Genomic DNA, 53573 nt, shown 5'->3' on the forward strand with positions numbered 1-53573 from the left:
CGCATGCGACTTTGCGCCATCCGCTATCGCGGCCTGGCCAAGGCGGCAGGACAGGTCCTCATCGCGGCCATCGCCTTCAACATGCGCCGCTGGGTAACGCTGGCCACCTGAGCCTGGGTCGCAGTGCGCCCGAAACCCACCGAATACGCCAACTCCTACCCCATCCGGCCGCAAACCCGCGCCGGAAAGCACCTCGATGCGCCCCTGCTGTCTCTCCAGGCGTCCAAAGCCTAATAACGCAACGGGCCCACAAGGGGGGAGATCAGCCGTCGCCACCGCTTTCGCCGTTCCCGCACCTCCATCCGTCAATTCATTATCATCGCGTCCATCGGCTGGAAGGTTGGTAGCGCTTGCGGAAAGACCAACACCGCTGCGCCATAAAGGAGCAGGGCGACACCTGACAGCTTTGCGATCCTCTCCCCTGACGGCAGGGTCTTTTCTGCAAAGATCAGCAAGGTGACCACGGCCATCGCTGCGATGTTCATGATCCCGAGAGGAAAGAGAGCGAGGAACAAAAGCCAGCAGCAGCCCAGGCAAAAAACTCCATGCTCCAGGCCCATGCGTACCGCGCCCCACTGACCATCGCGCCATGAGGTCAGGATGAAACCCATTGGCGTACGGCATTTGGCCAGGCACAGATCCTTCAGCGGAGACAATTGATAGGCGCCTGCCATCAACAGCAGCGCGCCGCCGATGCGCGCGGCCGTGGTGGCGGACATTCCCGCATGCGCCGCAATGAGCTCTCCGCCCGCCGCGCCGGCAAAGGCGAGCGCGCCCATCGCGCCCCAAAGCAGCATGTAGGCAGCCACGAAAAACCAGGTCGAGACAAAAGTCTCGCCGCGCCCCCGTTTGCCGGCCTGAACGCGATGAAACGTAAGGACCATGGGCGCGGCGGTCGGGAACATCATGGCAATCATCATGATCATCCAGACGGCAAGAAACAGCGGCGCCTTCATCCCCATGGTGGGTGAATACATCTGCATGTCCGCGCCCATGCCGAGCGACTGCCAGACAAGCACCGTCCACGCCGCCGCGGCGGCAGCAAGCAGCAGCGCGAGAATGATGTTTCGCTGCAATATCAGGGCCATGGGCTAAGTCCGTTGCGGCGGGGAAACTGGAGCAATTTCAGGAAAGTGTGAGCAGTTTTCCGTCCGAAATTGCGTCAAAACAAAGAGATAGAGCGGATCGCCGTTCCCATGAAACGGTGAAACGCTTTAGTGCTCGCCGGACCAATTGATCGGGGCATAGTGGCCGTTTCGGCGGGAATTATCCCAACGCATGCCATGGTCGCTGAATGTGCTGCCTTCTGCCCCCATCGCCAAAGCGAGCCAATCGGGGTTGACGGGATGGCCGGTGGCCGCCCACATCTGCCCGTCCTCGCGCATGGTCGGCAATGGTTCGACCGCCATCTGCATGATGCCCGCAATCTCAGCCGACCGCTTCTTGCCGTCGATCCGGTAGCTTATCGGCACCTTCTTGGCGCCGAGGTTCGTGCCGATCATCGGGGCCAGCACCGCCATCGGACCGCCTGCGGCGCCGGTGAAGATCGCGCCCAGCGCTTCCGTTTGCTTATCGTTGGCCCGTTCGTCGATATAGGCGGCGGCCGTCCAATTGCCGTCCGCCATCGGGCCAGGCGCGTGCGCAACCATCACAACGTTGAGGCCATCCAATCGAACGTCACCGTACTTGCCGGTATCGATATGAAAGACCAGGCCAACATCGCAAACGCCTTGCGTCGGCTTGGATGTCAGCTGTGCGTTGGTCGACAGCAGGCAAGGACACACGACATCGCAGTTGCAATTTTCGAAGTAGCTTCCAGACAGTTGCCAGCTGACCGCCATGTGCACCTCCCCACTTGCTTCGGGCGCGTCGGCATATCGCTTGGGCGACGTAGTGCCGTTCACAATAGTACAGGAACGGCAATTGGCCCCGCCGCGACTGGTCGGCACGCTAGGGCAATGTAAGCTATATCTAATTTACGTTACGCCGTTGCCCGGCACTGTCAAGCCGCGACGCTGATGGTGGCGAAGGCGATGGTGCTGTCAATCTCCCCCGGCGTATCGGCCCGATAACTCGCACCGCTGACAGACCAGCCGGGTCGGCGCGTCTCCGTTGGGAGCTTGGCCAGTCGGCGTGATGTCTTTCGTGTCTATCACCGATATATCAGCGCTAAAACCTAAGCTTAAGCCAAAACTTCATTCGCCGGCTAAATAGCGTGGCGTCCCAACCGCCTAGCGTTCGTCTTTCAACCGCCGGCACAGCTCGTCGAGCTGCTCCAGGCTGCGGTAATTCACGCGGATCGCGCCGCCCTTGCCCTTGTGCTCGATGGTCACGATCATGCCGATCGTGTCTGTCATCAGCTTTTCCAGCGCCAGCGTGTCGGCGTCCTTGTCCGATCCACTTTGCGCCGGCTTGGCCTTGGGCGGCGTGCCGCCAGCCGGCATCTGCGCCAGCGCTTCGGCCTGGCGCACCGAAAGACCCTCTTCGACAATTTGCTTGGCAAGCCCGGCCGGATCCTGCGCCGTCACCAGCGTGCGGGCGTGGCCTGCCGACAACGCGCCGTCGACCAGCATGTCTCTGATGACGTCGGGCAGCTTCAACAGCCGCAGCGTGTTGGCGACATGGCTGCGGCTCTTGCCGATGACATTGCCCAGGTCAGCTTGCGTGTAGCCGTGATCGTCGATCAGCTGCTGGTAGCCCATCGCTTCCTCGACCGGATTGAGGTCGGTGCGCTGAACGTTCTCGATGATCGCGAGTTCCAGCGCCGTGCGGTCGTTGACGTCGCGAACGATGATCGGGATCTCGGTCAGCCCGGCGCGCTGCGCCGCGCGCCAGCGCCGCTCGCCGGCGATGATCTCGTAGCGGCCGGCATGCGTCGGCGACGGTCGCGCCACCACCGGCTGCACCACGCCATGCTCGCGGATCGATTGGGCGAGATCGGTCAGATCGGCGTCACCAAAATGCCGGCGCGGGTTTTTCGGGTTCGGGCTGACAAACTCGATCGGCACCTTGCCGTCGGCGCCTGCAGCTGGCTTTTCCGGGGCCGCCGGGCGATCGATCTCGCCGATCAGGGCCGCCAGTCCACGCCCCAGTCTTTTTCTCGAAAGGTCTTCGTTCATCTCAATTCCAGATTCTTGGATCGTTTCGGTATCGAATCGGTCGGTTCCATCAACCAATTCTAATCAAGCGGCGCGTAATTTACGCTCGCGGCGGATCACTTCGGACGCAAGCTGCAGATAGGCCTGGCTGCCCGAGCATTTCAGATCGTAGAGGATCGCCGGCTTGCCGTAGGACGGCGCTTCGGACACCCGCACATTCCTAGGGATGATGGTCTCGTAGACCTTGTCGCCCATATGCGCCCGCACATCCTCAACCACCTGGTTGGCAAGGTTGTTGCGGCCGTCATACATGGTCAGCACGATGCCTTGGATGATCAGGTCCGGATTGATCGTGCGGCGCACCTGCTCGACCGTTTCCAGCAATTGGCTGAGACCCTCCAGCGCGAAGAATTCGCATTGCAGCGGCACAAGAACAGAATCGGCTGCCGCCATGGAATTCAACGTCAAAAGGTTGAGCGAGGGCGGGCAGTCGATCAACACATAGCCGAACGGCGCACCGCGTTCGGTCGCGGCACGCAGCGCATTGCGCAGCTTGAGCACCCGGTCAGGCGCCGACGCGATTTCCATCTCGATGCCGAGCAGGTCGAGCGTCGACGGCACGATCGACAGGCCGGGCACAGCCGTCGGGATCGCCGCCGCTTCCAGGTCGAGCTCGCCGGTCAGCACGTCATAGGAGGAGACGGTGCGGTCCTTGCGGTCGATGCCGAGACCCGTCGAAGCGTTGCCTTGCGGGTCGAGATCGACGATCAGCACCTTTTCGCCGATGGCGGCCAGTGCCGTAGCCAGATTGATGGCGGTGGTGGTCTTGCCGACACCGCCCTTCTGGTTGGCGACGGTGATGATGCGGGGGCCAGTTTTCATGGGTCTATGCCAAATATTCATTTGCGGGTCGCCAAAGGGTCGACGGCGGTCGCGAAGGGAGGCTTACGCAGTCCGCAGATCGGCCAATTCGAGGATGACGCCATGGGCGTCGGTCATGCTCGGATGTTCTACCAGATCGAAGGCCCAGCGGTGAGTGCTTTCTTCCACTTCGGCACGGTAATCCCGGCCTTTGTGGAACAGAGCGCGCGACCCCGTGGTCAGCCATGGCGCCGACAGATCGAGCAACGCTGGAAGCGCGGCCAGCGCTCTTGCCGTGACGATTTCCGGCGCGGAAACAAGTGCATAGCTGTCGTCGATGCGCCGCGCAACGACCCGGGCCGGCAAACCGAACTGCCCGATGACCGCTTGCAGGAACGATGCTTTCTTGCGGTTGCTTTCGACCAGATCGATCGACGCGCCATCGCGCTCGACTAGCAGGAAAGCCAGCACCAGGCCCGGAAAACCGCCGCCCGAACCGAGATCAACCCAGCGTTTGGCCTGCGGGGCGATTCGCGCCAGCTGGGCACTGTCAAGAATGTGGCGACCCCAGACATCGTCCAGCGTCGACGGCGCCGCAAGGTTGATGCTGCGGTTCCATTTTAGAAACAGCTGTTCGAACGCCACCAGGCGCTCGAATGTTTCACGTGAAACTGGTCCTGCGGCCTCCTGCAGGCTCGTCCATGAGGCAGCGCTCACGCAACGGCCCTTTGCGCCGCCGCTTCGGTATTGCGCACATGCGCGACGATGATTGCGAGCGCCGCCGGCGTCATGCCTTCCATGCGCTGCGCATCGGCGATCGAGCGCGGCTGCCGCGTCCGCATCTTCTGCTTTAGCTCATTAGAAAGTCCTGGAACATCGGCAAAGTCGACAGAAGCCGGGATCAACCGGCTTTCCTCATGCCGGATCTGCGCAACATCGGCTTGCTGGCGATTAAGATAGACCGAATATTTCGCTTCCGTTTCGAGCCGCTCTGCCGTCTTGGCATTAATGGTGCCGAAGGCCGGCGCGACGCGTGTCAGCCAGGCGACATCGACACCGGGATAGGCGAGCAACTCATAAGCCGAGCGGCGCACGCCGTCCTTGTTGACCTCAAGTCCATGCCGCGACGCCTCATTCGGCGTCATGGTCGTGGCCCGGGCGAGGTCGCGTGCCTTATCAAGGTCAACGGTAATCTGGTTGAACCGCTGCGTCCGCTCCGATGACACAACGCCGAGCTTCGTTGCCAGCGGCGTCAGTCGCTCATCGGCATTGTCGGCGCGCAGCGACAGCCGGAACTCAGCCCGCGAGGTGAACATACGATAGGGCTCGGCGATGCCGCGGCTGGTCAAATCGTCGACCATCACGCCGATATAGGCTTCAGTCCGGCTGAGCACGATCTGATCGCCCACCGACGCCTTGCGCGCGGCGTTCAGCCCGGCAAGCAGGCCTTGCGCGCCGGCTTCTTCATAGCCGGTGGTGCCGTTGATCTGCCCGGCCAGGAACAAGCCGGCAATGCGCTTGGTTTCCAGCGTCGGCTCGAGCTCGCGCGGATCGACATGGTCGTATTCTATGGCATAGCCCGGCTGCAGCATGGTCGCGCGCTCCAGACCCGGAATGGTCTTCAGAATATCGAGCTGCACATCCTCGGGCAGGGAGGTCGAAATGCCATTGGGGTAGACTGTGTCGTCGTCGAGGCCTTCCGGCTCGAGGAAAATCTGGTGGCCTTCGCGATCGCCGAACTTGACGATCTTGTCCTCGATCGACGGGCAGTAACGCGGCCCAACCCCTTCGATCGAGCCGGAATACATCGCCGAGCGGCCGAGATTGGCGCGTATGAGCTCATGCGTGGCCGGCGTCGTGCGGGTGATGCCGCAATGAATCTGCGGATTCTGGATTGTGTCGGTCAGCAACGAGAACGGCGAGGGATGTTCATCCGCCGCCTGGCTCTCCAGCGACGCCCAGTCGATGGTGCGGCCATCGAGCCGCGGCGGCGTACCGGTCTTCAGCCGCCCGAGCGCAAAGCCGGCACGGCTCATCGTCGCCGACAGGCCGAGGCTCGCCTGCTCGTTCATCCGTCCGGCAACGATCTTCTTCTCGCCAATATGGATAAGGCCGCGCAGGAAGGTGCCGGTGGTCAACACCACTGCGCCGCAAGCCAGCCGCCGCCCACCAGCCAGGAGCACAGCCGCGATCCGTCCCTCTTCGATCTCAAAATCCAGCACCTCGCCCTCGACGACGTCGAGATCGTTCTGCTGCCGAATCGCTTCCTGCATGGCCAGCCGATAGAGCTTGCGGTCCGCCTGGGTGCGTGGTCCGCGCACGGCGGGGCCCTTGCGGCGGTTGAGCAGACGGAACTGGATGCCGGCCGCATCCGCGACGCGGCCCATCAGCCCGTCCATGGCGTCGATCTCGCGCACCAGATGGCCCTTGCCGAGCCCACCGATCGCCGGGTTGCAGGACATGACGCCGATCGTGTCGAAGCGCAGCGTGACCAGCACGGTCCTGGCGCCGCCGCGCGCGGCAGCGCTGGCCGCCTCGCACCCGGCATGGCCGCCGCCCACCACAACCACGTCATAGTGATCGATCATTTCGTTTTCCAAATTCAGAAGTCGCCGACACATGTCCCCGAGAGGCAGCGCTGTCAAGGATGGGAGACGATTCGTTTCACGTGAAACAGCGGGAAGGCACGCATTACCTTCGTCACCCTAGGGCGGAGCAAGGAGCGGAGCGACGCAGCGCAGACCCTAGGATGACGAAAGGTGGCGCCCGTGTTTCACGTGAATCACCCCACGCCGCCGCGCCCGAGTGTTTCACGTGAGTCACTTCCCGATGCAAAACTGCGAAAAAATCACGTCGAGCAAATCCTCGACATCCACAGCGCCGACGATCCTCCCCAGCCGATCCGCCGCGAGCCGCAATTCTTCCGCCCGCAGCTCCTGGCCGCGCGCCTCTCCAGACAAAGCCGAAATCAGAAAACGCCTCGTCTCGTTGAGCAGCTCCACATGCCGCAGCCGCGACGGCAGGATATCGCCGGCATCGCCAATCGAAGCGGCCGCACGCGTTCCGATGTCAGACAGCAGTTCCGCCAATCCCGTTCCATCGACGGTCGAGATCGTTGCGTCATAGGCACCAGCCGCCGGCACCAGCCTCAGGAGGTCGACCTTGGTGCCAATCCTCAAAGTGGGGATGCCCGCCGGCATGTCCCCAACAGCGACCGGGTTCACAAGATCCTCCAGCACCAGCACCAGGTCAGCCGTCCGCGCCTTGGCGCGCGCCTTCTCGATGCCGATCGCCTCAACCTTGCCCGGCGCGTCGCGCAGGCCCGCCGTGTCGGTCACCCTGACCCGCACGCCGTTAAGGTCCAACACCACTTCAAGCAAATCCCGCGTCGTGCCGGGTTCATCCGTGACAATCGCCGCCTCCCGCCGGGCCAGCGCGTTGAACAGGCTGGACTTGCCGGCATTGGGCGCACCAAGGATGACCACCTCAAAACCGTCGCGAATGATCTCCGCGGCATGGAAGCCCTCGATATGACGGCCGATTTCATCAACCATCGCCCTAACGTCCGACCAGACCGTATCCGAAACGGAACCGGGGACATCTTCCTCATCAGAGAAGTCGATCTCCGCCTCGATCATAGCGCGGGCATGGATCAGCCGGCCGCACCAGCCGAGATAGAGCGTACTCTGAGCACCCTCTGCGTTCTGTACCGCAAAGCGGCGCTGTGCCTCGGTTTCGGCGTTGACCAGGTCGGCCAGCGCCTCGGTCTCGACCAGATCGAGCTTACCGTTGAGAAAGGCACGACGGGTGAATTCGCCGGGCACCGCATGACGCACGCCGTCAAAGCCGGCGATCGTCTCCAGCATTTTGCCGGCGACGGCACGGCCGCCATGGATATGGAATTCGGCGACGTCCTCGCCGGTAAAGCTATTTGGGCCCGAAAAGAACAGCACCAGGCCGTGGTCGATCAGCAACCCGTTGGCCGTCCGAAGCTTGCGCAAAGCTGCAACGCGGTCCTTAACCATGCTTCCGGCGATCGTTTCGACTACGAATCGAGTCTTCGGGCCGGAAATGCGGATGACGGCGATACCTGCCGGCAGGCGGCCGCTGGACAGCGCTACGATCGAATCGCCTGAAATCATTTGCCCGCTCTAACCAATCGCCCTAGCTTGAAATCCATCCCGACACCGCCAAACCGAGCGTGCCCGCCTGTGACCTTGCCTGCGCAAAACCTGCTTGCCGAAGAAGCCAGCCCCTATCTGCAGCAGCACAGCGGCAATCCCGTGCATTGGCGGGCCTGGTCGCCGGCGGCGCTCGCCGAAGCCGCGGCCTTGCAGCGGCCGATCCTGCTCTCGATCGGTTACGCCGCCTGCCACTGGTGCCATGTCATGGCGCATGAAAGCTTCGAGAACGCCCAAGTCGCCGCCGTCATGAACCGGCTGTTCGTCAATATCAAGGTCGATCGCGAGGAGCGGCCCGACATCGACCAGATCTATATGGCGGCGCTTTCCTCCATGGGCGAGCAGGGCGGCTGGCCGCTGACCATGTTCCTCAACCCCGATGGCAAGCCGTTCTGGGGCGGCACCTATTTTCCGCGTGAGGCCCGCTATGGCCGTCCCGGCTTCGTCCAGGTGATGGAGGCCGTCGACAAGGCCTGGCGCGAGAAGCGAGAAAGCCTCGACCAGAGCGCCGATGGCCTGACCAATCATGTCGAGGCGCGCTTGGCCGGCGTCCACGCCAAGGCCACGCTCGACAAAGCAACGCTCAGCGATCTCGCCGGCCGCATCGACGGCATGATCGACCGCGACCTCGGCGGCTTGCGCGGCGCACCGAAGTTTCCCAACGCGCCGTTCATGCAAACACTTTGGCTGTCCTGGCTGCGCGATGGCGTCTCGTCACACCGGGATGCCGTGCTTATCAGCCTGGAAAAGATGATGGCCGGTGGCATTTACGACCATGTCGGCGGAGGCTTGAGCCGCTATTCAACCGATGCCGAGTGGCTGGTGCCGCATTTCGAAAAGATGCTCTACGACAATGCGCAGCTGATCCGCCTGTGCAACTGGGCCTATGCCGCCACCGGCAATGATTTGTTCCGGATACGAATCGAAGACACGGTCGCTTGGCTGCTGCGCGAAATGCGTGTCGATGGCGGCGCCTTCGCCGCCAGTCTCGACGCAGACAGCGACGGCGAGGAGGGGCTTTTCTACACCTGGAGCAAGGATGAAATAGAGTCCGTGCTAGGCGACGATTCGGCCTTGTTTTTCAGATACTTCACGCTCTCCGGCCCACATGGTTGGGAAGGCAAGCCGATGGTCCATCAGACCGATGCCCAGCAGAGCCAAAGCGTGCCTGACCGGGATGTACTGATCCCATTGAAGGAAAAGCTGCTGCCGGCACGGGAGCAGCGCGTCCGCCCGGGCAGGGACGGCAAGGCGCTGACCGACTGGAACGGCCTGATGATCGCGGCCCTCGCCGAAGCCGGCCGCTCGCTGGACCGGCGCGACTGGATCGACGCGGCCGCAAAAGCCTTCGCCTACATTGCCGATGCCGGCCATGACGGCCGCTTGCCGCACTCGATGCTCGGCGCCAAGAAACTGTTCCCGGCGCTGTCCAGCGACTATGCCGCGATGACCAACGCGGCCATTGCGCTGTTCGAAGCGACAGGCGACTCAAGCTATGTCGATCAAGCGAAACAATTCATTGACCGGCTCGACCGCTGGCACCGGGATAGCGACGGGACCGGCTATTACCTGACCGCGTCCGACAGCACCGATGTGCCGATCCGCATCCGCGGCGATGTCGACGAGGCGATTTCGTCCGCCACCAGCCAGATCATCGAAGCCCTGGTTCGGCTGGCCTCGGTTACCGGCGATCTCGAATTGCAGGACAAAGCGTGGCGGGTCGCCGAACACGCCATGGGCCGGGCCGGGCACCAGTCCTACGGCCAGGCAGGCATCGTTAACGCCTGCGCCCTGGCACTTGAGCCTCTGAAGCTGGTGCTCGTCGATTCACCAGAGGGGCCAAGCCTCGTTCCGGCTACGAATCGGAATCCTGACCCGCGCCGCGTCGACATCGTCGTAGCAATCGGAACGGAGGCGAATCGACCGGCTTTACCGGGTGGCATCCTGCCACCAACCGACCGCCCGGGCGCATGGTTTTGTACTGGCCAGATCTGCCTGCCGGTGGTGACCGATCCGCAGGATCTCGAAGCTCTGCTGCGACGCAGCCAATAAGCTCAGCCGCCATTCAGTCCAAGGCAGATGGAAGCGGGGTTGCATCGATCGCGGGCGGCCGCGGCTTGAACAGCAAATCCCTGGCCGCGACCACCGCTCCAACCGTTATCAGCATGCAGGCGAGCGCGACCGACCAGTGAAAGACGCCAAAACCCGCCAGCAGAAGCACGATCAACGAAAACAAAGGCGCGGCATAGGACAGCGCGCCGAGGATCATGATGTCGCCGTGCTTGCAGCCATAGTCCCAGGCATAGAAGCCGGCGCCGAGCGGTATCGTGCCGAGAATGACAATGGCGCTCCACTGCACGGCCGTCTGCGGCCAGACGGTGGTTTCAAGCGTCAGATGCAAGACGAAGGCTACCGCCGCCGTGATGAAACAGTAGCCGGCCACGACATCGGTCGGCACCTTGCCGAAGCGGCGTGACAGCACCGAATAGGCTGACCAGACGAAGGCGCAAAACAGGGCGATGACATGCCCGGTCATCACCCCATTGGCCAAGCCGACGTTGCCGCCTTTGGTGATCACCATGATGGCGCCTGCCAAGCCAAGCACGACCCCGACGATATGGTGAAGCCTCAGCCTTTCTCCCGGCAGGAAGGCAGCGAAGACAACGATCAGCAAAGGCCAGAGATAGGCGATCAGGCTGACCTCGACCGGAGGCGCCGACTGGATGGCGAAGAAATAGGCGCAGTGATAGATGCACAGCCCCGCCGTGCCGAGCGCCCAGACCTGCCATGGCTGGCGCAGCGACCGGATCGCCGCCGGGCGGACAAGCCAGCTCGACGCTCCGACCAGCCCGCCAAGCAGGAACGTCATCGCCGCGAGCTGAAAGGGCGGAATGGGCCCGGCCGCCGTCGAAAGCAGCGCCAGGAATGACCATGTCAAAATGGCGGAAAAGCCGATCAGGGTCGGGATTGTTTTCTTCATGCGGCTTCCGATCTCCAGGGCACCAAGTCCTCGCATGGCGGCGCCAACAGAAATTGCCGTCTATGGTCACTCCATATCGGGAATGCGACCTGTCGCCGGCCAAAGAAAAACCCCATCCCGGTTTCCCGGAATGGGGCTTCATGAAACGGCCGAGGATCTGATGAACTGTTTACGTGTTCATCGAGTCGAAGAAATCCGCGTTGGTCTTGGTCTGCTTCAGCTTGTCGATGAGGAACTCGATCGCGTCGGTGGTGCCCATCGGCGCCAGGATGCGGCGCAGCACGAAGATCTTCTGCAGGTCCTGCTTGGAGACCAACAGGTCCTCCTTGCGGGTGCCGGACTTCAGAATGTCCATGGCCGGATAGATGCGCTTGTCGGCGACCTTGCGGTCGAGCTGGATTTCGCAGTTGCCGGTGCCCTTGAACTCTTCGAAGATGACTTCGTCCATACGGCTGCCGGTGTCGATCAGCGCGGTGGCAATGATGGTCAGCGAGCCGCCTTCCTCGATGTTGCGGGCGGCACCGAAGAAGCGCTTCGGCCGCTGCAGTGCATTGGCGTCGACACCGCCGGTCAGCACCTTGCCCGATGATGGCACAACGGTGTTGTAGGCGCGGCCGAGGCGGGTGATCGAATCGAGCAGGATGACGACGTCGCGGCCATGCTCGACCAGGCGCTTGGCCTTCTCGATGACCATTTCGGCGACCTGGACGTGACGCACCGCCGGCTCGTCGAAGGTAGACGAGATGACCTCGCCCTTCACCGAGCGCTGCATGTCCGTCACTTCTTCCGGCCGCTCGTCGATCAGAAGCACGATCAGATAGCATTCCGGATGGTTGGCGGTGATCGAATGGGCGATGTTTTGCATCAGCACGGTTTTACCGGTCCGCGGCTGCGCGTTGATCAGCGCGCGCTGTCCCTTGCCGATCGGCGCCACCAGGTCGATGACGCGCGGCGAGATGTCCTTCGAGGTCGGATTGTCGATCTCCATCTTCAGCCGCTTGGTCGGATAGAGCGGCGTCAGATTGTCGAAATGGATCTTGTGGCGGATCTTTTCGGGATCGTCGAAATTGATGGTGTTGACCTTGAGCAGCGCGAAATAGCGCTCGCCCTCTTTCGGGCTGCGGATCGGCCCTTCGACGGTGTCGCCGGTCTTCAGCGAAAAGCGGCGGATCTGCGAGGGCGAGATGTAGATATCGTCGGGACCCGGCAGATAGTTGGCATTGGCGGAGCGCAGGAAACCGAACCCGTCCTGCAGCACCTCGACCACGCCATCACCGATGATCTCGATTTCCTGGGCGGCCAGTTTCTTCAGGATGGCAAACATCAGCTCCTGCTTGCGCATGACGCTGGCGTTTTCCACCTCGAGCGATTCGGCATAAGCGATCAGCTCTGGCGGTTTCTTGTTCTTGAACTCTGCGAGTTTCATTTCTTGCATAGACGGACTCTGAGTAGGCTTTTTGAGGGAAATATCGGCTGGATGCGACAAATGCCGGGCGCGGCCGAAAAGCGAAATGGGCGGCGCATGACGGGAAGGAAGACCCGTCTTGTATCGTCGGTCGGTTGAAAGAGCAAGCCGCCTTTTGCGGAGGACCTTCCAGGCTCCGCATCATACTTTTCAGAAAACCAGCTTCTGGTTTTCAGGTCGATGCGGGAAGCCTCAGAACGGCTTGACGATGACCAGCACGACGATGACGATCATCAGCAATGTGGGGATCTCGTTGACGATCCGCCAGTGCCTTGCCGGTTTTTCGTTGCGATCCTCGGCGAATTTCCTCACCGCACCGGCCAGATAGCCGTGCACGCCGGACATCAGAACCACCAGGCCGATCTTGGCGTGCAGCCAGCCGCCATGGAAACCAAAGCCTTTCCAGGCGAGCCACAGGCCAAACACCCAGGTGATGACCATGGCCGGATTGATGATGCCGCGCAGCAGCCGGCGCTCCATCACCTTGAAGGTTTCCGACTGCACCGAGCCCTTCTCGGCATCGGCGTGATAGACCAGCAGCCGCGGCAGATACAGCATGCCCGCCATCCAGGAGATCACGGCGATGACATGGATCGCCTTCGCCCAGGGATAGAAATCGTCGGGCCCGAACAGGAACAGCAATCCCGCCAGCACCAGAAACACGGCAATGGCCATCGCCGCACGACGCATGGCGCCGCCTTCTGCAGGGCCTTTTCCCATCATGGTCATGACGCGCTCCGCACCTGCTTCACCATTGCCTCGACATGCGCCACCGCTGTCTCCGGCGTAATGCCATGGCCGAGATTGAAGATCAGCGGTCCGTCGCCCAACGTCTTCAGGATCGCATCGACGCCGTCGGACAGCGCCTTGCCGCCAGCCACGAGCCGCAAGGGATCGAGATTGCCCTGGACCGCCCCGGAGTGCTGCAATGCCTTCGCTGCCGCCAGAGGCACCGTCCAGTCGATCCCCAGCCCCGTCACACCGGTCTTCTCCCGGTAGCTCTGGTAGCGGGCGCCGGCGCCCTTGGGAAAACCGATGATTGGAACGTCGGGATGCACGGCGCGAACCTGGCGAACGATCTCCGCCACGGGCTGCACGCAGAACTGTTCGAACGACGCATCGTCGAGCACGCCGGACCAGGAATCGAAGATCTGCACCACATCGGCACCGGCCTCTATCTGCCTGATGAGATAGGCGGCTGAATGATCGGCCAGCACCTTCAGGAGCTGCTGAAAGGCTTCCGGCTCGCGATAGGCAAACAGCCGGGCCGGCGCCTGGTCGGGCGTGCCATGGCCGGCAATCATGTAGGTCGCCACCGTCCACGGCGCGCCACAAAAGCCGATCAGCGTCGTCTCGTCAGGCAGTTTCGCCCGCAGCCGTCGAACCGTCTCGTAGACGGGCGAGAGATTCACGTGAAACGTCTCGCTGTTGAGAGCCAAAATCTCAGTCGCCGTGATCGGCGTCAGCAGCGGTCCGCGGCCTTCTTCAAAGCGCACGTCACGGCCGAGCGCATGCGGCACGACAAGGATGTCGGAGAACAGGATCGAGGCATCGAAGCCGAAGCGCTCGATCGGCTGCAGCGTCACTTCGACGGCAAGGTCTGGATTGTAGCAAAGATCGAGAAACGACCCGGCGCGCTTCCTGGTCTCGCGATATTCCGGCAGATAACGCCCGGCCTGACGCATCATCCAGAGCGGCGGCGGAAACACAGCCTTGCCTCTCAGCACGTCCAGCATGATGCGGTTCTCGGGCATTGAGCGCTCTCTTCCCCTGCCTTCTCTTATAATTAAATAGTCTATTTCTAGAATCTTCTGATTCTAAGAGTCTGTTGGTTGTGGTGGTTGTCACCTGTCCCGCTTTGCCCCTGAAAAGGCCAGCCAGCATATTGTCGCGTGCTTCTCTCACGGGATTGGCGGAGAGTGTGGATGACCAGGATTCCATCACTGGAGTCAAGGACTTGACGTCGCCGCCGAAAAACCGCCTCTGTGGATGAAGCGCTGGCAAGAATCTCTGTCCCCAAAATTGTCCCCAGCCGCCCGACGAAGCCGACAGCGCAGCGAATTGTGGACAACTCGCCTTCTGATACAGTCGCTTCCAGCCGGTCGCCTTTCCGGTGCCTGTTTATCCACACAAGCCCACAGCCTGAGGCGCCCCCTGTGAACAAACCCCAGAGCTTCTTTCACCTGCACCTGATCTCCGACGCCACGGGCGAAACGCTGCTGGCGGCCGGCCGGGCGGCTTCGGCGCAATACAAGGATGCCCGCGCCATCGAGCATATCTATCCGCTCATCCGCACCGAAAAGCAGGTGGCCAAAGTGTTCGAGGACATCGAGGAGGAGCCGGGCATCATTCTTTATACGGTTGTCGACCAGAAGCTGGCGCGCGGCATTGACGAGCGCTGTGCCGCCATGGGCCTGCCCTGCGTTTCGGTGCTGGAGCCGGTGCTTACCGTCTTCCAGTCCTATCTCGGCACCCCGGCCGGCCGCCGCGTCGGCGCCCAGCATGTGCTCGACGCCGACTATTTCCGCCGCATTGATGCGCTCAACTTCACCATGGAGCATGATGACGGCCAGCTGCCGGCCAATATGGATGACGCCGACATCGTGCTGATCGGCATTTCCAGGACATCGAAGACGCCGACCAGCATCTATCTCGCCAACCGCGGCATCAAGACCGCCAACATCCCGATTGTGCTCGGCGTGCCGGTGCCCGAAAGCCTGGTCAGCGCCTCGAAGCCGCTGATCGTCGGCCTGATCGCCACCGCCGAACGCATCTCGCATGTCCGGCAGAACCGTATTTTAGGCAACAGCAGTACCTATGAAGCGACCGATTATGTCGACCGCGCCGCCATCACCGAGGAGCTCGCTTATGCCCGCCAGATCTGCACCCGCCACAACTGGCCGATGATCGACGTCAGCCGCCGCTCGATCGAGGAGACCGCGGCGGCAATCGTTGCCCTGAGGGGGAAGACGCGCTAGTTCCGGACCCCTGGCGGGACAGCACCCCCCTCTGCCTTGCCAGGCATCTCCCCCTCAAGGGGGGAGATTGGACGTCGCGGCGACCGTTGCGAAATCTCCAAGGCCGCAGAAATGGGTGAAGCGACGAAGCTGCTAATCTCCCCCCTTGAGGGGGAGATGTCCGGCAGGACAGAGGGGGGTGTGAAGGAATGAGACGTTTCAAATGACCGAAAAAATCATCCTCGCCTCCGGCAGTCCATTCCGAAAGGCCATGCTGGTCAACGCCGGGCTCGACATTGAAGCCGTCCCTGCCGAGGTCGATGAGCGCGCGCTCGAGGCGCCGTTGCAGGACAGCGGCGTGTCGCCGGAAGATGTTGCCCTGATCCTTGCCGAGGCCAAGGCCACCGAGGTCAGCGAGCGCAGGCCGGGAGCACTGGTGCTCGGCTGCGACCAGACTTTGTCACTGGGCGATGAAGTGTTCCACAAACCGGCCGACACGGAAGGCGCTCGCCGCCATCTGCTGGCGCTGTCGGGCAAGACGCATCAGCTCAACAGCGCCGCCGTGTTGTGCCGAAACGGCGCGGTGCTGTGGCGCCATGTCGGCATCGCCAGCCTGACCATGCGCAAGCTCGATCCTGCTTTCATCGGCCGCCATCTGGCCCGCGTCGGCGCCAAGGCGCTGGCGAGCGTCGGCGCCTATCAGATCGAGGGCGAAGGCATCCAGCTGTTCGAAAAGATCGAAGGCGACTATTTCACCATTGTCGGCCTGCCGCTGTTGCCGGTGCTGAAGGAATTGCGTGCGCTCGGAGCCATCGATGGTTGAGAAGAAAGCTTTTGTCACCGGCCACCCGATCGCGCATTCGCGCTCACCCAGGATTCACCGCTATTGGCTCAACAAATACGGCATCGACGGCAGCTACCGCGCAATCGACGTCGCGCCGGCCGATTTTCCCGAATTCCTCGCCTCGCTCCATGCCAACAGGCTTCAGGGCGGCAACGTCACCATCCCGCACAAGGAGGTCGCCTTCGCCCGGGTCGAGCGCCGCGACGAGGCGGCGGAGATGATCGGCGCCGTCAACATGCTGTGGCTGGACGATGGCGTGCTGTGGGGGGGCAATTCGGACTGGCTCGGCTTTGCCGGCAATCTCGATGAGCATGCGCCGGGCTGGGACAGAAATGGCCCGGCCGTGGTGCTGGGCGCCGGCGGCGCTTCGCGCGCCGTCATCCATGCGCTGAAGGTGCGGGGTGTCGGGGATATCCGCATCGTCAACCGCACGCTGGCGCGGGCGCAGGAACTGGCGGACCGCTTCGGCGCCGGCGTTTCCGCCCATGGCGCGGTTGGCGACCTGCTTGGCGATGCCGGCCTGCTCATCAACACCACGGCGCTCGGCATGCATGGCGATACCACGCTCGCCGCCGATCCGGCAGGGCTGCCAGATCACGCCATCGTTTCCGATATTGTCTATGTGCCGCTGGAAACCCCGCTGCTTGCGGTGGCGCGCGCGAGAAATCTGAAGACGGTCGACGGGCTCGGCATGCTGCTGCACCAGGCGGTGCCCGGTTTCGAACGCTGGTTCGGTAAGAGACCGGAGGTCACGCCGGAGTTGCGCACCATGATCGTCGCCGACATTGTTTCCAAATGATGGGGTCGCCAAATGATGGGCGCCAAACGATGATCGTGCTCGGCCTCACCGGATCGATCGGCATGGGCAAGTCGACGACGGCCAAGATGTTCACCGACGCCGGGGTGCCGGTGCATGATTCCGACGAAACCGTGCATCGGCTTTATTCCGGCAAGGCGGCACCTCTGGTCGAGGCGGCTTTTCCTGGAACCGTGGTTGCCGGCTCGGTCGATCGCACCGAGCTGGCACGGCGGGTGCTCGGCAATGCCGCTGCGCTGAAGACGTTGGAGACAATCGTCCACCCGCTGGTGCGGGCCGACGCCGACGCCTTCCTGACGAAGCACCGCGCCGCCGGCACACCGCTGGTCGTGCTCGACATTCCGCTGCTGTTCGAAACTGGCGGCCGCAACCGTGTCGACAAGGTCGTCGTCGTCACCGCGCCGGCGGACATCCAGCGCGCCCGCGTGCTGGCCCGTCCCGGCATGAGCGAAGAAAAGCTGTCGGCGATCCTGGCCAAGCAGGTGCCCGACGCCGAAAAACGCCGACAGGCCGATTTCGTCATCGACACGGGTGAGGGGATGGACGCTGCCCGAATTGCGGTCGATGCCATCATTGCCGAGCTCTCCAGGCGCTGACGCCTTTCCCTTCTCCCCCTGTGGGAGAAGGTGTCGCCGAAGGCGACGAATGAGGGGTGCTCCAGGGAAACGCCGACGCCTCATTCCGCTGGAACACCCCTCAACCGTCTCGGCGCTGCGCGCCGATCCACCTTCTCCCACAAGGGGAGAAGGGGAAAAGAGGCATTGCCCATTGCCATTTTGTTCCGGTGTATGATTCTGCTTATGTAAAGTGAGCTGATTCTATGCGTGAGATCATTTTCGATACCGAAACCACCGGCCTCGACATGCGCGACGACCGCATTATCGAGTTGGGCGGCGTCGAACTGGTCAACCGCTTCCCGACCGGCCGCACCTTCCACAAATTCATCAATCCGCAAGGCCGCGCCGTCCATCACGAGGCGCAGGCCGTGCACGGCATCAGCGCCGCCGACTTGGTCGGCAAGCCGACCTTCGCCGAAATCGCCGAGGAATGGCTGTCCTTCACCGACGGCGCCAAGCTCGTTGCTCACAACGCCAATTTCGACATCGGCTTTCTCAACACCGAATTCGGCCGGCTCGGCCAGCCGAATATCGATACGGGACGTGTCGTCGATACGCTGGCGCTGGCGCGGCGCAAGCATCCGATGGGTCCGAATTCGCTCGATGCGCTCTGCCGCCGCTACGGCATCGACAACGGCCACCGCACCAAGCACGGCGCGCTGCTCGATTCCGAACTTTTGGCCGAAGTCTATATCGAGCTCATCGGCGGCAAGCAGGCCGCCCTCATCCTCGAAACGGTCGCGGTGCAGGTCAATGGCAATGGCGACGTCGCCGACATCGACATCTCGATCGCCGCCCGCCCGATAACGCTTCCGCCGCGCCTGACCGAAGCCGAACGCACGGCGCATGCCGGGCTGGTGGCGACACTGGGCGAAAAGGCGCTGTGGCTGAAGGTGGCGGCGGGGTGAACAGATCGGGGAGGTCGTGTTCCGTCACGCCCCCCTCTGTCCTGCCAGACATCTCCCCCTCAAGGGCAGGGCAATCGCATATGGACTCTTTCGAGGAATCGAACGGCGAACAAATCGGAATCGCGTCGAGAACAAACGTCGCGAGATTCCATCTTTGTTCCGCATATGCGATTCCCCTGCCCTCAAGGGGGGAGATTAGCAGCTTCGCCGCTCCAGCCATTCCTGCAACGTCGAAGATTGGCGAAGGTCGCGATGACGGCCAATCTCCCCCCTTGAGGGGGAGATGCCTGGCAAGGCAGAGGGGGGTGCTGTCCCGCAGTCCTCTCCAACAAAAAGCCCGGCACAAGGCCGGGCTTTTCAATCCACAGTGGCGAACGTTCAGCTCACCTTGACCTTCGATGCCGCCTGATCCTCGGCCAGCTTCTGCTGGAACATCTGGGCAAAATCGATCGGGTCGAGCATCAGCGGCGGGAAGCCGCCGTTGCGCGTGGCTTCGGCGATGATCTGGCGGGCAAAGGGGAACAACAGCCGCGGGCATTCGATGAACAGGATCGGCAGCATGTGCTCCTGCGGGAAGCCGGCGATGGAAAAGACGCCGCCATAGACCAGTTCGACGTTGAACAGCACTTCCTGGTCGAAGGACGCCTTGGCGTTCAACGTCAGATTGACGTCGAACTGCTTGTCGGACAGCGGGTTGGCGTTGACATTGACGTTGATGGCGATGCCGGGGGCCTTGTCGCGGCCGCGCAGCGAGTTCGGCGCGCCGGGGCTTTCGAAGGACAGGTCCTTCACATACTGGGCAAGCACGTTGAGCGACGGCTGTGCCGTCTCGCCGTTGCCGTTTGCGGCGCCGACCGGCGCGTCATCTTTGCTGGCCATGAGCCTTGATCCTTTTGCCTGGGCAGCAGCGCTGACCGAATTGAAATCGGGCGTTGGCTAGCATGGTCGGCATGACAAGACAAGGTTTGCCGCCTTGTGACCGGACGGATCAAGACGGAACGATCTCAGTCGTCTTTCAAACGCCGCCACGGCGAATTGTGATCAGGGCCGCGCTTGAAATCGTCCTCGCGCGAATAGTCGCCGTCGTTGAGATCGATGACCTTGTCGCGCGACCTGCCGCGGAAACCGCCGGTGAAATCGGTAGCGACGACGATGCGGCCCTTGAGCCGGCTCCAGGCAAGGTCGCGCACCGGCGGCAGGAACAGCAGCAGGCCGATAATGTCGGTGATGAAGCCGGGGATGATCAGAAGGATCGCGGCGACCACGATCATGGCGCCATGCGCGAGCTGGCGGCTGGGGTCGCCGCCGCCGGCCATCTCGGCGCGCACCCGCGCCATCACGCCGAAACCCTGGTGCCGGAGCAGAAGCACGCCGGCAATGCCGGAGGCCACCACCAGGCCGACCGTCGCCAGCGCCCCGACCTCGCGGCCGACAATGACAAAACCGGCGATTTCCAGCAGCGGCAGCGCAAGCAGGAACAGAGGGAGGAAGGAAATGCGCAAGTCTTGACCGATCGTTTCCATGTTTTGCCGGGCGGCATGCAATCGCCGCTGGCACTGAGGCCGTTAGATAGGTATGCCTGCCTTTGATTTGAATGATTGCGCCATGCGTTCTATATGCTTTGCATGTTGAACGCTATGCGATCGCGGCCCGGATTGGCTGGCGGTCCCGGCCAGGTCAGGGATTGATTGGCGAAAGATATGGGATTCTTCGACTTCGGCACCATTTTCTTTCTGATTGCCGCAGTGGTGATCTTTTTCCAGCTGCGCAACGTGCTCGGCCGCCGCACGGGCAGCGAACGCCCGCCCTTCGATCCGTATACGGCCAGCCGCACCGACAAGGACGCGACCCAAAAGCCCGAAAATGTGGTTTCGCTGCCGCGCAAGCGCCTGCCGGGCGAAACCGCTGCCGAAACCTATGCGGCCATCGACGCCTTCGCCAAGCCCGACACCGACCTCAACAAGGGCCTGCGCACGATCAAGGACAATGACCCGTCCTTCGAGCCCAAGGGATTCGTCGACGGCGCCAAGATGGCCTATGAGATGATCGTCATGGCCTATGCCGATGGCGACCGCAAGACGCTGAAGAACCTGTTGTCGCGTGAGGTTTTTGACGGTTTTGTCGCCGCAATCGGCGACCGCGAGGCGAAAGCCGAAAAGATCCAGTCTTCCTTCGTCGGCATCGACAAGGCCGATATCGTCTCGGCCGAGATGAAGGGTGGCGAGGCGCACATCACGCTGCGCATCGTCAGCGAGCTGATCTCGGCGACCCGCGACAAGGCAGGCGCTGTCATCGACGGCGATCCAGAGACGGTGGCCGAGGTCAAGGATGTCTGGACCTTTGCCCGCGACACGCGCTCGCGCGATCCGAACTGGAAGCTGGTCGCCACCGAGGAAGAAGACTGAAATCCGGACATTGGCGAGGCTGCGGTGTCGCTATCGTCCCTTCTCGTCGAAAAATCCTTCGCCGATCTTCCCGGCTGGGAGGCGGACGATCACCTGCCCACCTTCGAAGCCTTCCGCCGCTCGGCCTTTCATGTTCTGACCAAACCTTACCGCACCGGTTCGCTCGGCGTCCGGTTCGATGCCTTTGCCGGCGCCTATGACGAAGCGCGTTCCGTTTCGCCGGCGAATCGGACGGACGCTCGCGCCTTCTTCGAGCGCCATTTCGTTCCGGCAAAGGTACAGGCTGAAAAGGCAGGTCTGGTCACCGGCTTCTACGAGCCGGAGGTCGAGGCCTCGCCGGTGCGCACGGATGAATTCACGGTGCCGCTGCTGGCGCGGCCTTCCGATCTTATCGACATCGATGATGCCAACCGTCCCGAAGGCATGGACGACTATCTCGCCTTCGCCCGCGATACGCCGCAGCGACCGGTAGAATATTTTGACCGCGGCCAGATCGAGCGCGGCGCGCTCACCGGGAAAGGCCTGGAAATCGCCTGGCTTGCGGAAAAAGTCGATGCCTTCTTCGTCCATGTGCAAGGAGCCGCTAGGCTGAAGATGACCGACGGCCGGCTTTGCCGCATCACCTATGCCGCCAAGTCCGGCCAGCGTTTCACCGGCCCGGGCAAAATCCTCGCCGATCTCGGCGAGATCCCGTTGGAAAAAGTCACGATGCAGTCGATCCGCGCCTGGTTCCGGGCGCATCCCGATCGCGTCGACGAAATTCTCTGGCAGAACCACTCCTACATCTTCTTCCGCGAAGCCGATGTCGACGACGCTACGCTCGGTCCGATTGCGGCCGCCAAGGTCCCGCTGACGCCGGGCCGCTCGCTCGCCGTCGACCGCCTGCTGCACACGTTTGGCACGCCCTTCTACATCGATGCACCGACGTTGGCCGCCTTCGAGCAAAAACCGTTCCGGCGGCTGATGATTGCGCAGGATACCGGCTCGGCCATCACCGGGCCGGCGCGGGGTGATCTGTTCGCCGGTTCCGGCGACGCCGCCGGCGAGATCGCCGGGGTCGTCCGCAACGAGGCAGATTTCTATGCGCTGGTTCCAAGAGCTCTCGTTTCGGAGACGAATCGATGAGCCGACGTCCCGACAAGCTCAGTGAAGACGACCGGGTGTTGTGGAACCTGGTTGCGCGCACCGCCCGGCCGCTGAAGGGCCGGACCGCGGTCGACATCCCCGACATTGTCATCGACCCCAAACCGGCACAGGCGCCGACTTCCGTCGGCCCGGTGGCCGCCGCCGTGCCGAAGGCGCAGCATGTTTCGCATGCGCTGGACGAGCCGACGCGGGACAAGCTGAAGAAAGGCCGGCTGCCGATCGAAGGCCGCGTCGATTTGCATGGCATGACCCAGGACGAGGCCTATTCGCTGCTGTTTTCATTCCTGCACCGGGCCCATGCCGGCGGCATTCGCTATGTCCTGATCATTACGGGAAAGGGCTCGTCATCGGGCGGCGACGGCGTCTTGCGGCGCGCCGTGCCTGCCTGGCTGTCGACGCCGGCCTTCCGGCCGCTGGTCTCCAGCCACGACCATGCCGCCCGCAACCATGGCGGTTCGGGCGCGCTCTATGTGCGGCTGAGGCGGCTCAGCAGATGACGCCATTCGGCGAAAAACTGCGGGCGCTTCGAGCCGAGCGCGGCATCCGCCAGAAAGACATGGCGCAGGCGATCGGCGTTTCCGCCGCCTATCTGTCGGCGCTGGAACATGGCCGTCGCGGTGCGCCGACCTGGACGCTGATCCAGAAGATCATCGGTTATTTCAATGTCATTTGGGACGATGCCGAAGAGCTGGCGCGGCTGGCCGAGGCTTCGCATCCGCGGGTAAAGCTCGATACGTCCGGGCTCAGCCCGGCAGCCACCGAACTTGCCAATCTGCTGGCCGAAAACATCGAGAAGCTGGACGAAGCCGAGCTTCGCCGCATCACGGCGTCGATCCGGGCGGCGCTTGGGCGGCAGGTGTAGCCAGGAAGTTCGTTCACACAAGGCGATGCCCGCTGGCGAATGGCCAGCGGGCATATGGCGAGATTACTTCGCGCCGGCCGGGCCGTTAGGGCCACCGCGGCCGCCCGTGCTGTCATGATTGCCGCCGCGCCCGCCGCCCAGGCAGTTCTTGCCACTGACTTCACAGCAGCGGTTGCCCCAATTGCTTTCAGTCGACGTCTTGGAGCAGCTCGGGATGGTCTGGTCAGCCAAAGCCGATCCGGCCAGCGACGATACCGCGACGGCGGCGAGGAAGGTGTTACGCAGAAAAGCAGTCATTTGAAGTCTCCTTGGTTGGATTGGTTGGGTTCGTTTACGGCTGTGTGTCGCCGACGGAGACGATTTGGTTCACGGAGACTGCAAAATTTTTGGAGGTGGTTCGGGAGGCTCGGTTGGCAACGCTGGCGCTGCCCCTCATCCGCCTGCAACATGGAAAGTTGGCGAAATCATCGACGACGGCGTCTTTCTCCCCGTCACTATACGGGGAGAAATGCCCGGCAGAGCAATGAGGGGCGGCGTTGGCCTACGATGTGAAGCAGCTAAGCACACCATGAGAAGCCGCTTCGACGCGGCGTGCCTGAATGGCGTGTAAAACTTTACTGAACCGCGCCGACCAGCACCTGCTGGCCACCGCGGATCGAGACCCAGCGGCCGGTGTTGTCGATCGCCTGCCGCTTGAGGAAGCGGTAGCCGGTGGCGTCCCAGATCTTCACCTTGTCGGTGAGATTATCGAGGACGTAGTCGCCCTTGTCGGTGCGCACGGTCAGCACCGCGTGGCCTTCGCCGTCCGGCTTGCGCACGACGGTAATCAGCAGATCGGCCAGCGACACGCCCGAGCGGGAGAGCTGGCGGCGCTTTTCCAGGACATAGTCCTCGCAATCGCCGACGCCCTTGTCGGGATAGGCCCAGACTTCGTCCTTGCCGTAAATGTCGTAGTCGCTCATCGGCTTGACGGCGGCGTTGACCCTTGATGTCACGCTGACCAGCTTGCGCATGAAGGCGTCGGTCATCGCGGCAGGGTTGAGATTGCTTGGCCGGATCGAGCATTCGCCCGGATAGGACTTGCAGAAATCATAATGGCCGATCGGCTGCGAGGTCATGCCGCCGGTTGCCATGGCGCCGCCCGCCGATGCCGGCGCCACCCAGCATCCCAAAACCGCCAGCCCTGTTGCCGCACACAAGCGCAGCGTCCGTGCCATCGCTGAGGAAGTCATTGTCCCCGTTCGCCCTTGTTGTTAACGAAAGGTTAAAGGGGATTTACAGTCCGTGTCAATTATGGGGGGAGCTAGATTCTCCGGCATGGTTACCCGCGCCCGCCCAACAGAGTCTATTGTGCAACAGAACGCCTCTGGCGTGCAAAATCGCCCTGCTGCCGCAGGCAATGCACGCCACAGCTGTATCGAGCCTCAGCCCTTGGCGGAGCGGACCAGCCTCGGTTTCACCGTAACGCGGTTCTGGCGGCCGTAGCTGGTGATGAAGTCGACGATGCGTGGCACGATTTCCGAACGGAACCGCGAGCCGTTGAAGACGCCGTAATGGCCGACGGCCGGCTGCATGTAGTGGGCATGGCGGTCGGCCGGAATGTTGGGGCAGAGGTCATGCGCGGCCTGGGTCTGGCCGAGTCCGGAAATGTCGTCGTTCTCGCCCTCGACCGTGAACAGCGCGACGTTGCGGATCGCCTTGGTGTCGACGATTTCGCCGCGATGCATCATCTCGCCCTTGGGCAGAGCATGGCGCACGAACACCGTGTCTACGGTCTGCAGATAGAACTCCGCCGTCAGGTCCATCACCGCCAGATATTCGTCGTAAAAATCGCGGTGCTTCTCGGCATTGTCGCCGTCATGCTTGACCAGATGCATGAAGAAGTCCTTGTGGGCGATGATGTGGCGGTCGAGGTTCATGCTCATGAAGCCCGACAGCTGCAGGAAGCCCGGATAGACCTCGCGGCCGAAGCCCGGCACCGGCCAGGGCGCGTTCATGATGACGTTGTCGCGGAACCAGTCTATGCCCTTTTCCTTGGCCAGAAGGTTGACGGCGGTCGGGTTGCGGCGGGTGTCGATCGGCCCGCCCATCAGCGTCATGGTCGAGGGCACGAAGGGATCGCCGCGCTTTTCCATCAGTGCCACCGCCGCCAGCACCGGCACGGAAGGCTGGCACACCGCCATGACATGGGTGTCAGGCCCCAGCGCATGCAGCATGTCGATGATGTAGTCGATATAATCGTCGAGGTCGAAATGGCCGTCGGTCACCGGCACCATGCGGGCATCGACCCAGTCGGTGATGTGCACATCGGCATAGGGCAGCATCGCCTCGACCGTGCCGCGCAGCAGCGTCGCGTAATGGCCCGACATCGGCGCCACGATCAAAAGCTTGGGATCGGCCTTGCGTCCGGCAGGCACGGATCGCTCGAAGCGGGTGAGGTTGCAGAACGGTTTCGACCACACCGTCTTTTCGCTGACCTCGACGCTCTTCCAGTCGACCACGGTCTTGGTTAGGTCGAAATGCGGCTTGCCGTAGCGACGCGTCGTGCGCTCGAAGAGTTCGGCGGTCGCAGCCACCGAGCGGCCCCAAGGCGTGTGCGAAAACGGGTTGAGCGGATTGGTGTAGAACAGCCGCACCGCATCGGCATAGAGCCGCGCGGGCTGCAGGGCGGCATGGTTCATTTCGTAGAGCTGGTAGAACATCAGGTACTCCGCAGCTGCCGTGACCGAAGGGACGACGAGCAGCGCCGAGCCTTGAATGTCTCGCGCGGAGGTTAACAAGATATTGCTGCGATGCAATACGTCACGTGGCGTGACATATGCCATTCTTTGGTCCAAGGCGTTGAGAATCCGCTTTGAACGGCAGCAGCCGGCTCACTGTGCAGCTGCGAAACGCGCAGCTGTTGGATATACGGGGGCAGGCTGCGTCCGGCCCAAGCGGGCCGGGCCTGGACAAAATCAGACGCGCGCCATGCAGACGGACGTATGGCCCGAACCGATGAAGCCGAGCTGGCTGGCGGCGCCCTTCGACAGGTCGAGCACTCGCCCCTTGATGAACGGGCCGCGATCGTTGATGCGCACGATGACGCTGCGGCCATTGTTCTGGTTGGTCACCTTCAGCTTGGTGCCGAAGGGCAGGCTGCGATGCGCGGCGGTCATTGCCGACGGGTTCATCCGCTCGCCATTGGCGGTCCTGGAGTGCAGCGCGTACCAGGAGGCACGGCCGCATTGGCCGGCGGCGGAGGAGGCGGATACGCCGGCCATCAGGCCAGCCGCGATCGTTACCGCGACAAGCGCGGTCTGATTTATCTTCTTCATGTGGGGGGATTGGCTCCGTTTTGGACAGACCCCAGCCGTTAAGTGTCGAATAAGGCAGGAAATGCGGCAGACATCTGGCGGTTCCGTGGCACTGGCACACGTTTGGAGTCACAGGGAAACAGTTTGTTAGGGATATTTCGCAGCCGGCTGCCGTATCGTTCGTGATATTTCGGGCGTGTTCACAGATGCCTTGAGCAAGGCAAGACGTTATATTGCAAGTAAAAGCACACGCGATTGGACACCGTCCTTTCGCTCATTCATCACGGCCATGGCGCAGCTGACGATCGACTTGGGGAAGGAATCTCGGCGATGAGACTGTTCAGATATCTGCTGGCCCTGATCGTGCTTGCCATCGGCGCGCTGTGGTCGATGCAAGGCATTGGTTGGGTCGGCGGCAGCTTCATGACCGGCCAGTCGCAATGGCTCTATATCGGCATCGTCACCATGCTGGTCGGCCTGCTGGGGCTGGGATGGGCCAGCCGCTCGCGCACCTGATCAGCAGGATCGCGGTGGGACACTGATCAGGATTAGCCGAACAGCTGGTCCAGAATCCTGCCTTCCAGGCGGGCCAGCTCGACGGAGCCGCGCCGGCGCGGTCGCGCCACAGGTATGTCGAGGTCGAGCGCGATCCGGCCGGCGTCGATCACCACCACCCGGTCGGCGAGCGCAACCGCCTCGGCGACGTCATGCGTGACCAGCACGGCGGTGAATTTCTGCTCGAGCCGGATGCGCTCCAGAAGCTGCTGCATTTCGATCCGGGTCAGCGCATCGAGCGCGCCGAGCGGCTCGTCGAGAGCCAGGATGCGCCGCTCGCCGATGAGCGCGCGGGCGAGCGCCACACGCTGCTTCTGGCCGCCGGACAGCACCGAGGGCCATTCATCGGCGCGGTCGGCGAGGCCGACCTGCCCCAGAATAGCGAGCGCGCGTTGCTTGGCTTCCGCACCGGTGGCTAGCCCGGTCAGCCCGACCTCGACATTCTTCACCACGCTGGCCCAGGGCAGCAGCCGCGGCTCCTGGAACATGAAGCGCGTGCGTTTTTCTTGCCCGGCGCCGTCGGTTTCCGGCCCGAATGTCAGCGAACCGCCCGTGGGACGGTCGAGCCCGGCCAGCAGCCGCAACAGCGTGCTCTTGCCGCAGCCGCTCTTGCCGATGACGGCAACGAACTGTCCGACCGGCACGTCGAGATCGATGCCGTCGAGCACGATTTTGTCGCCAAAACGCTTTTCCACGCCCTTGAAGGCGAAGGCGCGCGGGCTGTCGACCGCTGGCGTCGGGCGTGACGGCTCCGGCGCGGCGACGAGGGAGCGGACGGCGGCGAGGCTGGCGGCGGGCATCGAAACCCCTCAGGCGTTCTGGAAGGCGGGATGCCAGCCGAGCGACAGCCGCTCGAGCAGGCGGGCGAAGCTGTCGGCAAGCTTGCCGAGCAGCGCATAGGTCAGGATCGACAGCACGACGACATCGATCAGCAGGAATTCGCGCGCCTGCATGGCCATGTAGCCGAGGCCGGAACTGGCCGAGATCGTCTCCGCGACGATCAGCGTCAGCCACATGATGCCCAGGGCATAACGCAGGCCGACGAAGATCGCCGGCAGCGCGCCGGGCAGGATCACCTGAAAGAACAGCGCGCGGCGGTCCATGCCGTAGACGCGGCCCATCTCGACCAGCTGCGGGTCGACGCTCTGGATGCCGAGCAGCGTGTTGACGTAGATCGGGAAGAACACGCCGAGCGCCACCAGGAACAGCTTGGCCTCCTCGTCGATGCCGAACCACAGGATGACCAGCGGGATCAGCGCCAGATGCGGGATGTTGCGGATCATCTGCAGTGTCGTGTCGGTCAGCCCGCGGCTCAGTGCCGACAGCCCGTTGGCAAGGCCGAGCGCAAAGCCGATCGAGCCGCCAATGGCAAAGCCGGCCAGCGCGCGCAGCGTGCTGACGCCGATGTTTTCGATCAGCTCACCCGACAGCGTCAGGCGCCAGAAGGCTTCGGCCACCGCGCTCGGCGCCGGCAGCACATTGGCCGGCATGACGCCGGCGCGGGAGGCCACTTCCCAGCCAACGATCACCAGCGCCGGCAGCACCCAGCCGATGCCGTTCTGTTTGACGCGCCGGGCCAGACTCATGACGACGCCTGCAGGCGGTTCGCGCCGTGGAAGCCGACTGCGAACTCGTTGGCGATGTTCTCATGCGCCCGCGCCCGTTTGGTCCCCAGCCCAAGCCGCGGGAACAGAAGCTCGGCGACGCGGTAGGCTTCCTCGAGATGCGGATAGCCGGAGCCGATGATGGTGTCGATGCCGATCGCCTGATACTCGCGGATGCGCTCGACGATCTGCTCCGGTGAGCCGACCAAGGCCGTGCCGGCGCCGCCGCGCACCAGGCCGACGCCGGCCCACAGATTGGGCGAAACCACCAGCCGGTCGCGGCGGCCGCCATGCAGTTCGGCCATGCGCCGCTGTCCCACGGAGTCCATCTCCTTGGTAAAGCGGGCCTGGGCATTTTCGATCTGAGCGTCGGTGACGTGGCTGATCAGCCGGTCGGCGGCGCGCCAGGCTTCTTCCTCGGTCTCGCGCACGATGAAATGCAGCCGGATGCCGAAACGCAGTTTCCGGCCGCGCCGTTCGGCCTTTTTGCGCGCAGCAGCGAGCTTCTCGGCCACCTGCGCCGGCGGCTCGCCCCAGGTCAGGTACATGTCGACGAGGTCGGCGGCGAGCTCCTGGCCGGCATCCGACGAGCCGCCGAAATAGAGCGGCGGCCGCTCCTGTTGCGGCAGAAGGTCGAGGCGGCCATTGTCGACGCGGTAGTACTTGCCGTTGAAATTGACGCTCTGGCCCGACACCAGCGCGCGCCAGATGGTCAAGAACTCCTGCGCCTGGGCATAGCGCTCGTCATGCGGCAGGAAGACGCCGTCGCCGGCAAGCTCGGTCGGGTTGCCGCCGACCACGACATTGAGCAACAGCCGGCCATTGCTTAGGCGATCGAGCGCTGCCGTCTGGCGCGCCGCGAAGGTCGGCAGCGTCACGCCGGGGCGCAGCGCCACCAGGAATTTGAGTTTTTCGGTCAGCGCCGCAAGGCCGGAAGCGGTGATCCAGGAATCCTCGCAATTCTGCCCGGTCGGCAGCAGCACGCCGGGAAAGCCGAGCCGGTCGACGGCCTGTGCGATTTCCTTGAAATAGGCGAATTCCGGCGGGCGCTGCTGCTGCTCGGAGCCGAGGTAGGAGCCGTCGCCATGCGTCGGAATGAACCAGAAGAAATCGAGCGGCCTGGCTTGCGAACTGTCTGGAGCGGTCATGGCGCAATCCCTGAATTCTTAAAACGGCAAAAGGCGCCGGACGTTTCCGCCCGGCGCCGCACGCGTAAAATCAATTGCCCGGCGCGGACCAAACGGCGTCGGAGATGCGCACCGCGTTGGGGATCAGCTTGAGCTTGTAGAAGCGGTCGGCGGTCGCCTGCTGGCCGGCGATGATCTCGTCGGAGATCGGGAAGATGCCGAATTTGCTGCGCTTGGCGGCGATGGTCTGCGCGTCCAGCGGCACGCCGGTCACTTCATGCAAGGCCGCAGCCACCTTGTCGCGGTTCGCGTCCGCCCATTTCGCCGCCTCGCCGAGTGCCGCGATCGTCGTGGTGACGACTTCGGGATGCGCCTTGGCGAAATCCTTGTTGCCGAGAATATAGCTGTTCACCTTGAGCACGTCGCTGGAGCGCGCTAGCACGCGCGGCTGGTAACGTGTCTCCGCAATGGCGAAGAACGGGTCCCACACCGCCCAGGCGTCGATCTGGTCGCTGGCAAAAGCGGCGGCGGCGTCTGCCGGGCTGAGATAGACCGGCGTGATCTGATCGAAGCCGACGCCGGCCTTGTCCAGCGCCGCGACGAGAAGATTATGGGCGCTGGTGCCCTTGCCGACGCCGACGCGCTTGCCCTTGAGTTCGGCGAGCGACTGGATCGGCGATGCCGGCTTGACGAAGATCGCCTCGCCATCGCCATTGGAAGGCATCGCGGCGACATAGACGATGTTGGCCCCGGCCGATTGTCCGAAGATCGGTGGCGCGTCGCCGGTGTAGCCGATATCGATGGCGCCGACATTGAGCGCCTCGACCAGCGGCGGCCCGGCGGTGAATTCGACCCACTTCACCGCGACGCCCTTGCTGCTCAGCGCCTTCTCGACCACCTGCTGCTGCCGCGCGATGACCGGCAGGCCGGTCTTCTGGTAGCCGATGTTGAGCTGCTTCAGCTCCTGGGCCGAAGCACTGAGCGACAAGCCAACGCTCGCCGCCACAAGGCCGATGCCGAAAACACGTCTGGTCAGGCTGAACATGATACCTCTCCTTCGCTGCGAACCGGCGCCGGGAAGGCTCCCTGCCGTTGGATGACGGCTAAGGCTAGGTAGTTCTATAAATTTAGTAGAGGAATGGAGTTGCGAGTTGGCTGCAAGACGTGGAAAGATTTTCTGCGGTCGAGCTGAGACGGCCGGTGCCGGCCTCTTTCTCCCCGTTCACGGGGAGAAATGCCCGGCAGGGCAATGAGGGGCGGCGCTAACATTTGCGCCTGCGGCGAAACTATTACCCCAGGCTGGCGCTGCCCCTCACCTGCCTGCCGGCATCCTCTCCCCGTAAACGGGGCGAGGGACGCCAATCACCACCCCTCAATGCGACCAATACTGCCAGGCCCAGTAAAATCCTTCGTCGCGCGGCGGCAGGCGGTCGCGGTCGGCGTCGAGCTGCACCGGGGCTGGCGATTTCGGCTGCGGCTCAAGCAGCGGGTTCTCCCTCCAGGCGAGCAGCCAGTTGCCGAGATGGGCGAACAGCACGGCGGTGGATTGGGTCATGACATCACTCCATTCGTCGACATGGTCTTGTCTCCTGTGAGGGGGTCAATTCATGGCCAGCTCCGAGCCTCTGGCGGGCCCTTTAGTCATTCGCGTCCCGCCCACGGAACCAGCTGACGCTCGATCCGGCGGATGATGAATTCCAGCACGAAGGCTATGGTCGCGATCACCAGAATGCCCATCACCACGACGTCGGTGACCAGGAACTGGGCGGCGGACTGGATCATGAAGCCGAGGCCGCGCGTCGCCGCCACCAGCTCCGCCGCGACCAGCGTCGACCAGCCGGCGCCGAGAGCGATGCGCAGGCCGGTCAGGATCGACGGCAGCGCGCTGGGCAGGATCACGTGGCGAACCACTTGCGCCCGCGTCGCGCCGAGCGAACGGGCTGCATTGATCCGCTCCTGCGACACGCCGCGCACGCCCGACGCCGTCGACAGCGCCACCGGCGCCAGCATGGCAATGGCGATCACCAGGATCTTTGACGGCTCGCCAATGCCGAACCAGATGATGACCAGCGGCAGATAGGCGAGCGGCGGGATCGGCCGCAAAAATTCGAGCAGCGGATCGAAGATGCCGCGCCCGACCGTCGAGATGCCGATGGCCAGCCCAACCGGCACGCCGATGACGATGGCCGCGAGCAGCGCCGCGAACACGCGGCCGAGGCTGGCGACAATATGCTGGAAGAGCGTGGCGTCGACGAAGCCGTCATTGATGACGACGATGAACTTGGTCCACACCGCGGCGGGTGATGGCAGAAATACCGGTGACACCAGCTGCAGCCGCGCTGACAGCGCCCACGCTGCCAGCACGACCAGGATGGTGGCGGCGCTGACCGCGCGGGAGGAGATCCAGCTGCGTCTAGGCCTTGGCCGCGACCATGGCACCGAGATGGCATCGGTCTCGCCGGCCTTGATGGTCGGCCGCTCATTGTACGCGGTGACGCTCATGCCGCCTCTCCTTCGAAGATCGCGTCGGTCAGGTCGGCTCGCGCTGCGGCAAAAGCCGGGTCAGCCTTGATGCTGCGAATGGCTTCGCCTGCGGCATAGCGCCGGCTGAAGCCGGTCTCGAATGTCCGCACCACATGTCCGGGTCCCGGCGCCAGCACGACGATGCGTGTGGCCAGCACTAGCGCTTCCTCGATGCCGTGAGTGACCATCAGCACGCCGACCTTGGCTGCCGTCCACAGATCGAGCAGCGTCGTCTGCATGCGCTCGCGCGTCAGTGCATCGAGCGCGCCGAGCGGTTCGTCGAGCAGCAGGAATTCCGGTTCGGCGGCGAGCGCCCGGGCGAGGCCGACACGTTGGCGCATGCCGCCGGACAATTCCCAGATGCGCTTGTCGCCGACACCTTCGAGCTTGACCAGCGCCAGCAGTTCGTCGGCGCGGCGCGCCCTTTCCGCCTGCGGCACACCGCGCAGCCTGAGCGCAAAGGCGACGTTTTCACGCGCCGTCAGCCAGGGAAACAGCGCATCGTTCTGGAACACGACAGCCCGGTCGGAGCCTGGGCCGGTGATCGGCCTGCCGCCGGTCGTGGCTACACCACGCGCGGGTTCGACCAGGCCGGCGGCGACGTTGAGCAGCGAGGTCTTGCCGCAGCCAGAGCGGCCGACCAGCACGACGAAATCGCCCTTGGCGACATCAATGGAAACGCGTTCGACGGCCGGCTGGCCGTCATAGTGAACCGACACTTTGTCGAGGACGAGATGCGGCATGAAATGGGCTCCGGAAAGAAATCCGCCTGCCCCGAAACCGCTCCTCGTTAAGCGGCTCCGGGACAGGCAACACGCGGCGTCAGGGAAGAAGAAACCGCGCGTGTCACGAGAGCGCCGCGTGGCCACCAGGCCACGCAAAGGACGCTCTAAAACTCAGCTGTCAGTTCGAGGCGAGAGCCTCGGTCACGTATTTCGACGACACGTATTTCGAATAGTCGGGCAGCACGGCGTCGATCTTGCCCTGCTCCTTGAGGAAGGCCGACGCCGCCTCGATCGCCTTGACCGTGCCGCCGCCAAGGAATTTTTCCGACGCCTGCTCTTCCAATGTCGGGAAGACGTAGCCTTTCAGCAGCTGCGGCACCTCTTCCAGCTTGGCGCCGGTGAGCTTGGCAATCTTGGCCGCTTCCGGCGACGACACCGACCAGGCGGCGGGCTTGGCCAGGAACGCGGCATAGGATTCGCCCGTCACCTTGACGAAATCGCGCACGGCTTCGGGGTTCTTCTCGGCAAAGTCGGTGCGCACGATCCAGGCGTCGAAGGTCGGCGCACCCCAGGCGGCAACCTGCGAGGAATCCAGCACCACCTTGCCTGTCGTCTTGATCTGGCCGAGCGCCGGATCCCAGACATAGGCGGCGTCGATATCGCCGCGGGCGAAGGCTGCGGCGATTTCCGGCGGCCGCAGATTAAGGATCTCGACCGACTTCGGATCGACCTTCTCGTGCTTCAGCGCGGCAAGCAGGCTGTAATGCGTGGTCGACACGAACGGCACCGCCACCTTCTTGCCGGCGAGGTCGGCGATCTTCTCGATGCCGGAGCCGTTGCGGGCAACCAGCGCTTCGGATTCGCCGATCAGGCCGACGACGAAAATGGTCTGGATCGGTAGTTCGCGGCTGGCGGCTGCGGCCAGCGGGCTCGAGCCGACATAGCCGATATCGACGGAACCGGAGGCAACGGCGGCGATGACGTCGGCGCCGGAATCGAATTTGCGCCAGTCGATCGTGGCCTTGGTCGCCTTTTCATAGGCGCCGTCGGCCTGCGCTACTTTCGAAGGCTCGACCACCGTCTGGTAGCCGATGGTAATTTTGAGGTCCTGCGCCTGGGCCGGGCCGAGGAAGGCCGCACCCGCCAGGGCTGCCGACGACAGGAGGACAATGCGTCGCGAAATGCTGGACATGAAAGGCTCCATAAAAGAGAGAAAAACCGGATGCCTATTCATAGTCAGCTAATTCTATCGTTCTTGTAGAGTTAAATCCTTCCAAGCAAAGCGGGCTTGTTAGAAAAAAGCCACCGGCCGATACCCGTCAATGAACCGCGATCCTCTACGGGCGAACGTGTAGAGCTGGCGCAAACGCACACCCGGTCGTCTCGGCCGACCCAAAGAGAGCCTGTCATGCTGATACGCCTGACCATGATCTGCAGCGGTGCAACGCCCGCCACGCGCAAAGGGTCATTCCCCCTCGACGAGGGGTTGGAGCCGCAATCCCTGGCGTTGGCGAAAACGATGACCCTGCGCCGCGCCGACCGGGTCTGGACAAGCCCGGCGCTGCGCGCTCGCCAGACCGCCGAGGCGATGGGGCTCAAACCCTCAGTCGAGCCGCTGCTGGCCGAGCAGGATTTTGGCCGCTGGGCCGGCAAGGGTTTCGCGGAGGTGCAGGCACTTGATCCCGACGGCATCGCCGCCTGGCTCGGCGATGCCGAGGCCGCTCCGCATGGCGGCGAGTCGCTGGCCGATGTAGGCAAACGCGCCGCGAGCTTCATGGACGGCCTGATTCGGACGGGCGGCCACACCATCGCGGTGACGCATGCCGGTGTCATCCGCATGGCAATCGTCCATGTGCTGGGCGCGCCGCTTGCGGCCTGCCGCAGGATCGACGTCGAGCCGCTCAGCCTCACCGATTTGCGCAGCGACGGCCACCGCTGGATGCTGCGCTCGAGCGGTGTGCCGGTGGCCAAACCCGGCAAGTCCGCCGGACCACAAAGCGACACGCCGGAGACCTAACATCGGGCGAAGCGCCACGGGGCCGGTGGTCGGCAGCCGGCGTTTCCGCTGATCCGGCGACCGCGACCGGAAATTCCCGGCAAACTCCCGAACGTCGCAAATCCATGCTGCAAATGCCGGACGATTTGAAAACACGTTCCGCGTGTTCAGGGGTAAGTATAGTAATCTTATCGACATTAGGGAACTGGAACAGCCACCTATCGCTACGATCGCTCGCTGCTGGCTGTGACCTTAACGGCACAAAGCCCTGCTAAAGTGGCCTCTGCGGCGTGAAAACACAGCAAAATCAAGGTTTCTCGGCTTGTATATCATGTCACTAGAATTTATGTGTCGAGATAGCTTGCACGCGGCGGGGAGGCACGTCAGGCGTTTCGCAACCGATGGTTCTGCGCCATCGCCTGACAGAGAAGCATTCGCTCCATGCTCACCAAAAAAGGCAAGTACGGGCTCAAGGCGCTGGTCCATCTTGCGCAACTGCCCGTCGGGCAGCTCGCCTTTGTCGGCGACATCGCCAGCGGCAACAACATTCCGAAGAAATTCCTCGACGCCATTCTTGGCGAATTGCGCAACGCCGGCTTCGTCCAGAGCCGCAAGGGCAAGGAAGGCGGCTACCGCCTGGCGCGCCCGGCCGACGAGATCAAGGTCGGCCATGTCGTGCGCGTGCTCGACGGACCGCTCGCACCCATCCCGTGCGCCAGCCGCACCCAGTATCAGCGCTGTGAAGACTGCAATGAGGCGACATGCCAAGTCCGACATCTGATGCTCGAGGTCCGGCAGGCCATCGCCGAGGTGCTCGACCAGCGCACTTTGGCCGAGATGCGCGACATCGTCATCGACGACCTTCCCCTGACGCAGAAGGTCCTCGCCTGATCCTGAGCGTGCGCGCATGAGTGTCGGGCGCACCAATTCCATCATCATTGTCGGCGGCGGCGCCAGCGGCGTCGTGCTGGCCGCGCATCTGCTCAAATCACCCAATCCGGACCTGCGCGTCACGCTGATCGAAAAGCGTCCGCATTTCGGCCAGGGCATCGCCTATTCGACGCTGCTGTCGGCGCATGTGCTCAATGTCAGCGCCGCGGGGATGAGCGCCTATGCCGACGATCCCGGCAATTTCTGGCGCTGGCTGCAGGGGCGCGGCCTGGTGAGCCAGGAGCAGACGCCGCAGACACCTTTCTACGCCCCGCGCAGCGTCTATGCCCGTTACCTCAAGGAACTTTTGGACGAGCTGGAAGCGCGCGAAAAGGAAACCGGCCGTCTCAGGCTGATCCGCGAGGAAAGCCTGTCGATCTCGCCGACAGCGTCCGGCGTCGAGGTGACGCTGGCCAACGGCACCAGTGTTGTCGCGCATCTGGCGGTGCTCGCCACTGGCCATGACGAGCAGCCCGGCGCCGGCCAGGGCCACGCCATCCGCATGGGCACCGAGGCCGACACCGCGCTCGACCCCGACGCAAGCGTGCTGGTGCTGGGCACGGGCTTGAGCATGGTCGACGCCTTCCTGTCGCTCGAACAGCGCGGCCATCGCGGCGAAATCGTCGCCGTGTCGCGGCGCGGCCTGCTGCCCTCGCCGCACCGCAAGGGCAATCCGATCAAGCTCGACGTCGCCGACATCCCGCTCGGCACGCAATTGTCCTATTTCGTCAGCTGGTTCCGCGACCTGATCCGCGAAAACCAGAAGGCCGGCATCGACTGGCGCGACGTCGTCGATGGCCTGCGGCCCTTCAACCAGAAGATCTGGCAGAACTGGCCGTCCTCGGCCAAGCGCCGCTTCGTCGAGCACACCAAGGCCTGGTGGGACATCCACAGGCATCGCCTGGCGCCCGAGGTGCATGCCCGCGTCACCGATGCGGTGCGCACCGGCCGCATCCGCCCCGTCGCCGGCCGTGTCGTCGGCATCGAGGCGGGCGATGGCTTCGCCGTCGAGATCCAGTCGCGTCACACAAAGGCGCTGGAGGCTCTGCAGGTCGCCCGCATCTATGATTGTACAGGCATCGCCAGGGACATTTCGACCACGTCGAACAGCGTCGTGCGTTCGCTGGTCGATCGCGGCCTGGCGCGGCCGGACCCGCTGCGGCTCGGCCTCGATGTCTCAGCCAAATGCGAAATCATCGCCGGCGACGGCACGGCTTCGGCCAAGATCCTCGCCGTCGGCCCGCTGACCCGCGGCACCTTCTTCGAGATCGACGCCATCCCCGACATTCGCGTGCAATGCGCGCGGCTGAGCAAGCAGTTGCTGGGGTAGAGCAGAGCTGTATTCCCAAGCGGCGATTGTCGCGCACCCGATTTCAGGCCGGCTACCCGGCGTCAGGCAAAAGAATGGCCGGTGCAGGGGATGCTTGGGTTGAAAAGCGCACTGCACCGGCCATCGCGGGATTAGGCTTGGATTTTGGGATCGTCGCCCCGCACCGGCCAAGTTACATACATATTAGCCATAGCTCAATTACGACTGAAGTCCCTAACGTAGGGAACATTTGGACACTATTTTGGGGAAGTGCGTCAGAACCAAAAAGAGAGCGTTCAGCCCCCCAATGCCTCACACACCAGGCGCGCGGTTTCAGCGCCGGAAAAATTCTGCTGTCCGGTGATCAGGTTGCCGTCGCGCACCGCAAAGCCGCGCCACAGCCCGGCCTGGATATAGTTGGCGCCGATCGCCTTGAGCTCGTCCTCGATGCGCCACGGCATCAGATGCTTGCCGCGCTCCATCGCGCCCATCGCCCAGGTCGCCTCGTCGGCAAAATCCTCCTCGGCATTGGCAAAGCCGGTCACCGTCTTGCCGGCGGCGAGCAGCGTGCCGTCGGCACGGTGCCATGACAGAGCGCCGCCGCCACCTTGCCGGCTTCGTGGAAGGCGACGAAGGTCTGATGCAGCGTTTCTGCGCGGTCATAGCTGAACATCGGCGCCTGGCCGCCGGCCACCACGATGGCGTCGAAGCGACCGACATCGAGCTCCGCCACCGGCCGCGTGGTCTCGATCAGGCTCATCAATTTCGGGCTCGCGGTGAAGCCGAGCGAGATCAGGTCGGTCTCGGAATAGCCTGAAGCGTCGCGCGGGTCGCTTAAGCCATCGGCTTCGCATTTGCCGCCGTCGGGCGAAAAGATCTCGACGGCATAGCCGCGCTCGGTGAAGGCGAACCAGGGATGGGTGAGCTCGCTCCACCAGAAGCCGACCGGCCAGCCGGTCGTGGTCGACACCGCCGGGTTGGCGATGACGATCGCCACCCGCTTCGGGTTTCGCGCATTGACCGGATTGGGATCACGAACGCTCATTCTCGCTCTCCTTCCATGAACCTTGTTGCCGGCACGGCGGCAGTCCGCAACCCGGCCATATGGCGGGGCAAATTCCGCTTCCGTCGCGGCGGCGCCTTGCCTAAAATCGGTGCATGACCCAACGCGGAAGACTCTATGGCTGCCCGGTCGAGTTCGCTCTCGACGCGCTTGGCGGCAAATGGAAGACGGTGATCATTGCGCGCATCAAGCAGGGGCCGCTGCGCTATTCCGATCTGCGCCGGCTGATCCCATCGCTGTCCGACAAGATGCTGACGCAGCGCCTGGCCGACTTGGTCGAGATCGGCTTCGTCGTGCTCGAGACCTCGGCCGACGGCAAGCAGCGCTACACCTTGACCCCGCGCGGCCATGATCTGGCCGGTGCACTCCAGGCGCTCTGCGACTGGGGCAGCGTGCATGGCCGCGCCGAAGGCGTGCGCTTCCGCACCGATATCGACGCGGCGGCCTGACATCAGCCTATTTTCCGCCGAGCGCGCCGCAAAAGCCGGCGACATCCGTGATGACCGCTTCGCCGAGGAAACGCAGCGTCTCCATAGAACGGTCTCGGGCTTCCTTGTTGCCGAAGCCGCAGGCGTCCTCGATCACCACAGCGACAAAGCCATTGTCGGTCGCCTGGCGCACGGTCGGCTCGATGCCGATCTCCATGGCGATGCCGGCGATGGCGATGGCGCGCACGCCGCAATCGTTGAGCGCAAAGCCGAGCGACGTGGAATCGAAGGCCGACATGGTCAGCTTGTCGAACACCGTCTCGTCCGCGCGGGGCGCAAGTTCGGGAACGATCTGCGTCGCCTCGGCATCGCGCAGAAACCACGGCTCGACCGCGTCGGGGCTGTCGCGCCGCTGCCAGGCCATGGCGGTGCGCAGCTGCGTCGCGCCCATCCATTTCAGCGGCAGCGACAGATGGCGGGTGAACGCCACCCGCATGCCGGCCGAACGCGCGGCCTCGAGCACAATGCCGGTGCGTTCGACGATCGCCCCGGCGCCGGCCACCTGGCGGCAGATGCCGACCTGCATGTCGTAGACCACCAGCGCCATGCGGACTGGGTCGCACCGCTCTGCCAGGCTGGTCGGGATCTCGATGCCTTCGCGCGACCGGATCATGCTGCCGTCCGGTCCCATGGCTTGGCGATGTCGACGCTCGGATCGAACAGATATTCGAGCGGCAAGGGTGCCGAATCGAAGGCCAGGAAAACCCATTCCAGCAACCCGGCCTTGGACAGCGGAAAATCGTCGGTGTAGTGGCGGGCTTCCTCGACGCTGTCGAGCTCGAAGACGATGATGACGCCGCCGACATCGGCGCGCGCATAATTCTCCCGCACGATGCCGGCCTTCCACAGCCGCCAGACATTCGAGACCTCGTCGCGCAGATAAGGTTTCAGATCGTCCAGGGTGACGCCGGGCTTGAAATTGTCATAGGCGATGATCTTCATCGTGCTGTCCTTGCATTGGCCCCGCAGCCATTCGGCTAGCACGGTGAAAATGCCGGCGGCAACGAACGAGATGGTGCGTTGAAAGAACCGGTCGGTCGCCCTTTCTTGGCCGCAGCATCAGGCACAGGCGATGGAAGACAGACCATGACCATTGAGCGATTGAACCCGAAGGGCATGCACGGCAGCTCCGCCTATTCGAACGGGGTTGCACTGCCCGCATCCGCCCGCATCGTGCTGGTCGGCGGCCAGAACGGGCTCGACGCCGACGGCCAGCTCGTTGGCCGCGGTGACATCGCGGCACAGACCAGGCAGGCGCTCGTCAATCTGGCGATGGTGCTCAAAGCCGGCGGCGCAAAGCCCGAAAACCTTGTCAGCCTGTCGGTCTATATCGTTGGCGACGCGGATCTTCGTCCGGCGGTCGGCGCCTGGATGACCTTCTGGAACGATAGCGGCCCGCCGCCGCTGCTGAAAGTCTTGCGCGTGACCGGCCTGGCCCATCCGGATTTCCTGATCGAGATCGAAGGCCAGGCGGCAGTTGAGGCATAATTCCCCCCTTGGGGGGAGATGTCGCCGAAGGCGACAGAGGGGGCCGCCGCGCGTGGAGCGCCAACCTCCTTCTGCAGCGGCGAGTAGGCCGAGCCAGGTCGAACCGACCCCCTCTGGCCTGCCGGCCATCTCCCCCTCAAGGGGGGAGATTGGGCGCTTAGAATTCCATTCCCCCTCTCACCGGTTGATTGGCACGATCTACCTTCTTTCCGCCTGCAAACGGCTGGAAAAGAAGCTACGCTGCCGCCCAGAGCCGGATTATTTCAGGTCGGTATCGACCTGAAATCAGAATCCGGCTCTAAATCAAATAGATAGAGCATGATGTCGTCCGAAAACCGCTCACACTTTTCGGCATCATGCGGCCCCGAGGCGGTCGCTTGATCAAGGGAGCACATCGACATGAGCGAGCAAAGAGAAGCTGCGCCAGGCAGTTCGGACGGCGCGTTATCGCGCCTGCGTCCGCCCTATGCCTCGGTACTCGACCTCATCGGCCAGACGCCGGTGGTCGAGCTGACCAAATTCGACACCGGAAAATGCCGGCTGTTCATCAAGCTCGAAAGCCAGAATCCCGGCGGCTCGATCAAGGACCGCATCGCGTTGTCGATGATCGCCGCGGCCGAGAAACAGGGCAAGCTCAAGCGCGGCGGCACCATCGTCGAGGCGACCGCCGGCAATACCGGCCTCGGCCTCGCCCAGGTCGGCATCCCCAAGGGATACCGCATCATCCTCGTCGTGCCCGACAAGATGTCGCGCGAAAAGATCCAGCATCTGCGCGCGCTGGGCGCCGAAGTGCGCATGACGCGCTCCGACGTCGGCAAGGGTCACCCCGAATATTACCAGGACATGGCCGAGAAGATCGCAGCGGAAACGCCTGGCGCCTTCTACGCCAACCAGTTCGCCAACCCGGCCAACCCTCTCGCGCATGAAACCACCACCGGCCCGGAAATCTTTGCCCAGCTCGATGGCAATCTCGATGCCGTGGTCGTCGGCGTCGGCTCCGGCGGCACGCTGACCGGGCTTGGCCGCTACTTCGCGAAAGTCTCGCCGAAGACCGAGATGGTGCTGGCCGATCCTGTCGGATCGGTGCTAGCGCCGCTGATCAAGACCGGCAAGATGGAAGAGGCCGGCAGCTGGACCGTCGAAGGCATAGGCGAGGATTTCGTGCCGCCCAATGCCGATCTGTCGCTGGTCAAGAAGGCGTACTCCATCCCCGACAAGCAGAGCATGCTCGCCGTGCGCGATCTCCTGTCCAAGGAAGGCATTCTGGCCGGCTCGTCCTCGGGCACGCTGCTGTCGGCGGCGCTGCGCTATTGCCGCGAGCAGACTGTTGCGAAGCGCGTCGTCACCTTCGTCTGCGACAGCGGCAACAAATATCTGTCCAAGGTCTTCGACGATTTCTGGCTGGCCGAACAGGGGCTGGCTGAGCAGGAGCAGCATGGCGATCTGCGCGACCTCGTCATGCGCTCGCACCGCACCGGCGACACCGTGTTCGTCGGCCCCGACGAGAGCCTGCTCAACGCCTATGGCCGCATGCGCCGCTCCGATGTCTCGCAGCTGCCGGTTCTGGACGAAGGCAAGCTGGTCGGCATCGTCGACGAAAGCGATATCCTGGCCAAGGTCGACGGCCCCTACGACGGCCGCTGGGATCGTTTCAACGGCCCGGTGCGCTCGGCCATGACCTCCAATCTGCACACGCTGCAGGCCAGCCAGACGCTGGATGCGCTGCTGCCGGTGTTCGACCGCAACGAGGTCGCCATCATCTTCGATGGCGACGAGTTCGTCGGCCTGATAACCCGTATTGACCTGATCAACCATTTGAGGCGCGCACGATGACCGCACACACCCCGACGGGCAAGAACCGCCTGGCCTTTTCGACCCGCACCATCCATGGCGGCCAGAGCCACGACCCGCTCACCGGCGCGGTCATGGTGCCGATCTATGCGACCTCGACCTATGGCCAGCAGTCGCCCGGCGTGCACAAGGGGTTTGAGTACGCCCGCAGCCAGAACCCGACGCGCTTTGCCTTCGAGCGCGCGGTCGCCGATCTCGAAAGCGGCAGCAATGCCTTTGCTTTCGCCTCCGGCCTGGCGGCGATCTCGACCGTGCTCGAACTGCTCGACAGCGGCGCCCACATCGTCGCCACCGACGACATCTATGGCGGCTCGTTCCGGCTGATGGAGCGGGTGCGCAAGCGCTCGGCCAATCTGCAGGTGAGCTTCGTCGACTTCACCGACCTCGCCGCCGTCGAAGCCGCGATCCGCCCGGAGACGAAACTGCTCTGGGTCGAGACCCCCACCAACCCGCTGCTGCGCATCGTCGACCTGGAAGGGCTTGCCGCACTCGCCAAGCGCAAGGGCGTTCTGACCGTCGCCGACAACACGTTCTGCAGCCCGTACATCCAGCGGCCGCTGGAGCTCGGCATCGACGTCGTCGTTCACTCGACGACAAAATATCTCAACGGTCATTCCGACATGGTCGGCGGCGTCGCCATCGTCGGCGACAACAAGGATCTCGCCGCCCAGCTGAAATTCCTGCAGAACGCCATCGGCGCCATCTCAGGCCCGTTCGACAGCTTTCTGGCGCTGCGTGGTATCAAGACGCTGGCGCTGCGGATGGAGCGCCATTCGTCGAACGGCCTGAAGATCGCGCAATGGTTGGAAGCGCGAAAGGACGTCCGCCGCGTCGTCTATCCCGGCCTGACCAGTCATCCGCAGCATGCGATCGCCAAACGCCAGATGCACGCCTTCGGCGGCATGATCTCGGTCGACCTCGACCGCGATCTCGCCGGCACCAAGCGCTTCCTCGAACGCACCCAGCTGTTCACCCTGGCCGAAAGCCTTGGCGGCGTCGAAAGCCTGATCGAGCACCCGGCGCTGATGACGCATGGCTCGATCCCGGCGGAAAAGCGCGCCGCGATCGGCATTTCGGATTCGCTAGTACGGTTGTCGGCGGGTATCGAGGACGGCGATGATCTGATCGCCGATCTGGAGCAGGCGTTGCGGGGGTAGTGCCGCCGTGACAGCGAAGTTTCTTAGATTCTCTGCTGTGTATGTTCTTTTAGTAGCTGTTGCCGCGTGCGTGATGGTTGGTACTGGCCTCAACCAATATCCATTGGCACAGCCGCTTTTTGTCGGACTCTGCGTGGGGGGCGGGATAATTTCTTACAACAAGTACGGAAGATCGTAGCGTCCGCGGTCGCGCTTCCTCCAACCCTCCGACGCGTGTCGCATTGAATGGAAATTAGTCTGCCACGCGCAGCGCCAACCTACGGTAATTGAAACTAGCCGATAAGCTCGTTTCAACGCGACGCCTTACGCTCTGATCCCGCGCGTTAACACAATCGGAAGCCTTTGCTTAACCCTTCGCCGCTATGTCCCGCCCGGGGCGGCATGGCGAGAGTGAGTGTGATGGACAACAGCCCGGAAAAGCGCAGCGAATGGCGCGCCATTTTTTATGTGCAGGCCCGCGTGGCCATCCTGTTTGTCCCGGTCGTCGCCAGTCTTCTGGTCATTGCCGCACTTGCCGGCAACGACCGCAATCCCGATGCCATCGACCGCACCATCACCGGCTCGGTGAAATAGAAGCCGCGTATCGGCTCCACCGCCTGTACGGCGAGCCTTGAAGATGAAAGCCGGATAAGCCGGGCTTTTATTTGAGTCGTTCTGAATCCGTCTCCGCTGGCATGCAAAACAGTAACCACAGAGTCTGGTCGTTCACGCGATCCTGTGGCGTGTGGTGATGACAAAATACCGGAGGACGATCATGCGGACTGGCAGTATGATCCGCATCGATTTAGAACCGGGATTTATGGATGAGAAAAGGCGACTTCAGCGAGCTGGCCATGTTCATCGCGGTCGCCGAAGAGGGCAGTTTTACCCGGGCGGCGGCAAAGCTCGGACTTTCGCAGTCGGCTGTCAGCCATGCCGTCCGCATGCTCGAGGAGCGGCTCAAGGTGAGGCTGATCTCGCGAACGACGCGCAGCCTGTCGCTGGCCGACGCCGGCGAAAGGCTGCTTCGCAGTTTGCGTCCGGCATTCGATCATATCGACAGCGAACTGGCCGCCCTCACCGCGCTTCAAGACAAGCCTGCGGGCACCATCCGCATCACCACCTTCCGCCACGCTGCAAGGACGGTGCTCTGGCCTGTCCTGCTGAAGCTGTTGCCGGAATATCCGGACATCGCCGTCGAGATCAACGTCGATGAAGGGTTGACCGACATCGTCGCTGGCCGGTTCGATGCCGGCATCCGTGTCGGCGAGCAGGTCGAGAAGGACATGGTCGCGGTTCGGGTCAGCCCGGATGTGCGCATGGCCGTGGTCGGCTCTCCGTCCTACTTTGCCGGCCGGACGATGCCGCAAACGCCGCGTGAGCTGAACGATCACAAATGTGTAAGCTACCGACAGAGCACGAGCGGCGGGCTCTATGCCTGGGAGTTCGAAAGCGGCGGTGTCGAGCTCGACGTCCGGGTCAACGGGCCGTTGGTCATCAACGACAATGAGATGCTGGTAAACGCGGCGCTCGGCGGACTGGGGTTGGTCTGTACTTTCGAAAGCCAGGTTACCCAGCATGTTGCCGACGGTCGCCTGATCCGCGTTCTGGAGGACTGGTGCCCGCCATTTTCCGGCTATCACCTCTACTATCCAAGCCGGCGACAACACACACCGGCTTTCGCTCTCTTGCTCGAAGCGCTCCGCTACCAGGGCTGATGGCAAGTCGGGAGGCGGTTCGAGAGTTGGCGCATTTATAAATGCCATTTCTAACTGCATGCAGATTATATCGGCTAATCAGATAGAGCGATAAGGCCTAACTCCCTGTTCATCGAAAACAGGAGTTGGACATGAGCAAGGTCTGGTTCATCACGGGTGCCGGCAGCGGCATCGGCGCCGCCACCGCCAGGGCGGCCCTGAAGGCAGGCGATCGGGTGGTCGCGACTGGCCGCAATCTCGACAAGGTCTGCAATGCGCTCAGCGATGTAGCGGGCGACAGGCTAGCGTTCGTTCAATTGGACGTCGCCAGTGAAGCCCAGGCGAAGGCGGCGGTCGACGAGTCGATGAAGGCGTTTGGCCGCATTGACGTTCTGGTCAACAATGCCGGCTACAGCCTGCTCGGCAATTTCGAGGAATTGAGCACCACCGAGATCGAGGGGCTGATCTCGACCAATCTGTATGGGGTGATCCATGTCATGCGCGCCGTCCTTCCGGTCATGCGCAGGCAGCGGTCGGGCCGGATCATCAACATCAGTTCGCTTGCCGGGGTCATGGGCTTCAAGCACTGCAGTGCCTACAGCGCCGCCAAGTTCGCCGTCGAAGGGCTTTCGCTTTCGGTGGCCGAAGAGGTCGAACAGTTCGGCATCAAGATCGTGACGGTCGCACCGGGTTTCTTCCGCACCGATCTCCTCGATGCGCGGAACGCCAGATACAGCGCCAGCACCATCGCTGATTACGCCGCTGAGGGCAGCGCCGAAGACATGTGGTCAGGCTATGACGGCAAGCAACAGGGCGATCCGGCCAGGCTCGGCGACGTCCTTGTGAAGCTTGCCGGGATGGAAAATCCGCCGAGACAATTCGTGGCCGGCAGCGACGCGCTCGCGGCATTCGAGCCGGTCCTCGAAGGACGCCTGAAGGAGCTGCACGCCTACGCAGATCTGTCTCGGTCGACAGACGGCTCGTTCTAGTCGCGCCAGCTCAAAACCAAGAGGGACCATAAAATGAAGAAACTTGTTGTCGGCGCGGCCGCAGTCGCTGCCGTCACCATCGCTCTTGCCGCGACCGGCCATGCGCAGGATACCGATCCGCCAGGCTATATGATCGCCAACTACACGATCAAGGACCAGGCCGGATACGACAGGTACATGCAAGCCGCCGGGCCGCTGGCTCCGAAATTCGGCGGCAGGATCATTGTCTTCAACCTGAATGCAACCGCCGTCGAAGGTGAGCCGAAAAAGGTCATGGCCATCGCCGAATTCCCCAGCGTGGCGGCTGCGCAGCGCTTCTACAACTCGCCGGAATACACCGCCGCCAGGAAGTTCCGCGTCGCATCGACCGAAGGCTCGGTAATCATCACCGAAGGGTTTGTCCCTCCGAAGCAGTAACCGACGAATGGCGCGGCCACGGGCGTGCCCGCGCCCCAAATCTCAGCCGACACGACTTCGCAAACGACAACCAAGGAGCCTGACATGGGCACCCAACGTGACACTGCCGTCCAGCAGGACGGCACCCCATCGAGCAGCCGACGCCAGCTTCTAAAAGCCGGCGCAGCCCTCGCCACCCTTCCCCTCATCGCTGCCACCTCCGCGGGTGTGCAGGCTGCCGACAACCAAGCAACAAAGGGTGCAATCGTGACCGATCCAAAATCCGAGGACTTCATCAACGGCATGGCCGATCTGATGGCGCATTCGACCCGCACGCCCATCCTGCGCTGGCCGCATGAATACGGCATGGACTATGAGGAGATCTTCTTCCCGGCGCCGGATGGGGTGACGATCGAAGGCTGGTTCATCCCTGCCGATTCGGACAGGTTGCTCATCTTCAATCACCCCATGCCCTGTAACCGCTACGGCTATCCAGGGCACCTGGAGCCGTGGACGAATTTCGGCGGCTTCGAGGTAAACTTCCTGCCGGAGTACAAGCTCCTGCATGACGCCGGCTATAACATCATCACCTACGACATGCGCAACCATGGCCGCAGCGGCATGGGCAGCGGCGGCGTCAATGGCCACGGCGTGTTGGAGTATCGGGACGTGATCGGGTCGTTGCGCTACGCCAAGTCCCGGCCAGATATCAAGGACATGAAGACGGCCCTTTATAGCCGGTGCCTCGGAGCTAATGCCACGATCGTCGGCATGAAGAAACACCCCGAGGAATTCAGGCATATCAAGGCGATGATTGCCTTGCAGCCGGTGTCACCGGTGGTGTTTGTCCAGACAGCGGTGGAAAACCAGAAGATCGCAAACGGCCTGGAACGGTTCGACGCGGCCTTCCACAAGCGGACCGGCTTCCACCTCGCCGACGTCTGGCCGATGGACTATGCCAGGGCGGTCACGGTTCCGACACTCGTCGCCCAGGTCCGCAACGATTTCCTGACCAAGCCCTCCAATGTGCAGGAGATCTACGACACCATCTCCTCGGAGGAGAAGAAACTGTTCTGGATCGAAGGCACGGACCAGCGTTTCGAAGGCTACAATTACTTTGGCAAGAACCCGCAGCTGGTACTGGATTGGTTCAGCTCTCACTTTGGTGAGGCCTAGAGGACAGGGCACCTGTCTTTGACGGTTCAGCTCTTCCCCGGAGGAGAGCTGAACACGGCTCGCCTAGGGTCGCGCTACTTCAGAAAAACTTCGGGATAGGTCCGTTCTGCGGCGTCACGTCGCCGTCGAGGTCGATGAACACCTCGTCGACAAAGCACCAGGCCCAACCCTCAGGCGGGTCGTATCCCTCGATGACCGGATGCTTGGTGGCATGAAAGTGCTTGGTGGCGTGGCGGTTGGGCGAGTCGTCGCAACAGCCGACATGGCCGCAGCTGCGGCAGAGCCTGAGATGCACCCACATCGAGCCGCTCTTCAGGCATTCCTCGCAACCGAGCGCGCTCGGCGTCACCTTTTTGATGCCTGTCGTGTGTTTGCATTCGTCCATCATGCTCTCCTGGCCAGTTCGGGCGCTGCTGCGTCGGCTCGCGCGAGATAGGCATGCAAGGCCGCCACCACCTGCGCGCCCTCGCCGACGGCGGCCGCCACCCGCTTGACCGAGCCGGAGCGTACGTCGCCGATGGCGAACACGCCGCTGCGGCTGGTCTCCATCAGCCCTGCTGCGACGTCGGCGCCGGTGCGCACGAAACCTTTGGCGTCCAGCGCCACATTGCAGTTCGCCAGCCAGTCGGTGTTGGGGTCGGCGCCGATGAACAGGAAGAGATGCTGGATCGGGCGGGTCTCGACATCGCCGGTCGCCTGGTTGCGCCAGCTGAGCGCGGTGAGATTGCCGCCTTCGCCTTCCAGCGACACGATCTCGGTCTCGCCCAGCACCTCGATGTTCGGCTGCGCCTCGATTCGCTCGACCAAGTAGCGCGACATGGTTTCCCTGAGGCCGCCGCGGCGCGCCAGGATCGTCACCTTGCGCACCTGGCTGGCGAGATAGACCGCCGCCTGGCCCGCCGAATTGCCGCCGCCGACCAGCGCCACCTCTTGGCCGGCGCACAGCCGCGCCTCGATCGGTGAGGCCCAGTAATGCACCGACGTGCCCTCGAACTCGGCCAGATTGGCAATGTCGAGCCGGCGGTAGCGGGCGCCGCTGGCGATCACCACCGTGCGTGCGCGCAGGTTCTCGCCGTCGCCGACGGCGAGCGTGTAGCCCTCGCTCGCCGCGCCGAGCAGCTTCGCCTCGTCGGGGATCACCATTTCGACACCGAATTTCTGCGCCTGGTTGTAGGCGCGCGCCATCAGCGCCATGCCGGTGATGCCTGTGGGGAAACCAAGATAGTTTTCGATGCGCGAGGAGGCGCCGGCCTGGCCGCCGAAGGCGCGGCAATCGAGCACGATGGTCGACAGCCCTTCGGACGCCGCATAGACCGCAGCCGCCAGCCCCGCCGGCCCGGCGCCGACAATGGCGACGTCATAGACTTGTGTCGGGTCGATCGGCCGCAGCAGGCCGATGCAGCGGGCGAGTTCGGTTTCGCCGGGATTGTGCATCAGCTTGCCGTTTGGGCAGAGCACGATCGGCAGATGGTGCGGGTCGACATGAAAATGCCCGATCAGCGTTTTCGCGCATGGATCGCTGTCGGAATCGAGCGCCCGGTGCGGCTGGCCGCTGCGGCGCAGAAACCCTTGCAGCCGCAGCGTGTCGCCATTGCCGGCCGGGCCGATGACAATCGGCCCGCTCGAGCCGCTTTCCAGCAGACCGACGCGGCGCAGGATCAGCGCCCGCATGATCCGCTCGCCGAGGCTTGCCTCCTGCACCATCAGGTCGCGCAGCCGCTGCGAGGGAATGACGAAGGCCTCGACCGGCTCTTTGGCCTCGGCATTGACCAGCGACGGACGGCTGGAAAGCTGCGCCAGCTCGCCGATGAAATTGCCCGGACCATGGGTGACGATGGTCTCGCGCCGGCCGGGACTGACATTCTGGGTGATGTCGACTGTGCCCGACATGATGACGATCAGCCCCGGCGCCACAGTGCCGGCGGTGACGATATGCTCGCCGGCGGCATAGGAACTCGCCTCGCCGAACCGGCGCATGCGCTCAATATCGGCCTCGGCCAGGATGGGAAACATCTGGTCGCGGCGGGTGACGGTGATCGGACTGACGGTAGGGGCCATGGGTGAGAGCGTAGCGTCATGGCCGCCGGGTTTGAAGCGCTTTGTTGGCAGCCTGACCGGAAGGGCAGGTTTGGCCCCACGACTTCGCTTGCGGGAGGGGCGACCCTCCTTCCGAGTCTACTTAGACCGACCGTCTAGGCAGCGTGAGCAGATGATGCGTCGACGACAAGCTCAACCTTCTGGGCGTGCTCGGCAGCTATATTGACCAGGGCGGCAGCTGTTTCCCGCGGTGTCCACCCTTGAGCCAACGCCGCCTCCACCAACTCTCCGAATGCCGCCTCCAAGGCGACTTCACAATTGATCTCCCGATCCTTGCTGGTCTCGGACAGGAGCGGCGCTTGCACGGATTGCGTCATGACTTTGCACCTCAAATTCCGGTCTTACCGGAGTCCAAAAAAGCTCAGTATGGCGATGATGATAACGACAGCCCCAACGGCCCATATGATCCTGTTCACGACGGCTCTCCCTGTTCAATCCGCGATCTCAGACAACAGCCAGACGTGCTCCCTGTTCCCAAAAGACGTGCCATACGACCATTGCGTGCCTTATCGGACTTAGGTCCTAAGCAGCCGAAACGCGCTCCGCGCCGCCGAACGAGGCTCGGAATGTCTGGTGACCGGCAGGTGCGGGTGACGCGGGTTTCCTTGGCTGACCAGATAGGGGAGGCGTGTGCGTTTCGAAGCCGCTCCGGTTCAGACTGAAGTCTTATCGTACTACGACTGAATACCCTGAGCAGGAACAAAGGCTTACAGCCGCCGTTGCCCCTCGAGAGACTTAAAAGGAGGAAGACATGGCCGACGGACCAACTGTTGTGAATTCTGGAGGGGGCGCAGGAACGGCGGCAGCGATTGTTGTTGCAATCGTCGCTATCGTTGCCCTGCTTTTTGTCACCGGCGTCATCAATCTCAATGGCGGTGGCGGTGGACAAGACATCAACGTGAAAGTGGATGTGCCGAAGGTCGAGGCGCCCGCCGCTGCTCCCAAGGCTGAGGCGCCCTCCCCCGCCCCGGCGGCTCCAGCCCCGGCTCCCGCCTCCGGCGGTTGAGCCGATCGGCTGCGGCTCCAGCGCGGGAGGAGCGCTGGAGCCAGCTTTTCACCGGGGAACAAGACAATGGATGACCCACACAACAGCGTATTGGAAGCCCGGTGGCTTCTTGCCGTGCCGGCTTCGGTGCTCTTCGCGGTCTTGTTGGCTGGCCTGATCCTGACCTGAAACACCTGTTCGACGCCGAATGGCGCGCCTTGCAACTTGCCGTTAGCTGGTGCGAACAGGCCGCATGGCACTGCGCCTAAGGGTAAACAGCGCGCCGACCAGCGCGACGTTTATCAGCGCGAGCCCGAACAGTACGCTCAGCAATCCGCGCTCACCGGTATGTTGCAGGAGCAGCGCGCCGACGGACGGGGCAGCCGCTTGAGCGATCAAGCTCGGCATGGCGAGACGGCCCATCAGCTTCGCATAGCCGTTGGCGCCAAACAGGGCGAGCGGCAGCGTGCCGCGCGCGATCGATTCCAGGCCGATGCCGGCGCCGTAGAATATCAGGGCCACCGGCAGCACCGGCAGGCCGGTCCAGAGCGTCGCCACACCGATGACCACGAAGGTCACCGATGCCAGTTTGGTCCAGATCGGATGGTGATAGCGGGCGATCGTCATCTCGATGGCGCGGGCGCCGACCTGGGCAGGGCCGACCAGTGCGCCGAGGCCGACCGCCGCACCCAGCACCAGACCGGTCGATTGCAGCACGGTCAGCAGATGTACCGACAAGGTCGACGATATGACGGCTGACAGCGTGATGCTTGCCGCCAGCGTGGCCATCAGGGGCAGGCTGCGCGGCGCCAGGCCGGTTTCCGGCGCGGCAGTCGTCTGGGCTGACACGTCAGCCGGAACGCCGCGCGGCAGGATGAGCAGATAGGCGGGCAACGCCACCACAAGCTGGATCGCTGCGTAGACCAGGCACACGCCGCGCCAGCCGAACGCATCGAGCAGAAACGCCGAAATCGGCCAGCAGATTGTGCTGGCGAAACCGCCAAACAGCGTCAGGCTGGTGATGGTCGAACGGGCGTTGCGCCCATACATCCGTCCGAGCGTGCTGAAGGCGGCGTCATAAAGGCCGGCGCCCATGCCGAAACCCATGATCAGCCAGCCGGCGACGAAGACGGCCAGCGTCGGCGACGCGGCCACCACCACCTGGCCGATGCCGAGGCAAACGGCGCTGAAGGCAAGCGTCATGCGGCCGCCATGGCGTTCGATCGCCGCCCCGACATGCGGCGATATCAGGCCCGCGACAAGCAGCCCGAGCGACAGGCTGCCGATCACCCAGGGAAAAGGCCAGCCGGTCTGTGCCGACACGGCAGGGCCAATGACGGCCGGCAGATAGTAGGAGGAGCCCCATGCCATGATCTGCGTGAGGCCGAGCGTCGTGACGATGACAGGACGGCTTGGGATTGTAGCCACTCAGGCATGCTCCCAGGAGACTCGTGAAGCGTCTATCGTCGGTGCCTTCACGCGCTCGTCAAAGCCCGCTATCTGTGAGCTCTCTAGAGGAAAGACCCGATGCGCATCGCCGTGTTTGATGAGAATGAGGCAAGGCTTCATGTTCGCGCTCTGGCCGAGTTGCTGACCCAGAGCGTCGAAGACGGGGCGCTCGTCGGCTTCGTGCTTCCTTTCGATGAGCCTCAGGCGCTGGCCCATTGGGAGGGTGTTTTCCGTTCGGTGAGGGAAGGCGAACGGCTCCTCATCTGTGCCGATATGGACGGCCGTGTCGTCGGCACAGTCCAGCTCTATCTCTCGCCGGAGCCGAACGCGCCACACCGGGCCGAAGTCTACAAGCTCCTCGTTCATCGCGACTTTCAGCGGCAAGGCATCGGCCTCGCTCTCATGCAGGCTGTCGAGCGTGAGGCCATGGCTAGAAAACGGTCCTTGCTCCTCCTCGATACGGTCGAGGGCGGTGCCAGCGAGCGGCTTTACAGGCGGCTCGACTGGCACGAGGTCGGCTCTGTCCCGCATCACTTTGTCGACCCGCATGGCCAGCCGAAAGTCTCTATCTATTTCATGAAGCATCTGCCGCTTTAGGCCGGTAGGCGACCCTCTCGCCGTCTTCCTTCACGAAGTCCCGAACAGGGTGGTCGAGCAAATCCAGCACCAACTCGGACGGCCGGCAAAGCATGGTGCCGCGCGGCGTTTCGACGATCGGCCGATTGATGAGAATGGGGTGGGCGAGCATCTGGTCGATCAGCTCCTCCTCGCTCCATTTGGCATCGGCCAGACCAAGCTCGGCATAGGGCGTACCCTTTTCGCGCAACAGTGCGCGCGCGGACATCCCTATGGCCTTGAGCAGGCCGACCAGGCGAGATCGCGAGGGCGGATCTTTCAGATACTCGATGACGACAGGCGTCTCGCCGCTCGCCACGAGGAGAGCCAGCGTGTTGCGCGACGTCCCGCAATCGGGGTTGTGATAGATGGTGACGGTCACGGCCCTGCCCTTTCGGTCTGTGGTGTGGTGTCGGCGGGAGTTAGAAGCCAGCGCATTGCGGCCGCGGCAATGAGTGCCCCGGCAAATTCGGCAAGGATGAAACCGGGAAGGTCGGCCGGCCGGATGCCGGAAAAGCTGTTGGTCAGCGAGCGGGCGACAGCCACGGCCGGATTGGCAAAGGAAGTCGAAGCCGTGAACCAATAGGCGGCCGTTATGTAGAGCCCTACCAGCCAGGGGATGGCGGTCCGCTCGAAGCGCAGGCCGGCCAGGATGACGGCGACCAGGCCGAAGGTCGCGACACCTTCGGAGAACCATTGCGCGCCGCCGGTGCGCATATGCGCTGAGGCCTGCACGAGCGACTGGCCGAACATGGCGTGCGCCGTCATCGTGCCGGCAATACCACCCAGGATCTGTGCCGCGATGTACAGACCGGCAACGCGCATCGGCAACTGCCTCAGCACCGTGAAGACCAGCGTGACTGCCGGATTGAAATGCGCGCCGGAGATGGGCGCCAGGAGGGTGATCAGCACCACCAGAATGGCGCCTGTCGGCAGC

General features: G+C 63.3%; 60 protein-coding genes and 1 pseudogene (1 of these 61 running past the window's edge). 26 read left to right on the forward strand and 35 right to left on the reverse strand.

The features are described from left to right. Window positions 1–111, forward strand: a pseudogene (locus AC1DZ8_RS31185) (IS5/IS1182 family transposase); the annotation flags it as partial. 194 nt (window positions 112–305) lie between these two features. Here the strand turns inward: AC1DZ8_RS31185 and AC1DZ8_RS31190 are convergent. From AC1DZ8_RS31190 to mnmE, 7 genes are all read right to left on the reverse strand, one after another. Then, window positions 306–1088, reverse strand: coding sequence for a DUF2182 domain-containing protein (locus tag AC1DZ8_RS31190; protein WP_477310770.1), 783 nt, complete (start codon window positions 1086–1088; stop codon window positions 306–308). Between the two features lie 126 nt (window positions 1089–1214). Further along, window positions 1215–1847 carry a DUF1326 domain-containing protein gene (locus AC1DZ8_RS31195; protein WP_477402223.1) on the reverse strand — a complete coding sequence of 211 codons (633 nt, stop codon included), beginning with the start codon at window positions 1845–1847 and terminating at the stop codon, window positions 1215–1217. A gap of 384 nt (window positions 1848–2231) precedes the next feature. After that, window positions 2232–3119, reverse strand: coding sequence for a ParB/RepB/Spo0J family partition protein (locus AC1DZ8_RS31200; protein ID WP_477310774.1), 888 nt, complete (start codon window positions 3117–3119; stop codon window positions 2232–2234). Window positions 3120–3182: 63 nt separating this feature from the next. Then, complete coding sequence (locus AC1DZ8_RS31205; RefSeq protein WP_477287828.1) at window positions 3183–3980, reverse strand: ParA family protein; 798 nt, start codon at window positions 3978–3980, stop codon at window positions 3183–3185. Window positions 3981–4043: 63 nt separating this feature from the next. Then, a complete protein-coding gene (rsmG, locus tag AC1DZ8_RS31210; RefSeq protein ID WP_477402225.1) occupies window positions 4044–4676 on the reverse strand; it encodes a 16S rRNA (guanine(527)-N(7))-methyltransferase RsmG in 633 nt (210 codons plus the stop codon). Next, complete coding sequence (gene mnmG, locus AC1DZ8_RS31215; RefSeq protein ID WP_477310780.1) at window positions 4673–6547, reverse strand: tRNA uridine-5-carboxymethylaminomethyl(34) synthesis enzyme MnmG; 1875 nt, start codon at window positions 6545–6547, stop codon at window positions 4673–4675. The genes rsmG and mnmG overlap by 4 nt, the downstream gene beginning before the upstream one ends. Before the next feature lie 231 nt (window positions 6548–6778). Continuing rightward, complete coding sequence (gene mnmE / locus AC1DZ8_RS31220; protein WP_477310782.1) at window positions 6779–8101, reverse strand: tRNA uridine-5-carboxymethylaminomethyl(34) synthesis GTPase MnmE; 1323 nt, start codon at window positions 8099–8101, stop codon at window positions 6779–6781. Window positions 8102–8170: 69 nt separating this feature from the next. Between mnmE and AC1DZ8_RS31225 the strand changes: the two genes are divergently transcribed. Then, a complete protein-coding gene (locus tag AC1DZ8_RS31225; RefSeq protein ID WP_477310784.1) occupies window positions 8171–10192 on the forward strand; it encodes a thioredoxin domain-containing protein in 2022 nt (673 codons plus the stop codon). Between the two features lie 13 nt (window positions 10193–10205). Here the strand turns inward: AC1DZ8_RS31225 and yddG are convergent, their stop codons facing one another. The 4 genes from yddG to hemE form a co-directional block, all read right to left on the reverse strand. Further along, the gene (yddG, locus tag AC1DZ8_RS31230; protein WP_477310786.1) at window positions 10206–11120 is read right to left on the reverse strand and encodes an aromatic amino acid exporter YddG; all 915 of its coding nucleotides are present in this window, start codon (window positions 11118–11120) and stop codon (window positions 10206–10208) included. A gap of 169 nt (window positions 11121–11289) precedes the next feature. Beyond that, window positions 11290–12555, reverse strand: a complete 1266-nt coding sequence (rho, locus tag AC1DZ8_RS31235) for a transcription termination factor Rho (protein ID WP_112560220.1) — start codon at window positions 12553–12555, stop codon at window positions 11290–11292. A 222-nt stretch (window positions 12556–12777) separates the two neighbouring features. Then, window positions 12778–13308, reverse strand: a complete 531-nt coding sequence (hemJ, locus tag AC1DZ8_RS31240) for a protoporphyrinogen oxidase HemJ (protein ID WP_477310800.1) — start codon at window positions 13306–13308, stop codon at window positions 12778–12780. Between the two features lie 2 nt (window positions 13309–13310). Further along, a complete protein-coding gene (gene hemE / locus AC1DZ8_RS31245) occupies window positions 13311–14339 on the reverse strand; it encodes a uroporphyrinogen decarboxylase (RefSeq protein WP_477310788.1) in 1029 nt (342 codons plus the stop codon). A 402-nt stretch (window positions 14340–14741) separates the two neighbouring features. On the opposite strand from hemE, the gene AC1DZ8_RS31250 reads away from it, so the two are divergent. The 5 genes from AC1DZ8_RS31250 (at window position 14742) to dnaQ (ending at window position 18728) form a co-directional block, all read left to right on the forward strand. Further along, window positions 14742–15563: a pyruvate, water dikinase regulatory protein gene (locus AC1DZ8_RS31250; protein ID WP_477310790.1), complete on the forward strand. Its 822-nt coding sequence runs from the start codon at window positions 14742–14744 to the stop codon at window positions 15561–15563. Window positions 15564–15765: 202 nt separating this feature from the next. After that, window positions 15766–16365 carry a Maf-like protein gene (locus tag AC1DZ8_RS31255; protein ID WP_477310792.1) on the forward strand — a complete coding sequence of 200 codons (600 nt, stop codon included), beginning with the start codon at window positions 15766–15768 and terminating at the stop codon, window positions 16363–16365. Further along, window positions 16358–17185, forward strand: coding sequence for a shikimate dehydrogenase (locus AC1DZ8_RS31260; RefSeq protein ID WP_477310794.1), 828 nt, complete (start codon window positions 16358–16360; stop codon window positions 17183–17185). Before AC1DZ8_RS31255 ends, AC1DZ8_RS31260 begins: the two co-directional genes overlap by 8 nt. A gap of 29 nt (window positions 17186–17214) precedes the next feature. Further along, a complete protein-coding gene (gene coaE, locus AC1DZ8_RS31265) occupies window positions 17215–17799 on the forward strand; it encodes a dephospho-CoA kinase (RefSeq protein ID WP_477402229.1) in 585 nt (194 codons plus the stop codon). A gap of 224 nt (window positions 17800–18023) precedes the next feature. Beyond that, a complete protein-coding gene (gene dnaQ / locus AC1DZ8_RS31270; RefSeq protein WP_477310798.1) occupies window positions 18024–18728 on the forward strand; it encodes a DNA polymerase III subunit epsilon in 705 nt (234 codons plus the stop codon). A gap of 378 nt (window positions 18729–19106) precedes the next feature. Here the strand turns inward: dnaQ and secB are convergent, their stop codons facing one another. Both secB and AC1DZ8_RS31280 read right to left on the reverse strand, forming a co-directional pair. Beyond that, window positions 19107–19607, reverse strand: coding sequence for a protein-export chaperone SecB (gene secB / locus AC1DZ8_RS31275; protein WP_477232355.1), 501 nt, complete (start codon window positions 19605–19607; stop codon window positions 19107–19109). Window positions 19608–19732: 125 nt separating this feature from the next. Further along, a complete protein-coding gene (locus AC1DZ8_RS31280) occupies window positions 19733–20230 on the reverse strand; it encodes an FxsA family protein (protein ID WP_477310802.1) in 498 nt (165 codons plus the stop codon). A 198-nt stretch (window positions 20231–20428) separates the two neighbouring features. Here AC1DZ8_RS31280 and AC1DZ8_RS31285 point away from each other — a divergent pair, with 198 nt between their 5' ends. The 4 genes from AC1DZ8_RS31285 to AC1DZ8_RS31300 are packed head-to-tail and all read left to right on the forward strand — an operon-like array spanning window position 20429 to window position 23141. Beyond that, the gene (locus AC1DZ8_RS31285; RefSeq protein ID WP_477265678.1) at window positions 20429–21133 is read left to right on the forward strand and encodes a Tim44/TimA family putative adaptor protein; all 705 of its coding nucleotides are present in this window, start codon (window positions 20429–20431) and stop codon (window positions 21131–21133) included. A gap of 24 nt (window positions 21134–21157) precedes the next feature. Further along, window positions 21158–22258, forward strand: a complete 1101-nt coding sequence (gene mltA, locus AC1DZ8_RS31290; protein ID WP_477311011.1) for a murein transglycosylase A — start codon at window positions 21158–21160, stop codon at window positions 22256–22258. Further along, on the forward strand, window positions 22255–22776 hold the full coding sequence (locus AC1DZ8_RS31295; RefSeq protein ID WP_477311009.1) for a Smr/MutS family protein: 522 nt from the start codon (window positions 22255–22257) through the stop codon (window positions 22774–22776). Before mltA ends, AC1DZ8_RS31295 begins: the two co-directional genes overlap by 4 nt. Beyond that, window positions 22773–23141, forward strand: a complete 369-nt coding sequence (locus AC1DZ8_RS31300) for a helix-turn-helix domain-containing protein (protein WP_477311007.1) — start codon at window positions 22773–22775, stop codon at window positions 23139–23141. The genes AC1DZ8_RS31295 and AC1DZ8_RS31300 overlap by 4 nt, the downstream gene beginning before the upstream one ends. Window positions 23142–23204: 63 nt before the next feature. On the opposite strand, the gene AC1DZ8_RS31305 is transcribed toward AC1DZ8_RS31300, so the two are convergent. The 4 genes from AC1DZ8_RS31305 to AC1DZ8_RS31320 form a co-directional block, all read right to left on the reverse strand. Continuing rightward, window positions 23205–23438, reverse strand: coding sequence for a hypothetical protein (locus AC1DZ8_RS31305; RefSeq protein ID WP_477311005.1), 234 nt, complete (start codon window positions 23436–23438; stop codon window positions 23205–23207). Window positions 23439–23755: 317 nt separating this feature from the next. Next, entirely contained in the window at window positions 23756–24373 is a 618-nt protein-coding gene (locus tag AC1DZ8_RS31310; protein WP_477311003.1) for a transglutaminase-like cysteine peptidase, read from the reverse strand. A 192-nt stretch (window positions 24374–24565) separates the two neighbouring features. Continuing rightward, window positions 24566–25843 carry a polyhydroxyalkanoate depolymerase gene (locus AC1DZ8_RS31315; RefSeq protein WP_477311001.1) on the reverse strand — a complete coding sequence of 426 codons (1278 nt, stop codon included), beginning with the start codon at window positions 25841–25843 and terminating at the stop codon, window positions 24566–24568. Between the two features lie 255 nt (window positions 25844–26098). Beyond that, the gene (locus AC1DZ8_RS31320; RefSeq protein WP_477310999.1) at window positions 26099–26458 is read right to left on the reverse strand and encodes a septal ring lytic transglycosylase RlpA family protein; all 360 of its coding nucleotides are present in this window, start codon (window positions 26456–26458) and stop codon (window positions 26099–26101) included. 309 nt (window positions 26459–26767) lie between these two features. On the opposite strand from AC1DZ8_RS31320, the gene AC1DZ8_RS31325 reads away from it, so the two are divergent. Further along, window positions 26768–26953: a hypothetical protein gene (locus AC1DZ8_RS31325; RefSeq protein ID WP_477310997.1), complete on the forward strand. Its 186-nt coding sequence runs from the start codon at window positions 26768–26770 to the stop codon at window positions 26951–26953. 32 nt (window positions 26954–26985) lie between these two features. On the opposite strand, the gene AC1DZ8_RS31330 is transcribed toward AC1DZ8_RS31325, so the two are convergent. The 8 genes from AC1DZ8_RS31330 to tauA form a co-directional block, all read right to left on the reverse strand. Beyond that, a complete protein-coding gene (locus AC1DZ8_RS31330; RefSeq protein WP_477310995.1) occupies window positions 26986–27792 on the reverse strand; it encodes an ATP-binding cassette domain-containing protein in 807 nt (268 codons plus the stop codon). Between the two features lie 9 nt (window positions 27793–27801). Continuing rightward, on the reverse strand, window positions 27802–28578 hold the full coding sequence (locus tag AC1DZ8_RS31335) for an ABC transporter permease subunit (RefSeq protein ID WP_477310993.1): 777 nt from the start codon (window positions 28576–28578) through the stop codon (window positions 27802–27804). Next, window positions 28575–29744, reverse strand: a complete 1170-nt coding sequence (gene ssuD / locus AC1DZ8_RS31340; RefSeq protein ID WP_477402234.1) for an FMNH2-dependent alkanesulfonate monooxygenase — start codon at window positions 29742–29744, stop codon at window positions 28575–28577. Before ssuD ends, AC1DZ8_RS31335 begins: the two co-directional genes overlap by 4 nt. 70 nt (window positions 29745–29814) lie before the next feature. Next, complete coding sequence (locus tag AC1DZ8_RS31345; RefSeq protein WP_477309115.1) at window positions 29815–30768, reverse strand: sulfonate ABC transporter substrate-binding protein; 954 nt, start codon at window positions 30766–30768, stop codon at window positions 29815–29817. A 327-nt stretch (window positions 30769–31095) separates the two neighbouring features. Beyond that, window positions 31096–31278 carry a hypothetical protein gene (locus AC1DZ8_RS31350; RefSeq protein ID WP_477309113.1) on the reverse strand — a complete coding sequence of 61 codons (183 nt, stop codon included), beginning with the start codon at window positions 31276–31278 and terminating at the stop codon, window positions 31096–31098. A gap of 86 nt (window positions 31279–31364) precedes the next feature. Then, window positions 31365–32225 carry a taurine ABC transporter permease TauC gene (gene tauC, locus AC1DZ8_RS31355; protein WP_477402236.1) on the reverse strand — a complete coding sequence of 287 codons (861 nt, stop codon included), beginning with the start codon at window positions 32223–32225 and terminating at the stop codon, window positions 31365–31367. Beyond that, on the reverse strand, window positions 32222–32989 hold the full coding sequence (locus tag AC1DZ8_RS31360; protein ID WP_477309109.1) for a taurine ABC transporter ATP-binding protein: 768 nt from the start codon (window positions 32987–32989) through the stop codon (window positions 32222–32224). The genes tauC and AC1DZ8_RS31360 overlap by 4 nt, the downstream gene beginning before the upstream one ends. Window positions 32990–33149: 160 nt before the next feature. Then, window positions 33150–34163, reverse strand: a complete 1014-nt coding sequence (gene tauA / locus AC1DZ8_RS31365; RefSeq protein ID WP_477309107.1) for a taurine ABC transporter substrate-binding protein — start codon at window positions 34161–34163, stop codon at window positions 33150–33152. Between the two features lie 216 nt (window positions 34164–34379). On the opposite strand from tauA, the gene AC1DZ8_RS31370 reads away from it, so the two are divergent. From AC1DZ8_RS31370 to AC1DZ8_RS31380, 3 genes are all read left to right on the forward strand, one after another. Further along, window positions 34380–34988 (forward strand): histidine phosphatase family protein, encoded by a 609-nt coding sequence (locus AC1DZ8_RS31370; RefSeq protein WP_477309105.1) that lies wholly within the window; start codon window positions 34380–34382, stop codon window positions 34986–34988. 420 nt (window positions 34989–35408) lie between these two features. Further along, on the forward strand, window positions 35409–35858 hold the full coding sequence (locus AC1DZ8_RS31375; protein ID WP_477309104.1) for an RrF2 family transcriptional regulator: 450 nt from the start codon (window positions 35409–35411) through the stop codon (window positions 35856–35858). A gap of 16 nt (window positions 35859–35874) precedes the next feature. Continuing rightward, window positions 35875–37227 carry an FAD/NAD(P)-binding protein gene (locus AC1DZ8_RS31380; RefSeq protein ID WP_477402239.1) on the forward strand — a complete coding sequence of 451 codons (1353 nt, stop codon included), beginning with the start codon at window positions 35875–35877 and terminating at the stop codon, window positions 37225–37227. Window positions 37228–37502: 275 nt separating this feature from the next. Here AC1DZ8_RS31380 and AC1DZ8_RS31385 read toward each other — a convergent pair whose 3' ends face one another. Further along, window positions 37503–37751, reverse strand: a complete 249-nt coding sequence (locus AC1DZ8_RS31385; protein ID WP_477309100.1) for a hypothetical protein — start codon at window positions 37749–37751, stop codon at window positions 37503–37505. After that, window positions 37748–38251 (reverse strand): DJ-1/PfpI family protein, encoded by a 504-nt coding sequence (locus AC1DZ8_RS31390; protein WP_477309098.1) that lies wholly within the window; start codon window positions 38249–38251, stop codon window positions 37748–37750. Before AC1DZ8_RS31390 ends, AC1DZ8_RS31385 begins: the two co-directional genes overlap by 4 nt. 113 nt (window positions 38252–38364) lie before the next feature. Between AC1DZ8_RS31390 and AC1DZ8_RS31395 the strand changes: the two genes are divergently transcribed. After that, on the forward strand, window positions 38365–38718 hold the full coding sequence (locus AC1DZ8_RS31395; protein ID WP_477309096.1) for a winged helix-turn-helix transcriptional regulator: 354 nt from the start codon (window positions 38365–38367) through the stop codon (window positions 38716–38718). A gap of 7 nt (window positions 38719–38725) precedes the next feature. Here AC1DZ8_RS31395 and AC1DZ8_RS31400 read toward each other — a convergent pair whose 3' ends face one another. Both AC1DZ8_RS31400 and AC1DZ8_RS31405 read right to left on the reverse strand, forming a co-directional pair. Then, entirely contained in the window at window positions 38726–39370 is a 645-nt protein-coding gene (locus AC1DZ8_RS31400) for a cysteine hydrolase family protein (protein WP_477309094.1), read from the reverse strand. Continuing rightward, window positions 39367–39699: a hypothetical protein gene (locus tag AC1DZ8_RS31405; protein WP_477309092.1), complete on the reverse strand. Its 333-nt coding sequence runs from the start codon at window positions 39697–39699 to the stop codon at window positions 39367–39369. The genes AC1DZ8_RS31400 and AC1DZ8_RS31405 overlap by 4 nt, the downstream gene beginning before the upstream one ends. A gap of 144 nt (window positions 39700–39843) precedes the next feature. Here AC1DZ8_RS31405 and AC1DZ8_RS31410 point away from each other — a divergent pair, with 144 nt between their 5' ends. The 8 genes from AC1DZ8_RS31410 (at window position 39844) to AC1DZ8_RS31445 (ending at window position 47490) form a co-directional block, all read left to right on the forward strand. Continuing rightward, window positions 39844–40245 carry a RidA family protein gene (locus tag AC1DZ8_RS31410; RefSeq protein ID WP_477309090.1) on the forward strand — a complete coding sequence of 134 codons (402 nt, stop codon included), beginning with the start codon at window positions 39844–39846 and terminating at the stop codon, window positions 40243–40245. Window positions 40246–40644: 399 nt separating this feature from the next. Beyond that, on the forward strand, window positions 40645–42078 hold the full coding sequence (locus tag AC1DZ8_RS31415) for a pyridoxal-phosphate dependent enzyme (RefSeq protein ID WP_477309088.1): 1434 nt from the start codon (window positions 40645–40647) through the stop codon (window positions 42076–42078). Then, on the forward strand, window positions 42075–43253 hold the full coding sequence (locus AC1DZ8_RS31420; RefSeq protein WP_477402242.1) for a cystathionine gamma-synthase: 1179 nt from the start codon (window positions 42075–42077) through the stop codon (window positions 43251–43253). The genes AC1DZ8_RS31415 and AC1DZ8_RS31420 overlap by 4 nt, the downstream gene beginning before the upstream one ends. Before the next feature lie 399 nt (window positions 43254–43652). After that, complete coding sequence (locus tag AC1DZ8_RS31425) at window positions 43653–43826, forward strand: hypothetical protein (protein ID WP_477309084.1); 174 nt, start codon at window positions 43653–43655, stop codon at window positions 43824–43826. A 230-nt stretch (window positions 43827–44056) separates the two neighbouring features. Continuing rightward, window positions 44057–44950 (forward strand): LysR family transcriptional regulator, encoded by an 894-nt coding sequence (locus AC1DZ8_RS31430; RefSeq protein ID WP_477309082.1) that lies wholly within the window; start codon window positions 44057–44059, stop codon window positions 44948–44950. 131 nt (window positions 44951–45081) lie between these two features. Continuing rightward, a complete protein-coding gene (locus AC1DZ8_RS31435) occupies window positions 45082–45918 on the forward strand; it encodes an SDR family oxidoreductase (protein WP_477309080.1) in 837 nt (278 codons plus the stop codon). A gap of 33 nt (window positions 45919–45951) precedes the next feature. Further along, entirely contained in the window at window positions 45952–46335 is a 384-nt protein-coding gene (locus AC1DZ8_RS31440) for a DUF1330 domain-containing protein (RefSeq protein ID WP_477309078.1), read from the forward strand. An 84-nt stretch (window positions 46336–46419) separates the two neighbouring features. Beyond that, entirely contained in the window at window positions 46420–47490 is a 1071-nt protein-coding gene (locus tag AC1DZ8_RS31445) for an alpha/beta hydrolase family protein (protein WP_477309076.1), read from the forward strand. A 79-nt stretch (window positions 47491–47569) separates the two neighbouring features. Here AC1DZ8_RS31445 and AC1DZ8_RS31450 read toward each other — a convergent pair whose 3' ends face one another. The 3 genes from AC1DZ8_RS31450 to AC1DZ8_RS31460 all read right to left on the reverse strand — a co-directional run bounded on the left by AC1DZ8_RS31450 (window position 47570) and on the right by AC1DZ8_RS31460 (window position 49904). Beyond that, window positions 47570–47878, reverse strand: coding sequence for a UBP-type zinc finger domain-containing protein (locus AC1DZ8_RS31450; RefSeq protein WP_477309074.1), 309 nt, complete (start codon window positions 47876–47878; stop codon window positions 47570–47572). After that, on the reverse strand, window positions 47875–49548 hold the full coding sequence (locus AC1DZ8_RS31455) for an FAD-dependent oxidoreductase (RefSeq protein WP_477402246.1): 1674 nt from the start codon (window positions 49546–49548) through the stop codon (window positions 47875–47877). Before AC1DZ8_RS31455 ends, AC1DZ8_RS31450 begins: the two co-directional genes overlap by 4 nt. A 134-nt stretch (window positions 49549–49682) precedes the next feature. Beyond that, window positions 49683–49904, reverse strand: a complete 222-nt coding sequence (locus AC1DZ8_RS31460) for a hypothetical protein (protein ID WP_477309070.1) — start codon at window positions 49902–49904, stop codon at window positions 49683–49685. 434 nt (window positions 49905–50338) lie between these two features. Between AC1DZ8_RS31460 and AC1DZ8_RS31465 the strand changes: the two genes are divergently transcribed. Then, the gene (locus AC1DZ8_RS31465; RefSeq protein ID WP_477309068.1) at window positions 50339–50593 is read left to right on the forward strand and encodes a hypothetical protein; all 255 of its coding nucleotides are present in this window, start codon (window positions 50339–50341) and stop codon (window positions 50591–50593) included. Window positions 50594–50803: 210 nt separating this feature from the next. Here AC1DZ8_RS31465 and AC1DZ8_RS31470 read toward each other — a convergent pair whose 3' ends face one another. Next, complete coding sequence (locus AC1DZ8_RS31470; RefSeq protein WP_477309121.1) at window positions 50804–51943, reverse strand: MFS transporter; 1140 nt, start codon at window positions 51941–51943, stop codon at window positions 50804–50806. A gap of 156 nt (window positions 51944–52099) precedes the next feature. Between AC1DZ8_RS31470 and AC1DZ8_RS31475 the strand changes: the two genes are divergently transcribed. Beyond that, a complete protein-coding gene (locus AC1DZ8_RS31475; protein WP_477309066.1) occupies window positions 52100–52618 on the forward strand; it encodes an N-acetyltransferase family protein in 519 nt (172 codons plus the stop codon). Here AC1DZ8_RS31475 and arsC read toward each other — a convergent pair. Continuing rightward, the gene (gene arsC / locus AC1DZ8_RS31480) at window positions 52596–53018 is read right to left on the reverse strand and encodes an arsenate reductase (glutaredoxin) (protein ID WP_477309064.1); all 423 of its coding nucleotides are present in this window, start codon (window positions 53016–53018) and stop codon (window positions 52596–52598) included. The genes AC1DZ8_RS31475 and arsC overlap by 23 nt on opposite strands. Then, window positions 53015–53573 carry the 3' portion of an aquaporin gene (locus tag AC1DZ8_RS31485; RefSeq protein ID WP_477309062.1) on the reverse strand. The gene runs 137 nt beyond the window's last position, so only the last 559 of its 696 coding nucleotides appear in the window; its start codon lies off the right edge, out of view; it ends in the stop codon at window positions 53015–53017. Before AC1DZ8_RS31485 ends, arsC begins: the two co-directional genes overlap by 4 nt.

The organism is Mesorhizobium sp. P2_F7, from assembly GCF_056403695.1.

Bases quoted from the DNA above. Each gene is read 5' to 3' on its own strand.
- AC1DZ8_RS31310 (WP_477311003.1), bottom strand. From the start codon at position 24,373: ATGACTTCCTCAGCGATGGCACGGACGCTGCGCTTGTGTGCGGCAACA.
- hemE (WP_477310788.1), bottom strand. From the start codon at position 14,339: ATGCCCGAGAACCGCATCATGCTGGACGTGCTGAGAGGCAAGGCTGTG.
- AC1DZ8_RS31260 (WP_477310794.1), top strand. From the start codon at position 16,358: ATGGTTGAGAAGAAAGCTTTTGTCACCGGCCACCCGATCGCGCATTCG.
- AC1DZ8_RS31205 (WP_477287828.1), bottom strand. From the start codon at position 3,980: ATGAAAACTGGCCCCCGCATCATCACCGTCGCCAACCAGAAGGGCGGT.
- yddG (WP_477310786.1), bottom strand. From the start codon at position 11,120: ATGAAGAAAACAATCCCGACCCTGATCGGCTTTTCCGCCATTTTGACA.
- AC1DZ8_RS31380 (WP_477402239.1), top strand. From the start codon at position 35,875: ATGAGTGTCGGGCGCACCAATTCCATCATCATTGTCGGCGGCGGCGCC.
- AC1DZ8_RS31470 (WP_477309121.1), bottom strand. From the start codon at position 51,943: ATGGCATGGGGCTCCTCCTACTATCTGCCGGCCGTCATTGGCCCTGCC.
- AC1DZ8_RS31375 (WP_477309104.1), top strand. From the start codon at position 35,409: ATGCTCACCAAAAAAGGCAAGTACGGGCTCAAGGCGCTGGTCCATCTT.
- AC1DZ8_RS31425 (WP_477309084.1), top strand. From the start codon at position 43,653: ATGGACAACAGCCCGGAAAAGCGCAGCGAATGGCGCGCCATTTTTTAT.
- AC1DZ8_RS31430 (WP_477309082.1), top strand. From the start codon at position 44,057: ATGAGAAAAGGCGACTTCAGCGAGCTGGCCATGTTCATCGCGGTCGCC.
- AC1DZ8_RS31440 (WP_477309078.1), top strand. From the start codon at position 45,952: ATGAAGAAACTTGTTGTCGGCGCGGCCGCAGTCGCTGCCGTCACCATC.
- AC1DZ8_RS31325 (WP_477310997.1), top strand. From the start codon at position 26,768: ATGAGACTGTTCAGATATCTGCTGGCCCTGATCGTGCTTGCCATCGGC.
- AC1DZ8_RS31475 (WP_477309066.1), top strand. From the start codon at position 52,100: ATGCGCATCGCCGTGTTTGATGAGAATGAGGCAAGGCTTCATGTTCGC.
- dnaQ (WP_477310798.1), top strand. From the start codon at position 18,024: ATGCGTGAGATCATTTTCGATACCGAAACCACCGGCCTCGACATGCGC.
- AC1DZ8_RS31190 (WP_477310770.1), bottom strand. From the start codon at position 1,088: ATGGCCCTGATATTGCAGCGAAACATCATTCTCGCGCTGCTGCTTGCT.
- secB (WP_477232355.1), bottom strand. From the start codon at position 19,607: ATGGCCAGCAAAGATGACGCGCCGGTCGGCGCCGCAAACGGCAACGGC.
- rho (WP_112560220.1), bottom strand. From the start codon at position 12,555: ATGCAAGAAATGAAACTCGCAGAGTTCAAGAACAAGAAACCGCCAGAG.
- AC1DZ8_RS31415 (WP_477309088.1), top strand. From the start codon at position 40,645: ATGAGCGAGCAAAGAGAAGCTGCGCCAGGCAGTTCGGACGGCGCGTTA.
- AC1DZ8_RS31300 (WP_477311007.1), top strand. From the start codon at position 22,773: ATGACGCCATTCGGCGAAAAACTGCGGGCGCTTCGAGCCGAGCGCGGC.
- AC1DZ8_RS31305 (WP_477311005.1), bottom strand. From the start codon at position 23,438: ATGACTGCTTTTCTGCGTAACACCTTCCTCGCCGCCGTCGCGGTATCG.
- AC1DZ8_RS31200 (WP_477310774.1), bottom strand. From the start codon at position 3,119: ATGAACGAAGACCTTTCGAGAAAAAGACTGGGGCGTGGACTGGCGGCC.
- tauC (WP_477402236.1), bottom strand. From the start codon at position 32,225: ATGAGCGTCACCGCGTACAATGAGCGGCCGACCATCAAGGCCGGCGAG.
- AC1DZ8_RS31320 (WP_477310999.1), bottom strand. From the start codon at position 26,458: ATGAAGAAGATAAATCAGACCGCGCTTGTCGCGGTAACGATCGCGGCT.
- AC1DZ8_RS31315 (WP_477311001.1), bottom strand. From the start codon at position 25,843: ATGTTCTACCAGCTCTACGAAATGAACCATGCCGCCCTGCAGCCCGCG.
- ssuD (WP_477402234.1), bottom strand. From the start codon at position 29,744: ATGACCGCTCCAGACAGTTCGCAAGCCAGGCCGCTCGATTTCTTCTGG.
- hemJ (WP_477310800.1), bottom strand. From the start codon at position 13,308: ATGATGGGAAAAGGCCCTGCAGAAGGCGGCGCCATGCGTCGTGCGGCG.
- AC1DZ8_RS31360 (WP_477309109.1), bottom strand. From the start codon at position 32,989: ATGCCGCATCTCGTCCTCGACAAAGTGTCGGTTCACTATGACGGCCAG.
- AC1DZ8_RS31435 (WP_477309080.1), top strand. From the start codon at position 45,082: ATGAGCAAGGTCTGGTTCATCACGGGTGCCGGCAGCGGCATCGGCGCC.
- AC1DZ8_RS31405 (WP_477309092.1), bottom strand. From the start codon at position 39,699: ATGAAGATCATCGCCTATGACAATTTCAAGCCCGGCGTCACCCTGGAC.
- AC1DZ8_RS31410 (WP_477309090.1), top strand. From the start codon at position 39,844: ATGACCATTGAGCGATTGAACCCGAAGGGCATGCACGGCAGCTCCGCC.
- AC1DZ8_RS31255 (WP_477310792.1), top strand. From the start codon at position 15,766: ATGACCGAAAAAATCATCCTCGCCTCCGGCAGTCCATTCCGAAAGGCC.
- AC1DZ8_RS31295 (WP_477311009.1), top strand. From the start codon at position 22,255: ATGAGCCGACGTCCCGACAAGCTCAGTGAAGACGACCGGGTGTTGTGG.
- coaE (WP_477402229.1), top strand. From the start codon at position 17,215: ATGATCGTGCTCGGCCTCACCGGATCGATCGGCATGGGCAAGTCGACG.
- AC1DZ8_RS31455 (WP_477402246.1), bottom strand. From the start codon at position 49,548: ATGGCCCCTACCGTCAGTCCGATCACCGTCACCCGCCGCGACCAGATG.
- AC1DZ8_RS31420 (WP_477402242.1), top strand. From the start codon at position 42,075: ATGACCGCACACACCCCGACGGGCAAGAACCGCCTGGCCTTTTCGACC.
- AC1DZ8_RS31345 (WP_477309115.1), bottom strand. From the start codon at position 30,768: ATGTTCAGCCTGACCAGACGTGTTTTCGGCATCGGCCTTGTGGCGGCG.
- mnmE (WP_477310782.1), bottom strand. From the start codon at position 8,101: ATGATTTCAGGCGATTCGATCGTAGCGCTGTCCAGCGGCCGCCTGCCG.
- AC1DZ8_RS31460 (WP_477309070.1), bottom strand. From the start codon at position 49,904: ATGACGCAATCCGTGCAAGCGCCGCTCCTGTCCGAGACCAGCAAGGAT.
- AC1DZ8_RS31370 (WP_477309105.1), top strand. From the start codon at position 34,380: ATGCTGATACGCCTGACCATGATCTGCAGCGGTGCAACGCCCGCCACG.
- tauA (WP_477309107.1), bottom strand. From the start codon at position 34,163: ATGTCCAGCATTTCGCGACGCATTGTCCTCCTGTCGTCGGCAGCCCTG.
- AC1DZ8_RS31390 (WP_477309098.1), bottom strand. From the start codon at position 38,251: ATGAGCGTTCGTGATCCCAATCCGGTCAATGCGCGAAACCCGAAGCGG.
- AC1DZ8_RS31450 (WP_477309074.1), bottom strand. From the start codon at position 47,878: ATGATGGACGAATGCAAACACACGACAGGCATCAAAAAGGTGACGCCG.
- AC1DZ8_RS31330 (WP_477310995.1), bottom strand. From the start codon at position 27,792: ATGCCCGCCGCCAGCCTCGCCGCCGTCCGCTCCCTCGTCGCCGCGCCG.
- AC1DZ8_RS31395 (WP_477309096.1), top strand. From the start codon at position 38,365: ATGACCCAACGCGGAAGACTCTATGGCTGCCCGGTCGAGTTCGCTCTC.
- AC1DZ8_RS31335 (WP_477310993.1), bottom strand. From the start codon at position 28,578: ATGAGTCTGGCCCGGCGCGTCAAACAGAACGGCATCGGCTGGGTGCTG.
- AC1DZ8_RS31285 (WP_477265678.1), top strand. From the start codon at position 20,429: ATGGGATTCTTCGACTTCGGCACCATTTTCTTTCTGATTGCCGCAGTG.
- AC1DZ8_RS31400 (WP_477309094.1), bottom strand. From the start codon at position 39,370: ATGATCCGGTCGCGCGAAGGCATCGAGATCCCGACCAGCCTGGCAGAG.
- AC1DZ8_RS31445 (WP_477309076.1), top strand. From the start codon at position 46,420: ATGGGCACCCAACGTGACACTGCCGTCCAGCAGGACGGCACCCCATCG.
- AC1DZ8_RS31350 (WP_477309113.1), bottom strand. From the start codon at position 31,278: ATGACCCAATCCACCGCCGTGCTGTTCGCCCATCTCGGCAACTGGCTG.
- AC1DZ8_RS31465 (WP_477309068.1), top strand. From the start codon at position 50,339: ATGGCCGACGGACCAACTGTTGTGAATTCTGGAGGGGGCGCAGGAACG.
- mnmG (WP_477310780.1), bottom strand. From the start codon at position 6,547: ATGATCGATCACTATGACGTGGTTGTGGTGGGCGGCGGCCATGCCGGG.